This is a genomic window from Priestia flexa NBRC 15715, from assembly GCF_001591565.1.
Taxonomy (GTDB): Bacteria; Bacillota; Bacilli; order Bacillales; family Bacillaceae_H; genus Priestia; species Priestia flexa.
On sequence record NZ_BCVD01000008.1, the window covers coordinates 1 to 53465 of the forward strand.

Annotated in this window: 56 protein-coding genes and 1 other annotated feature; of the genes, 51 read left to right on the forward strand and 5 right to left on the reverse strand. The window is 38.1% G+C overall.

Annotated elements, in window-relative coordinates; translation table 11 throughout:
- Positions 1-148 precede the first annotated feature (148 nt).
- The 11 genes from BFL01S_RS02605 (at position 149) to BFL01S_RS02655 (ending at position 7294) form a co-directional block, all read left to right on the forward strand.
- Positions 149-1405, forward strand: a complete 1257-nt coding sequence (locus BFL01S_RS02605; RefSeq protein WP_025908802.1) for a tetratricopeptide repeat protein — start codon at positions 149-151, stop codon at positions 1403-1405.
- Between the two features lie 97 nt (positions 1406-1502).
- Entirely contained in the window at positions 1503-2051 is a 549-nt protein-coding gene (locus BFL01S_RS02610; RefSeq protein WP_025908803.1) for a ReoY family proteolytic degradation factor, read from the forward strand.
- A 91-nt stretch (positions 2052-2142) separates the two neighbouring features.
- Positions 2143-2601 (forward strand): YpiF family protein, encoded by a 459-nt coding sequence (locus BFL01S_RS02615; RefSeq protein WP_061784786.1) that lies wholly within the window; start codon positions 2143-2145, stop codon positions 2599-2601.
- Between the two features lie 207 nt (positions 2602-2808).
- Positions 2809-3318 carry a Rieske (2Fe-2S) protein gene (locus BFL01S_RS02620; protein WP_025908805.1) on the forward strand — a complete coding sequence of 170 codons (510 nt, stop codon included), beginning with the start codon at positions 2809-2811 and terminating at the stop codon, positions 3316-3318.
- Positions 3319-3321: 3 nt separating this feature from the next.
- Positions 3322-3996, forward strand: coding sequence for a menaquinol-cytochrome c reductase cytochrome b subunit (gene qcrB, locus BFL01S_RS02625; RefSeq protein WP_025908806.1), 675 nt, complete (start codon positions 3322-3324; stop codon positions 3994-3996).
- Between the two features lie 57 nt (positions 3997-4053).
- On the forward strand, positions 4054-4824 hold the full coding sequence (locus BFL01S_RS02630) for a menaquinol-cytochrome c reductase cytochrome b/c subunit (RefSeq protein ID WP_025908807.1): 771 nt from the start codon (positions 4054-4056) through the stop codon (positions 4822-4824).
- 119 nt (positions 4825-4943) lie between these two features.
- Complete coding sequence (gene lhaT, locus BFL01S_RS02635) at positions 4944-5546, forward strand: lipoprotein heptaprenylglyceryl N-acetyltransferase LhaT (protein WP_061784787.1); 603 nt, start codon at positions 4944-4946, stop codon at positions 5544-5546.
- A gap of 70 nt (positions 5547-5616) precedes the next feature.
- Entirely contained in the window at positions 5617-6030 is a 414-nt protein-coding gene (locus tag BFL01S_RS02640; protein ID WP_061784788.1) for a YlbD family protein, read from the forward strand.
- Between the two features lie 6 nt (positions 6031-6036).
- Positions 6037-6273: a YlbE-like family protein gene (locus BFL01S_RS02645; protein ID WP_025908810.1), complete on the forward strand. Its 237-nt coding sequence runs from the start codon at positions 6037-6039 to the stop codon at positions 6271-6273.
- A 96-nt stretch (positions 6274-6369) separates the two neighbouring features.
- Positions 6370-6759 (forward strand): hypothetical protein, encoded by a 390-nt coding sequence (locus BFL01S_RS02650; protein WP_025908811.1) that lies wholly within the window; start codon positions 6370-6372, stop codon positions 6757-6759.
- Between the two features lie 88 nt (positions 6760-6847).
- On the forward strand, positions 6848-7294 hold the full coding sequence (locus BFL01S_RS02655; protein WP_025908812.1) for a YlbF/YmcA family competence regulator: 447 nt from the start codon (positions 6848-6850) through the stop codon (positions 7292-7294).
- Between the two features lie 3 nt (positions 7295-7297).
- Here the strand turns inward: BFL01S_RS02655 and BFL01S_RS02660 are convergent, their stop codons facing one another.
- Positions 7298-7618, reverse strand: a complete 321-nt coding sequence (locus tag BFL01S_RS02660) for a hypothetical protein (RefSeq protein WP_025908813.1) — start codon at positions 7616-7618, stop codon at positions 7298-7300.
- Between the two features lie 64 nt (positions 7619-7682).
- On the opposite strand from BFL01S_RS02660, the gene BFL01S_RS02665 reads away from it, so the two are divergent.
- Entirely contained in the window at positions 7683-7958 is a 276-nt protein-coding gene (locus tag BFL01S_RS02665; protein ID WP_025908814.1) for a YlbG family protein, read from the forward strand.
- 44 nt (positions 7959-8002) lie between these two features.
- Here BFL01S_RS02665 and BFL01S_RS02670 read toward each other — a convergent pair whose 3' ends face one another.
- Complete coding sequence (locus BFL01S_RS02670; RefSeq protein ID WP_061784789.1) at positions 8003-8392, reverse strand: DUF7147 family protein; 390 nt, start codon at positions 8390-8392, stop codon at positions 8003-8005.
- Positions 8393-8756: 364 nt separating this feature from the next.
- On the opposite strand from BFL01S_RS02670, the gene BFL01S_RS02675 reads away from it, so the two are divergent.
- The 4 genes from BFL01S_RS02675 to coaD all read left to right on the forward strand — a co-directional run bounded on the left by BFL01S_RS02675 (position 8757) and on the right by coaD (position 12747).
- Entirely contained in the window at positions 8757-10292 is a 1536-nt protein-coding gene (locus tag BFL01S_RS02675; RefSeq protein WP_144593877.1) for an L-lactate permease, read from the forward strand.
- The gene (locus BFL01S_RS02680) at positions 10288-11235 is read left to right on the forward strand and encodes an L-lactate dehydrogenase (protein WP_061784791.1); all 948 of its coding nucleotides are present in this window, start codon (positions 10288-10290) and stop codon (positions 11233-11235) included. The genes BFL01S_RS02675 and BFL01S_RS02680 overlap by 5 nt, the downstream gene beginning before the upstream one ends.
- A 427-nt stretch (positions 11236-11662) precedes the next feature.
- Entirely contained in the window at positions 11663-12229 is a 567-nt protein-coding gene (gene rsmD, locus BFL01S_RS02685; protein ID WP_061784792.1) for a 16S rRNA (guanine(966)-N(2))-methyltransferase RsmD, read from the forward strand.
- A 32-nt stretch (positions 12230-12261) separates the two neighbouring features.
- Positions 12262-12747, forward strand: coding sequence for a pantetheine-phosphate adenylyltransferase (gene coaD, locus BFL01S_RS02690; RefSeq protein ID WP_025908817.1), 486 nt, complete (start codon positions 12262-12264; stop codon positions 12745-12747).
- A 71-nt stretch (positions 12748-12818) separates the two neighbouring features.
- Here the strand turns inward: coaD and spoVV are convergent, their stop codons facing one another.
- Positions 12819-14042, reverse strand: a complete 1224-nt coding sequence (gene spoVV, locus BFL01S_RS02695) for a dipicolinic acid transporter SpoVV (RefSeq protein ID WP_061784793.1) — start codon at positions 14040-14042, stop codon at positions 12819-12821.
- A gap of 233 nt (positions 14043-14275) precedes the next feature.
- Between spoVV and BFL01S_RS02700 the strand changes: the two genes are divergently transcribed.
- Positions 14276-15079, forward strand: a complete 804-nt coding sequence (locus BFL01S_RS02700; RefSeq protein ID WP_061784794.1) for a patatin-like phospholipase family protein — start codon at positions 14276-14278, stop codon at positions 15077-15079.
- Positions 15063-16094: a SepM family pheromone-processing serine protease gene (locus BFL01S_RS02705; protein ID WP_025908820.1), complete on the forward strand. Its 1032-nt coding sequence runs from the start codon at positions 15063-15065 to the stop codon at positions 16092-16094. Before BFL01S_RS02700 ends, BFL01S_RS02705 begins: the two co-directional genes overlap by 17 nt.
- A gap of 25 nt (positions 16095-16119) precedes the next feature.
- Here BFL01S_RS02705 and BFL01S_RS02710 read toward each other — a convergent pair whose 3' ends face one another.
- The gene (locus tag BFL01S_RS02710) at positions 16120-17328 is read right to left on the reverse strand and encodes a nucleotidyltransferase (RefSeq protein WP_025908821.1); all 1209 of its coding nucleotides are present in this window, start codon (positions 17326-17328) and stop codon (positions 16120-16122) included.
- A 165-nt stretch (positions 17329-17493) separates the two neighbouring features.
- Between BFL01S_RS02710 and BFL01S_RS02715 the strand changes: the two genes are divergently transcribed.
- The 4 genes from BFL01S_RS02715 (at position 17494) to BFL01S_RS02730 (ending at position 19927) form a co-directional block, all read left to right on the forward strand.
- Complete coding sequence (locus tag BFL01S_RS02715; RefSeq protein WP_025908822.1) at positions 17494-18015, forward strand: YceD family protein; 522 nt, start codon at positions 17494-17496, stop codon at positions 18013-18015.
- Positions 18016-18076: 61 nt separating this feature from the next.
- Positions 18077-18250: a 50S ribosomal protein L32 gene (rpmF, locus tag BFL01S_RS02720; protein WP_025908823.1), complete on the forward strand. Its 174-nt coding sequence runs from the start codon at positions 18077-18079 to the stop codon at positions 18248-18250.
- Positions 18251-18418: 168 nt separating this feature from the next.
- Positions 18419-19186 (forward strand): enoyl-CoA hydratase/isomerase family protein, encoded by a 768-nt coding sequence (locus BFL01S_RS02725; RefSeq protein WP_061784795.1) that lies wholly within the window; start codon positions 18419-18421, stop codon positions 19184-19186.
- 135 nt (positions 19187-19321) lie between these two features.
- Positions 19322-19927, forward strand: coding sequence for an RsfA family transcriptional regulator (locus BFL01S_RS02730; protein WP_025908825.1), 606 nt, complete (start codon positions 19322-19324; stop codon positions 19925-19927).
- 96 nt (positions 19928-20023) lie between these two features.
- Here BFL01S_RS02730 and BFL01S_RS02735 read toward each other — a convergent pair whose 3' ends face one another.
- On the reverse strand, positions 20024-20491 hold the full coding sequence (locus tag BFL01S_RS02735) for an N-acetyltransferase (RefSeq protein WP_242529394.1): 468 nt from the start codon (positions 20489-20491) through the stop codon (positions 20024-20026).
- 232 nt (positions 20492-20723) lie between these two features.
- Here BFL01S_RS02735 and BFL01S_RS02740 point away from each other — a divergent pair, with 232 nt between their 5' ends.
- The 29 genes from BFL01S_RS02740 (at position 20724) to ileS (ending at position 53439) form a co-directional block, all read left to right on the forward strand.
- Positions 20724-22058: an acetyl-CoA carboxylase biotin carboxylase subunit gene (locus BFL01S_RS02740; RefSeq protein ID WP_061784796.1), complete on the forward strand. Its 1335-nt coding sequence runs from the start codon at positions 20724-20726 to the stop codon at positions 22056-22058.
- 16 nt (positions 22059-22074) lie between these two features.
- Complete coding sequence (locus tag BFL01S_RS02745; protein WP_025908828.1) at positions 22075-22287, forward strand: biotin/lipoyl-containing protein; 213 nt, start codon at positions 22075-22077, stop codon at positions 22285-22287.
- 13 nt (positions 22288-22300) lie between these two features.
- Entirely contained in the window at positions 22301-23845 is a 1545-nt protein-coding gene (locus BFL01S_RS02750; RefSeq protein ID WP_025908829.1) for an acyl-CoA carboxylase subunit beta, read from the forward strand.
- A 210-nt stretch (positions 23846-24055) separates the two neighbouring features.
- Positions 24056-24955 (forward strand): 2-dehydropantoate 2-reductase, encoded by a 900-nt coding sequence (locus tag BFL01S_RS02755; protein WP_061784797.1) that lies wholly within the window; start codon positions 24056-24058, stop codon positions 24953-24955.
- A 6-nt stretch (positions 24956-24961) separates the two neighbouring features.
- On the forward strand, positions 24962-25345 hold the full coding sequence (locus BFL01S_RS02760; protein ID WP_061784798.1) for a DUF3397 domain-containing protein: 384 nt from the start codon (positions 24962-24964) through the stop codon (positions 25343-25345).
- An 88-nt stretch (positions 25346-25433) separates the two neighbouring features.
- The gene (gene bshC, locus BFL01S_RS02765) at positions 25434-27056 is read left to right on the forward strand and encodes a bacillithiol biosynthesis cysteine-adding enzyme BshC (RefSeq protein ID WP_061784799.1); all 1623 of its coding nucleotides are present in this window, start codon (positions 25434-25436) and stop codon (positions 27054-27056) included.
- A gap of 332 nt (positions 27057-27388) precedes the next feature.
- A complete protein-coding gene (gene rsmH / locus BFL01S_RS02770; protein ID WP_025908833.1) occupies positions 27389-28324 on the forward strand; it encodes a 16S rRNA (cytosine(1402)-N(4))-methyltransferase RsmH in 936 nt (311 codons plus the stop codon).
- Positions 28325-28360: 36 nt separating this feature from the next.
- Positions 28361-28720: a cell division protein FtsL gene (ftsL, locus tag BFL01S_RS02775; RefSeq protein ID WP_025908834.1), complete on the forward strand. Its 360-nt coding sequence runs from the start codon at positions 28361-28363 to the stop codon at positions 28718-28720.
- A gap of 4 nt (positions 28721-28724) precedes the next feature.
- Positions 28725-31001 (forward strand): penicillin-binding protein, encoded by a 2277-nt coding sequence (locus BFL01S_RS02780; protein WP_061784800.1) that lies wholly within the window; start codon positions 28725-28727, stop codon positions 30999-31001.
- A 68-nt stretch (positions 31002-31069) separates the two neighbouring features.
- Positions 31070-32986, forward strand: coding sequence for a stage V sporulation protein D (locus tag BFL01S_RS02785; protein WP_061784801.1), 1917 nt, complete (start codon positions 31070-31072; stop codon positions 32984-32986).
- A 230-nt stretch (positions 32987-33216) separates the two neighbouring features.
- The gene (locus BFL01S_RS02790; protein ID WP_061784802.1) at positions 33217-34686 is read left to right on the forward strand and encodes a UDP-N-acetylmuramoyl-L-alanyl-D-glutamate--2,6-diaminopimelate ligase; all 1470 of its coding nucleotides are present in this window, start codon (positions 33217-33219) and stop codon (positions 34684-34686) included.
- Positions 34687-34744: 58 nt separating this feature from the next.
- Positions 34745-35719 carry a phospho-N-acetylmuramoyl-pentapeptide-transferase gene (gene mraY / locus BFL01S_RS02795; RefSeq protein WP_025908838.1) on the forward strand — a complete coding sequence of 325 codons (975 nt, stop codon included), beginning with the start codon at positions 34745-34747 and terminating at the stop codon, positions 35717-35719.
- A complete protein-coding gene (gene murD / locus BFL01S_RS02800) occupies positions 35720-37069 on the forward strand; it encodes a UDP-N-acetylmuramoyl-L-alanine--D-glutamate ligase (protein ID WP_061784803.1) in 1350 nt (449 codons plus the stop codon). It abuts the gene before it with no gap.
- A 54-nt stretch (positions 37070-37123) separates the two neighbouring features.
- Positions 37124-38230, forward strand: coding sequence for a stage V sporulation protein E (gene spoVE / locus BFL01S_RS02805; RefSeq protein WP_061784804.1), 1107 nt, complete (start codon positions 37124-37126; stop codon positions 38228-38230).
- A 381-nt stretch (positions 38231-38611) separates the two neighbouring features.
- On the forward strand, positions 38612-39517 hold the full coding sequence (gene murB, locus BFL01S_RS02810) for a UDP-N-acetylmuramate dehydrogenase (protein ID WP_025908841.1): 906 nt from the start codon (positions 38612-38614) through the stop codon (positions 39515-39517).
- 131 nt (positions 39518-39648) lie between these two features.
- Positions 39649-40422, forward strand: coding sequence for a cell division protein FtsQ/DivIB (locus BFL01S_RS02815; RefSeq protein ID WP_061784805.1), 774 nt, complete (start codon positions 39649-39651; stop codon positions 40420-40422).
- A 377-nt stretch (positions 40423-40799) separates the two neighbouring features.
- The gene (ftsA, locus tag BFL01S_RS02820) at positions 40800-42104 is read left to right on the forward strand and encodes a cell division protein FtsA (protein WP_025908843.1); all 1305 of its coding nucleotides are present in this window, start codon (positions 40800-40802) and stop codon (positions 42102-42104) included.
- A gap of 41 nt (positions 42105-42145) precedes the next feature.
- Positions 42146-43303 (forward strand): cell division protein FtsZ, encoded by a 1158-nt coding sequence (gene ftsZ / locus BFL01S_RS02825; RefSeq protein WP_025908844.1) that lies wholly within the window; start codon positions 42146-42148, stop codon positions 43301-43303.
- A gap of 203 nt (positions 43304-43506) precedes the next feature.
- Complete coding sequence (gene spoIIGA / locus BFL01S_RS02830; protein WP_025908845.1) at positions 43507-44427, forward strand: sigma-E processing peptidase SpoIIGA; 921 nt, start codon at positions 43507-43509, stop codon at positions 44425-44427.
- Positions 44428-44456: 29 nt separating this feature from the next.
- Positions 44457-45176: an RNA polymerase sporulation sigma factor SigE gene (gene sigE / locus BFL01S_RS02835; RefSeq protein ID WP_025908846.1), complete on the forward strand. Its 720-nt coding sequence runs from the start codon at positions 44457-44459 to the stop codon at positions 45174-45176.
- Between the two features lie 147 nt (positions 45177-45323).
- Entirely contained in the window at positions 45324-46103 is a 780-nt protein-coding gene (gene sigG / locus BFL01S_RS02840) for an RNA polymerase sporulation sigma factor SigG (protein WP_025908847.1), read from the forward strand.
- Positions 46104-46293: 190 nt separating this feature from the next.
- Positions 46294-46548 carry a YlmC/YmxH family sporulation protein gene (locus BFL01S_RS02845; protein WP_025908848.1) on the forward strand — a complete coding sequence of 85 codons (255 nt, stop codon included), beginning with the start codon at positions 46294-46296 and terminating at the stop codon, positions 46546-46548.
- A 75-nt stretch (positions 46549-46623) separates the two neighbouring features.
- On the forward strand, positions 46624-47448 hold the full coding sequence (pgeF, locus tag BFL01S_RS02850) for a peptidoglycan editing factor PgeF (protein ID WP_061784806.1): 825 nt from the start codon (positions 46624-46626) through the stop codon (positions 47446-47448).
- A 7-nt stretch (positions 47449-47455) separates the two neighbouring features.
- Positions 47456-48130, forward strand: a complete 675-nt coding sequence (locus BFL01S_RS02855; RefSeq protein WP_035320310.1) for a YggS family pyridoxal phosphate-dependent enzyme — start codon at positions 47456-47458, stop codon at positions 48128-48130.
- Between the two features lie 23 nt (positions 48131-48153).
- Positions 48154-48627, forward strand: coding sequence for a cell division protein SepF (locus BFL01S_RS02860; protein WP_061784807.1), 474 nt, complete (start codon positions 48154-48156; stop codon positions 48625-48627).
- Positions 48628-48633: 6 nt separating this feature from the next.
- Entirely contained in the window at positions 48634-48903 is a 270-nt protein-coding gene (locus BFL01S_RS02865; protein ID WP_025908851.1) for a YggT family protein, read from the forward strand.
- 48 nt (positions 48904-48951) lie between these two features.
- Positions 48952-49725, forward strand: a complete 774-nt coding sequence (locus BFL01S_RS02870; protein WP_061784808.1) for a YlmH family RNA-binding protein — start codon at positions 48952-48954, stop codon at positions 49723-49725.
- Positions 49726-49809: 84 nt separating this feature from the next.
- A complete protein-coding gene (locus BFL01S_RS02875) occupies positions 49810-50304 on the forward strand; it encodes a DivIVA domain-containing protein (RefSeq protein ID WP_061784809.1) in 495 nt (164 codons plus the stop codon).
- A 68-nt stretch (positions 50305-50372) separates the two neighbouring features.
- Positions 50373-50595 (forward strand) — a binding site (T-box leader).
- Positions 50596-50667: 72 nt separating this feature from the next.
- Positions 50668-53439, forward strand: a complete 2772-nt coding sequence (gene ileS / locus BFL01S_RS02880; protein ID WP_061784810.1) for an isoleucine--tRNA ligase — start codon at positions 50668-50670, stop codon at positions 53437-53439.
- Positions 53440-53465: the final 26 nt, after the last annotated feature.

Consider the following 53465-nt stretch of genomic DNA (forward strand, 5'->3'; position numbering starts at 1 on the left):
CTTATTATTCAATCCGTTTTGTTGAACAAAACAGTAATCTCATTTATTATAGGGACTACTAACAAATTTGTTTATAACCATTAGTAAATACAATCGATCATACTAAGTGATGAAAACATATAGACGAAGTGATAAAGGAGATTATAGGATGACGAAATTAGATCGTGCTATACGATATGTAGAGGAAAATGAAGTTGAAAAAGGGTTAGCGCTTATCAATGAGCTGAAGCATGAAGCAACCGACGAAGAAAAGTTTCTAATGGTTGAGCAGCTTCACGAATGGGGACTTGTAAATGAAGCGTTACCTTTAGTAGACGAGTTAATTAAGAAGTATCCATCCGAAGGTGAGCTCCATTTATTAAAAGCAGAGATTTTAATTGATTTAGAGGAAGAAGAAGAGGCTATTCACATCTTAAGTCAAGTAGCAACGACTGACTCAAATTACGTAGCAGCTTTAATCTTGATGGCGGATTTATACCAAATGCAAGGTTTAACGGAAGTAAGTGAGCAAAAGCTACTTGAAGCAAAACGCCTATTGCCAACTGAAAAAGTAATTGATTTTGCACTAGGTGAATTCTACAGCAGTCAAGGAATGTATCAGCAATCTATTCCTTATTTTGAAGAGGTATTAAAAACAGATAAAGAACTAAATGGAATTGACTTAAGACAGCGTCTGGCAGAAAGTTTAAGCGGAGTTGGGAAATTCGAAGAGGCTCTACCGTATTTTCATGATGCGTTACAAGACAAGCTAGAAATCAACACGTTATTCGAATATGCATTTTCAGCGTATCAAGCTGGGCATTATCAAACAGCTATTGAGAAGTTTGTAGAGTTAAAAGAGTTAGATCCTCAATACCATTCTTTGTATTTATATTTAGCAAAATCATACGAGCACGAAGAGTTGCTTGAAGAAGCTGCAGCTGCAGTCAATGAAGGAATTTCTCAAGATGAATTTCAAAAAGAACTTTATTTCTTTAAAGGGAAAATTGCGTTGAAGCGCGGTATAGAAGAAGAGGCAGAAGCTGCTTTTAAACAAGCCATTGCATTGGATCCGGGATATGTTGAAGCAATTTTAACATTATCTAAGCTATATATGAGCCAGGAGAAATATGAAGAAGTCATTGAGTTAATTACCCATGCTAATGAATACAATGAGCATGACCCAAACTTTGACTGGGATTTGGCAAAAGCTTATCAGGAAACGGAAGAATATGAAAAAGCAGCAACTCATTATGAAGCAGCATCTCGCGTTTTCTTAGATGAATATGCGTTTCTTGAAGAGTACGGCTATTTCCTACTGGAAGAAGGAAATAGAGAAAAAGCCAAAGAAATGTTTAAAAAATTACTAGTCTTAGATCCATCATCAGTTGAAATTCAAGACATATTATTTCAACTGGAAGAATAAATAATAGTTCAAAGGATTTTCTAATTGTCATGTGGAATATTAATCTGTAAAAGGTGTTTAAGACCTGTGATTAAACACAGAGGAGGGAAGTGAGACTATGACGACCCCTGTTACTGTCAACGAAAAGAAAGAATTTGTTCGCTGGTTTTTAACAAATTATCAATTGAAACGCCGAGAATGTGTATGGATTTTAAACTATTTAATGAGTCATGATCAACTGATGCAGCGCGTTCACTTCGTAGAGCAAGCGCAGTTTTGTCCTCGAGGAATGGTCATGTCAACACATTGTGTAGAAGACCCACCGTTTCGCTTTTATAAAGAAAACATCATGACAACGGATGCGGAAAAATCATTTCATGATATTCGATTAAATCGTGATGAAGACATTTATATTCAGCTTAATTTTCGCTCATTATATTCATCAACACAATATGTTGCGGTGTTAGAAGAAAACCCATATATGCCCAAAACAGTGCAAACAAATGAAAAGGATCGGCTCTTTGCAGAGCAAGTGTTGGAACAGTCCATTCAACGCTTCCAACGTTCAAAGGTTATGGAGCTAATTGATAAAGCATTAGACGAAAATAACAGAGAAGAATTTGAGCGTCTAACGACATATTTAAATAAGCATTACCAAGCAAAATAATTCAAAAAGAGATTGGCTACAGTAGCAGTAAAGTCAATCTCTTTTTCCATATGTAAAAAGAGATGTACAGCAATGACGGGGTGAAATGTAAATGAAATGGCATGTGAAAGACGTTGAATTATATCTACAATCTAAAGAATATGTAGATTCAATTATTATTCCGCTGATTCCAATTGATTTTGGAGCAGCCATGAAAACAACCGCAGCAATGAACGAGTACACAACGATTATTACATCAGAATTAGAAAGACAATTTAAAGGACGAGTTCTACTAGCACCAAGTTTTACATACTTAAAGCAATTAGGAGCTCAACATGCTCTCAAGAATCTGATAGATTGGAAGAATCAAGTGAGTATTAGCGAGACAAAGCATATTTTTTTCTTAACGAATGACCGTGACTGGATTGCTTATGATCAAGAGCTAGAATCAAAGTTAATATGGATTCCAACGCTTCCTTTAGAGCATATGGAAGAAGCTCATAAGCAAAGAGTAGTTGCAAATCAAATTGAACAAATTATTCCAGATTTCTTGGAAAAGTGGAAAAGCTAAACCTTAATAAGATAAGAATGGAAGCGTAAACAAAAAATAACCAAAAAATTTAGAAAAATAAAGGTTATTTCCATGTTTTAGGGGTTGCTTATATTGACCTTGCATGCATATTGATATATCATGAAAATGTCCTAGTTTAATAGAATAAATCATCATGTTTCCACACTATGTTCAAGGGGCTGAGCTTTTAATAGAGGGGGGAATATCATGAGTGAGAAAGACCATCGGGTATCAAGACGACAGTTTTTAAACTATACTCTTACTGGTGTAGGAGGGTTTATGGCTGCCGGTATGCTCATGCCAATGGTAAGGTTTGCGGTTGATCCAGTGTTGAAAAAAGGGGTAGACCAGGATTTAGTGGCTGTCGCACAAGTGGATGACATCACAGCTGAACCGAAGCGTGTTGACTTTAAAGTAAATCAAGTTGACGGTTGGCATGAGTCGGAAGAACCGCGTTCAGCTTGGGTTTACAAAGATAAAGATGGAGAAATTGTAGCTCTATCACCAATTTGTAAGCACTTAGGCTGTACTGTTAACTGGGCTGGTGACAAAGCACATCCAAACCAGTTTTACTGTCCGTGTCATGACGGAAGATATTACAAAGACGGAAAGAACGTAGCAGGCACTCCACCGATGGGTCCGCTAGATGGATACGTACAAAAAGTAAAAGATGGTACATTGTATCTTGGAAAAGCCAAACCACGGGGAGGGGCATAGAGCATGCTAAATAAGATCTATGATTGGGTAGACGAGCGGCTTGATATTACCCCATTATGGCGTGATATTGCCGATCATGAAGTACCTGAACACGTCAATCCAGCTCACCACTTTTCAGCGTTTGTTTATTGTTTTGGTGGCCTGACGTTTTTTGTAACCGTTATTCAAATTTTATCTGGTATGTTTTTAACGATGTACTATGTACCGGATATTAAAAATGCATGGGAATCTGTTTATTATTTACAAAATGAAGTTGCATTTGGTCAAATTGTTCGTGGTATGCATCATTGGGGAGCTAGCCTTGTTATTGTCATGATGTTTCTACATACACTTCGGGTTTTCTTCCAAGGAGCATATAAAAAGCCAAGAGAACTAAACTGGATTGTAGGAGTTTTAATCTTTTTCGTTATGTTAGGTTTAGGATTTACAGGCTATTTATTGCCATGGGATATGAAAGCGCTATTTGCTACAAAAGTAGGGCTACAAATAGCTGAGTCCACGCCAATTATTGGTCAACAAATAAAAACGTTGTTATCAGGACATCCAGATATTGTTGGTGCCCAGACGCTTACTCGATTCTTTGCGATTCACGTCTTCTTCTTACCTGGTGCTTTGCTGGGATTAATGGGTGCTCACTTCTTAATGATTCGTAAACAAGGTATTTCTGGTCCACTATAAGTTAAAAAATTTAATTTATATGTGAGAAATATGTGAAGAAAGGGAGGGAGAATCGGCATGCATCGTGGTAAAGGGATGAAATTCGTCGGTGACTCACGTGTACCTGCTGAAAGAAAACCGAATATTCCAAAAGACTATTCGGAATTTCCAGGTAAAACGGAAGCATTTTGGCCAAACTTTTTATTAAAGGAATGGATGGTAGGTGCGGTCTTTTTAATTGGTTATCTTTGTTTAACTATCGCGCATCCTTCTCCATTGGAGCGGATTGCAGATCCGACTGACACGGGATACCTGCCATTACCAGACTGGTATTTCTTGTTTTTATACCAGCTTTTAAAGTATACGTATGCTTCAGGTCCATATAACGCTATTGGAGCCTTTATTATTCCAGGTATCGCTTTTGGTGCGCTCATGCTTGCACCGTTTCTTGATCGAGGTCCTGAAAGAAGGCCAGCAAAGCGCCCGCTAGCAACAGGCTTTATGTTATTAGGAGTAGCCGCGGTATTTTACTTAACGTGGGAGTCAGTTGTAAGTGTAGATTGGGAAGCAAAAGAAGCTCAGGGGGAAATCCGTGAAGAAGTAGCGATTGATACGGAAGCAGACGGCTACAAAATTATGCAAGAGCAGACGTGCTTAACCTGTCATGGTGAAAATCTTCAGGGAGGACCTGCAGCGCCAGCGCTAACAGGATTAGATTTATCTGCTGAAGAAATCGCAGATATTGCTAAAAATGGTCAAGGTAGTATGCCCGCTGGCATTTTTAAAGGTTCGGATGAGGAGTTAAAGACGCTGTCTGAGTTTATAGCAAATATAGGGAAAGAAGAATAAAAAAATACCTATTTATAGCTTCGCTATGAATAGGTATTTTTTTTTATGGAAAATAACTTTATAATGATGAAGAAATTGTCATATCGTAATTCATATGAAGCGAAAGAGAGGTGTTCACGTTGAGTTGGTTTTGGTATACGTTAAAAGATAAGCGTTTTTTAACATTTTTACTAATCGTCAACATCTTGGGAACAATCTATGGTTATATTTGGTATGGGAATCAGCTGTCACAAACTCCTGCTCGTTTCCTTTTGTTTGTTCCAGATAGTCCGACAGCAAGCTTGTTTTTTGTTATTGTTTTAATTGGTTTTTTATTAAAAAAACAACTTCCACTATTTGAAGCTTTAGCAATGATTACGCTATTTAAATATGGAATTTGGGCAGTTGTAATGAATCTCCTTGTCTATTTGACAACAGGGCAAATGGATGCCATCATGCTTATGCTTATGGGATCACACGGTGCTATGGCTGTTCAAGGTTTATTGTATTCACCGTTTTACAGAATTAAGCTTTGGCATTTAGCAATTGCGGCTGTTTGGACTTTACATAATGACATTATCGACTATGTGTTTTTTATGATGCCAAGGTATAGCATGCTAAATGACTATATCCCTCAAATTGGTTACTTTACGTTTTGGTTGAGCATCTTTTCAATTTTGTTAGCATACATATTAGCGGTTTTACCGCTTCAAAAAAAACAGCATGCTTATGAAAAAAATTAAAAAATAGGCGAACCAAACAAGCCCTCATATTCTACACTATAGTAGGCTAATATGTATGAGGTGAGTGACTGTGAATGAGACAAAACGAGAGGTTCATCCATCTGTTGTAGAATTTAAAAACTTTGTTAAAGCACATCCGAAGCTAGTGGAAGAAGTTCGAACGCAAAGAAAAACGTGGAAAGAGCTATATGAAGACTGGTACTTATTCGGGGCTGAAGATTCCATATGGGATACTTATCGCTCTGAAGATGAGAAAACAGAACCAGAGACGGCAGAAGAAGCAGAGAGTAAAAAAGACATCATGTCCACAATTGTATCATCCTTCAAAAATATGGACTTAGATCAAATGCAAAATCATATCACAAATATTAATTCAGCCATTACCAATATCCAGCAGGTGTTGCAGCAATTTCAATCACCAAAATCATTAACGCACAGCACGCCATCTGGTCCAAGAAATCCATTTGGCTTTCGGAAGGACTAGGAGATTATGCGGGAAGATGTATATGAGTATATCCGCTCTAAGCCAAAACTGAATGAATTCATTCGGGAGCAGCCGATGTGGTATCGTCGCTTGACAAGAAACCCAGATGAATTAGAAAAGTTTGACTTAGAGTCAAAAACCTATTATAAGCAGACGATTCCTCATAAAGTTGAAAAATTTTCAAACTCTATTCAGATGGCAAACATGATGTTTCACATGTTTCAGTCGATGAGAAATCAATAATTTGTTAGAAAGCTTCGTCTTTGCGAAGCTTTTTTTGAGTAAAAAAGAACCCTAGTGCGAAAGCTAAGCATAAAACATTTGCAAAGGATGATCTGAATGCGTGTTATATTATGCTTGCTAGCTTGTATCTTTTCACTTGTAGGGTGTCAGAATGATAAGCCAAAGCCGGAAACAAATAAAGAAATGGTAAGCTTTTCAGGCCAAGCTGCCATGGAAACGATAGGTACAGAGAAACAATTAGTAGTACATCAGCATGTAAGAGGTGCCAATGTATATGTGGAATGTATTATTAACGGATTTTCATTTAACGATGGTAACGGTTTTCTTGAAGTGAAAGTTGACGGTAAAGCAATCAATCCTATTAAGCAAGCTGCTTTTGTCATTAAAGCACTGCCAAAAGGTTCTCATCAAATTACGATTGAGCTGATGAAAAATGAGCAAGAAAGTTACGATTTAAAAGAATCTTTTACAATTAAAATTGTATAAATGAAAAGAACATGTAATAAAATGTTGCATGTTCTTTTTCTTTTGAAACTGAAACATGATAAGATAAAGCAGGAGGTGTATATTTACGATGCTCACAACAATGAGAACAATTGAGCTACTTGATGAGTCTGATGCGCTAGCAAATATGGTTTTGCATTCGGACGTAGCTGAACATTATCGCGAATGTTTAAATAGATTAAATAAAGACACAGAAGCACAGAAATTAATTGCTGAATTCGGTAAAATGAAAGAGCAATACGAAGATGTCCAGCGGTTTGGTAAATATCATCCCGATTATAAATCCATTACAAAGCAAATGCGCGATATTAAGCGCTCTGTAGATTTACAGCATACGATTGCTGCGTTTAAAAAAGCGGAAAATGAGCTACAAAAGCTTTTAGATGAGATTAGTGTTATTATTGGACAATCTGTGTCAGAACATATAAAAGTTCCAACAGGCAATCCATTTTTCGATACAGGAAGCAGCTGTGGCGGAGGATGTGGAGCCGGTGGAAGCTGTGGCTGTAGCGCTTAAGCGTTACAACCTCAGTCGCGTACAATCGGTACCGCACACGTTTCCACAACAGAATGATTTTCTTTGAGGAACAAAGAAGCGGTGACGGTAGACGTATATTGAAGTGGCGTGGCGAACAAACTCCGTTTGCCACGTTACTTTTGCATTTGTGGTAGCTGTCTCAGAGGCTATATGAATCCATTTTTCAATTTGATGCCGATCACCTTTGCTTGATGTAATGTAAAGGAACGGAACATGCGTAATTTCTTTTTTTTCTACTTGTTCAATTAATTTATTCCTAGTAAAATGAGAAAAAAAGGAAGACCAAACGTCATCTAACGTCATACATAACTCACCTACTTCAGTTTCATATAAAACTATTTTAACCTATGTAAAAGGGGAAGCTATTATGTTTGTTAATCGTCAAGGACTTATTGCATATGTGCATTCTGTGAAGCAAGCAAAAGCACTTCGTAAGTATGGGAATGTACAGTATGTTTCAAGAGAACTAAAATACGTTGTGTTGTATTGCAATCAGGATGGAATTGAAAAGACAATGGAGCGTATTCAGTCGCTACCTTTTGTGAAAAAAATATTGCTTTCTTACCGACCAGAATTAAAAACTGAATTTGAAAATTCAAAGCCCGATAAAGCAAAAGAGTACGACTACAAGATTGGTATATAATTAAAAGGAATGTTTCTTTGAAACATTCCTTTTTTTATGTATGTCTATTGCAAAGGTGAAATATATCTGTTCATACGCAAAATGCCAATTAAATGTTGGTAATAAAGCTCTGTTTCTGAAAACATTGTGGAAGGTTTAACGTCTAATACGATTATGCTTTTATCTAGGGAATTAGCTAATTGTTCAAACAGCTCGACGCGTTTACTTGCTTTCGTTTCTGATAGGCTAATTCCTTCTCGACATACGTAAAGAGGTTGGAAATTTCCTTCAGTTGTTGGATTCAGTGCAACAATGAACGATGCTTTTGGCTGATTTTCAATCACGGTGCGCAACATGATTAAGTGCTGTAGGCGATGCGTATTGTGCTTTGCAATTTCGAATAGTTCATAGATATCTGAGTAACCTTGTCCAAGCTCAATAAAACGTTGAATCATCCTTAATCTCCTTTAGTTTTATTTACAGTCAAGTTTAATGTAACATTGAATTTTTTGAGAGTAAATAGAAAAATCCCTTGTCTCTACCTTATAGTAATATCTTTCCTAAGAGAATGAGACGTCGAAAAATATAGAAAGATAAAGAGCGGTGAGTAATATAAGATATACTATTACTTGCACACCTATTGTATTAGAAGTAGAGCTTGGCTTGTATAAAATAGTCATTTTAACGTGAGTTATCGTTTTCTTTTCCTGTATATTTTTTATCTCACACATAAAAGTCTTCACTTTTAGGACAATATAATTGTATCGAGTGGTTAGCTGTCGAACCTAAAAATGTGTGTAAATAAATGGAAAAGAGGTATTGCTTATGTGGAATCAAGTTTATGATCCGTTTAATAACATTTGGTTATCTGCCTTAGTTGCAACTATACCTATTTTGTTGTTCATCATTTTATTAACTGTTTTGAAAATTAAAGGACACATTGCTGGTTTAATTAGTGCAATTATTGCCGGACTTATAGCGATTGTTTTTTACGGAATGCCTATTTCAAAAACAGTATGGACGGGTATTTATGGGGTGCTAGCAGGTTTATATCCAGTTGCTTCTATTGTGCTGGCTGCAATCTTTCTTTATAAATTGACTGTTAAAACAGGTAAATTTGACATTATTAAAAAGAGTATTACTTCCATGTCTCCGGATAAACGCATTCAAGTAATTATCGTTGCTTATTGTTTTGGTGCTTTCTTAGAAGGGGCAGCAGGATTTGGAGCACCAGTTGCCATTACTGCTATCATTTTAGTTGGTTTAGGTTTTGATCCCGTTAAAGCTGCTGGTATTTGTTTAGTTGCTAATATTGCTGGTGGTTCGTTCGGTGCTATGGGTATTCCAGTTACAACCCCTGCTCAGCTTACTGGGCTTGATCCCTTAGATGTTGCGATGAGAACAACTTATATTATTCCCTTTGTTACGTTTGTTCTACCTTTTCTGCTTGTGTTTTTAGTTGATGGTATAAGAGGTATTAAGGAAACATTTAAGACAATTTTAGTGGCTGCTGTCACATTTACAGCAGTCCTATGGGCGACACTTAACACTATTGGAGCACCGTTAGTTGACATTTTATCTGCTTCTATTACGCTGATTGTTCTGTATATATATTTAAGGCCAAAACAACAGGAAAGTGTTGGAACGCTTATTAGAGCTTGGAGCCCATTTATCTTCTTAACCTTACTTGTAATTGTATTTTCTAAGTTAAAATTTGAAAGCCTAATTATGAATTTTCCTATTCCAACCCTCAATGGCTTAATTAATAAAGTTCCACCAGTTGTATCAGATGTTACACCGTTTGGAGCGGTGTTTACTCTTGATTTGTTATCATCAACAACAAGTGCAATTGTTTATGCTTCCCTCCTTACAATCCTTATATTTAAAGTTAAACGTTCAATTATAAAGCAGGCTCTAAAAGAAACGGTTAAAGAACTAGTTATTCCAATTGCTACCATCTGTGCAGTTCTAGCATTTGCTTACATTTGTAACTATTCAGGAATGAGTTCTACATTAGGACTTGCTTTTGCTTCTACCGGTGGTTTATTTCCGCTATTTAGTCCGGTATTAGGATGGATAGGTGTATTTTTAACAGGATCAGTTGTTAATAGCGGATCACTCTTTGCACCACTACAAGTTATTACAGCAGAGCAAGTCGGTTTAAGCCCTGCTGGTATGGTAGCGAGTAATATTGTTGGAGGGGATATGGCAAAAATGTTAAGCCCTCAATCTATAGCGGTAGCAGCCGCTGCAGTTGGCCTGGTAGGTCGTGAAAGTGAAATATTCAAATATACTATTAAAATAAGTTTGATATTCCTTGCTTTTGTGGGAATTATAAACTTGATTATTTATTAAGGATGGTGAGCGCATGAGGAAAATTGTTTTAGTTGGTTGTGGTTCAGTTGGTACAGCTTATGCTTATAGCTTAGTCAATCAAGGCTTTGTTACAGAACTTGTATTAATTGATGCTAATAAAGAAAAGGCAGAAGGTGAAGCAATGGACTTGGTTCATGGTATGGCTTTTGCTAGTACAAATATGAGAGTATACGCAGGAGATTACTCAGATTGCAAAGATGCTCGTATTGTTGTAATTACAGCAGGCGCTAATCAGAAGCCAGGTGAAACAAGACTTCAATTAGTAGAACGTAACACTCGTATTATGCAATCCATTATTCAAAATATTAAAAAGAGTGGGTTTGATGGGATTATTGTGCTTGCTTCTAATCCGGTAGATGTATTGAGTTATGTTGCATATAAAGAAAGCGGGCTTCCAGCAAGCCGAGTTATCGGTTCAGGAACTACGTTAGATTCAGCTCGCTTCAGAGTTCTTTTAGGAGAATACTTTGAAGTGGATCCTCACAATGTACATGCTGTTATTGTGGGAGAACATGGTGACAGTCAACTACCCGTATTTAGTCAAGCATCCGTTGGAGTTGAATCATTTGACAACTTACTTGAAAGAAGAAACAACGAGAAAGATAAAGAAAATCTCACTAAAATCTTTGGGTCAGTTCGAGATGCTGCTTATGAGATTATTAACCGCAAAGGGGTTACAAACTTTGGAATTGGCATGTGCTTAACAAGAATTACAAAAGCTATTCTGAATAATGAGCACTCGATATTACCGGTGTCTTGTTTACTCAATGGGGAATATGGTCAAGAGGATATCTATATGAGTGTTCCAGCTGTCGTTACCCGTGAAGGTGTAAAAGAAGTGATTGAGTTAAAATTGAATGATAATGAACAAGAATTATTCAACAAGTCGGCCGATATACTGAGAGAAATTCGTGTTAAATAAGATGAAAATATTGCCGTGGTATCTGCCCACGGTATTTTTTTATGTTTAGGCAACCATGTCTATAAAAGTGAACAATAAGCTGCTTTTAAACTAAAAAAACCCCATAACCACTAGGGTCATAGGGTTATTTTCATGCACCCTTCGAGTGAGAAAATAAAAGGGAGAGGAGAAACCGGAGGAAGAACTTATGGGGAAACGTAAGTCTTCTCCGCGGTTGGCAACAACATCGGTTCGATGATGTTGTTGGTAAGTAGTATGTCCTCTAATTCTTGTTTTATACATAATCAGAGTGAAACTTCTATTCTTTTCGTTGTTGACGTCACTTTATGCCATAAAAATGGAAAAAGTTTATTTCTGCTAGTTTTTATAGTTAATTTTGTGTTAGGATAATGAAGAATAAGCAAGTAAAAGTAAGGTAGTGATAGACATGAGAGTAGTAGCTGGAAGCTGTAAAGGACATTCATTAAAAGCAGTCCCAGGTAATTCCACGCGCCCTACAACAGATAAAGTAAAAGAAGCTATTTTTAATATGATTGGCCCTTTCTTTGAAGGTGGAATAGCTCTTGACTTATTTGGAGGCAGTGGAGGCTTAGGCATTGAAGCGCTAAGCAGAGGGATAGATCGAGCAATTTTTGTGGATCGAGATGGTAAAGCCATTCAAACGATAAAAAGTAATTTGGAAACATGTAGTTTACAAGAGCAAGCAGAAGTGTATCGCAACGACTCTGAAAGAGCGCTAAAAGCTATCATTAAGCGAGAGATACAGTTTGACTTAATTCTACTGGATCCTCCGTATAAGGCACAAAAGTTGAAAGCGCTTATCGAAACAATTAGTAAGCATAAACTGTTGCAATCCTCAGGTGTCATCGTTGCAGAACATGCAAATGACGTAGTGCTTCCAGATGAAATTAATGAGTTCGAAAAGATAAAAAGTGAAAACTATGGAATTATCGGTGTATCAATTTATACATATAAGCAACCTGAAGAAGTATAACAATTGTTTTACGTAAGAGAAAGGGGATTTTTATGGGGAGCATAGCAGTTTGCCCAGGGAGCTTTGATCCTGTAACGAACGGTCATTTAGACATTATTAAGCGAGGCTCAAACGTATTTGATACGTTGTATGTTGTTGTATTAAACAACTCATCCAAGAACCCATTGTTTACAGTGCAAGAGCGAATTGAACTACTAAAGCAAGTAACAGAATCAATTCCAAATGTAGTAGTAGAATCGTATAGTGGCTTGCTGATGGAATATGCAAAACAAAAGCAAGCTAGCACTATTTTACGCGGTTTACGAGCGGTATCGGATTTTGAATATGAAATGCAGATAACATCTGTAAACCGTGTGTTAGATAAAGAGATTGAAACATTGTTTATGATGACGAATAATCAATATTCTTTCTTAAGTTCTAGCATTGTAAAGGAAGTTGCTAAATATGGTGGCAATATATCAGAGCTTGTGCCTCCGGTTGTGAAAGAAGCGCTCTCTAAGAAGTTTTCAGCTAATTGATAGAACGCCATTACATTCTTACGCAAACGTTTATTTTAGCTTGCTATAGGAATGGATGGCGTTTTTGTCGTTTATTTTAGCGGAAAGTGACGTTTCATATATAACAAGGAATAAGTGAATAGCAATAAAATGGTAAACGTTGGCCCATATAGGGTGCAAAATTCAAAGTAGATTTGGCTCCAGCTCGTTGTGCCTTCCTGCAAAAAAGTAGGCAAAGCGTGTGGAGACCACTGAGCCTGAGATAGAATATTTTGTTCAAAAGGCTTCCATGCTAAGATAGCAAGGATACTAGCAAATAGTCCGTGCATCAAGCGTGCACAAAAAAATGGGAAAAATCGAATATCTGTTTCAGCAAGAATACTGGCAACTTGAGCGTGAACAGAAAAACCACTGAAGCCTAGGATAAAGCTGACAATAATGACTTGTTGAAATAGAGTGGATTCTGCTGTTTGGCTAGTCAATTGACTGCCCATTGTGATTTCAAAAAGTCCTGATATAAAGGGAAGGCTTAGTGCCGTTGAAAGTTGAAGTAAACTAAATAAATATGAAAGACTACTGCTTATAAACGTTGTAATGTTCATGACAAACAGCAGCTTGTTTAAAACAGAAAATAAAATAATAAATCCACCGATCATTAATAAAGATTGAACTGATGATAACACAGCATCACCTAAAAGCTTACCAATGGGCCTTTGATCTTTTATGCGGGCTTCGTGCATTTCTTTAAAGGCTTGAATAAGAGACGGACGCTGAGTGGAAGCAGAATATGTTGTATCAGCCTTTTTTCCGTAAAAGCGCATAACAAGTCCTACTAGAATGTTTCCGAGATAGTGTGCAAAAGCAAGGATTATCCCCACTGCTGCGTTGCTAAAAAAGCCGACCGCAACTGCTCCAAAGATAAATATAGGGTTTGAGGAGTTGGTGAAAGAAACAAGGCGTTCAGCTTCCGTTTTTGATAACTGTTCTTCTTGCCGTAATCGAGCGGTGATCTTTGCTCCGGAAGGGAATCCAGAACCCATTCCCATTGCTAACGCAAATCCTCCGACCCCTGGAACTCGGAATAATGGGCGCATCAAAGGTTCTAATATTGATCCGATAAAGCGGACAACTCCGAATCCAATCAATAATTCGGAAAGAATAAAGAAAGGCAATAATGATGGAAATACGACCTTCCACCATGTATTTAATCCTCGCACTGAGGCTTCCAGTGCTTCTTTTGGATAAGTGAGTAAGGCAAAGGTAAGCGTTAAAGCGGTTCCTCCTAACACAATCGTTTTTAACATGGATTTATTCAATTCTATTCCCTCTCCTTTTAAACTGCATACGATACAGCAGGTACATGTTCTATATATCAATATACGAATTGGTTAGTCCAATTTATGCTAGTTAATCGTTTAGACCACGTTTTCTTTCTCTACTTTCTTGGTTAAGCTAAAGATAAAAATGATTATTTACGTGCTCAAGTTTCACTTTATAGCGGCAGACGTATATACTGAATAAAACAAGTGATTAGTAAGGGGGCCTAACTATGAAAAGCCCAACGATTGGATTAGCATTGGGGTCAGGAGGAGCAAGAGGGTTTGCTCACCTTGGGGTCATTAAAGTTCTGGTGGAAAACAATATCCCTATTCACTATTTGGCGGGTAGCAGCATGGGTGCTTTGGTTGCGGCTATGTATGCATCTGGTACGGAAATGAGTCAACTATATAAAATGGCACTTACCTTTAAAAGAAAATATTATTTAGATTTTACAATCCCTAAAATGGGATTTATTGCGGGGAATCGTATTAAATCCTTGGTAAAAGCCCTAACCAAAAATAAAAAGATTGAAGATTTAAATATTCCAGTTGCCATTGTGGCTACGGATTTAAAAGCTGGGGAGAAAGTCATTTTCAAAACGGGCTCAGTTGCACAAGCTGTAAGAGCAAGCATTTCCATTCCGGGTATCTTTGCACCAGAGAATGTAAATGGACGCTTGCTAGTAGATGGCGGGGTCATCGATCGGATTCCGGTATCAATTGTACGAGAGATGGGAGCAGATATTGTGCTTGCAGTCGATGTCTCTCATGTGAAAAGAAATGCAGAAATCACATCAATTTTTGACGTTATTTTACAGAGCCTAGATATTCTTCAAGACGAGCTTGTAATAAATCGAGCAATTGCGTCTGATGTAATGCTTCGCCCTAAAGTAGAAACGTTTAGTTCGCGAGCGTTTACAAATATTAAAGAAATTATTGAAATCGGTGAACAAGCTGCAATTGAGCATCTACCGTTTATTCAAGAAGCTATTGAAAAGTGGAAGGAGAATCACACAGGTGAAGAAAAGAGTTAGAATTTTATCCTACATAGCATTAGTGCTAACAATTGCTATGTTATTTTTTTATCCCTTACCTTATTATATTACAAAGCCTGGCATAGCACAGGAGCTAAAGCCTATTATTAATGTGCAAGGAGGGTATGAAGAGCAAGGGGCCTTTATGTTAACCACGGTTCGAATGGGAAGGGCGACGCCTTTATCGTATGCTATGGCTCATATTCAAGACTTTCATCACTTGTATCCTGAAGAAGATATTTTGCAGCAAGGAGAAAGTGATAGCGATTATACGGTAAGGCAATTACATATGATGGATACGTCCAAAGATGCGGCCGTCATTGTTGCATACAATGCGGCAAACAAAGAAATTAAGTTTGAGAATAAAGGTGTTTATATTGTTACAGTAGTACCGGATATGCCTGCTTATGGCAAGCTTAAAATTGGAGATATTGTAAAGGCAGTAGATGGTCAAACTATTGAGACAGCAGAGGAGTTAATTGAATACGTAGCGAAGAAGAAAAAAGGGGATAAGGTTGCGATAACCATCTTACGAAATGATGAAGAAAAAATAGTAGAGCTTCCTCTAGCCTCATTTCCAGATGATCAAACGCGCTTTGGGTTAGGAATATCCTTAGAAACCAGTCGCGAAGTGGACGTAGAGCCAGATGTAGAGATTGATACTGAAAAGATTGGTGGACCTTCTGCAGGCTTGATGTTTTCACTTGAAATTTATAATCAGCTTGTAAAAGAAGATATAACAAAAGGACATAAAATTGCGGGTACGGGGACTATTAACGATAAAGGGATTGTAGGTCCTATTGGAGGAATTTCTCAAAAGATTGTGGCCGCGGATAAAGAGGGAGCAGAAGTGTTTTTTGCGCCTAATCAGCAAGGAGCGGCTAATTCGAACTATAAGGAAGCCGTACAGGCGGGAGCAAAAATTGATACCGATATGAAAATCGTTCCAGTTGATACGTTTAATGATGCGATTGAATATCTAGAAAAGTTGGATAAAGTAAAAAAGGCGGAGTGAGTCGGTACCGACTTACTCCGCCTTTTTAAATCATGATCGGTGGCTGCGTATACTCTTGTTTTAAAAACTGAGAGCGTATGGGCTCTTGTAAAGGTGAACTATAGATATTTGTAGCTTTTATATCAAGTGATAAGTCTACGTGTTTACATTGAGATACAGTGGATACAATAGGAACAGACACGTCTTTTTTTATTTGTTTCATATACAGCCTGCCGATTTGAGATATGCCCAACAATCGAATATAAGCGGTTGAAGGCGACTTGGATAGTTCATTTTTTTTTGTGTTCGTCAAAATGTGAACACACATCCGTTGAAGGCGTGTACGCGTATAGCGCTTTGTCTTTACTTTACTTAAAAAGTCTTCAAAGGATAGTGCTTCTTTTATGGCGTTTAATAAGCGATATTCAATACCTTCTTCAATTTCGTAAATGGCTTGAAGAGACTCGGGTGAATGGGTCATGAGTTGATACTTTAAAAATGGAAAATAGAGCTCCCAGTTATGTAAAAAGCCAATTTGTGTTTGATAATCTTTTAGACCTTGAATAACAGGGTTAGGCATATAGCGTGATAAGTCCTTAACATCAATGATATCTTGGAATAAAGCATGACGAATACTTGTTGCGCTTGTAATTTCCGTCTCAGAAAGCATTTTATCGTGATAATGGGATTGAATTCTAGTAATCGTATGTGGTTTAATAGATGCATGCTGTTTTTCAATAGCCTTTACATAGCTTACGCCTAAAATGTTATTTGGTTGTTCCATATTTAAACCAATTTGTTCATTAGTAATGTTTTTCATAGCAAGGGAAAGAGCTTTTGGGTAGCTATTTCCAACTTTTAAATAGCTTTGTACATGCTCATCTATAGCGTGTTCATGCTCCTTTAACAGTCTGCTGAATTTAAGAAAAGACTGCGTGTTTCCATGTTCGCTGCCGAAGCATACATACGAAGCTTTAAGATGTTCTAAGATGGCTACAGCACCGTTTGCAAACGTATCAGCTTGCTGAGTAGAGAATGCATAAGGTAGTTCAATGACAAGGTCGGCACCAGCTTTTAGAGCCATTTTCGTACGAGCCCACTTTGATACGACAGCAGGTTCACCGCGTTGCAAGAAGTGACCGCTCATCACTGCGATAACGCAATCAGCATTTGTTTCTTCTTTTGCACTTTGCAAATGATAATGATGGCCATTATGAAAAGGGTTGTATTCAACTATAATTCCTACAGCTTGCATAATGAGTCTCCTTTTATTAAATTTTCAAGTGCGATTGAACAGTTTTAGCGTAAGGATTATGAAAAGAAAAAAATAAATTTAAGTACATTATAGTGTAAAGAAAAAATATTGACAAATAATCTTGTGAAAGCTATAATAACCTTTGTTGCCTTGAGGTGATTAACAATGAAATGGACAATACATCAGTTGTACCAGTTGCAAAATAAAGGATTAACTTTTGACGAAATCGTAGACGGTAAGGAATTTGTTAATACCGATCCACAGATTCGTCGCATGTCAGATGTACATGTGAAAGGAAGAGCTGATATTAGTTCTTCAAAAGTCACATTTCATCTAAAAATTTCTGGAGAAATGACATTGCCTTGTGCTCGTACATTAGTCGATGTTCCGTATCCTTTTTCTATTGAAGCAACGGAAACTTTTCTGTTCAATAGTGACGCCGATTATGAAGATGACGGTGAAATGAGAGTCGTTGAAGGTGAAGTAGTGGATTTAATTCCACTTATTAAGGAATTAATTATTGTGGAAATTCCTCTTCAAGTTTTTAGTGATGATCAACAACAGAAAGGTGCTGCTCCTCAGTCAGGAAAAGATTGGGAAGTTGTAACGGAAGAAGAGCAACAGGAAAAAGTCGATCCACGTTTAGCGGTATTAGAAAATTTCTTTAAAAACAAAGAAAATAACTAACGAGAAGATCCGGCTTTCGGGCCTTCATATGATTAAAAACTCTTTTAAGGAGGTGGGAATAATGGCTGTACCTTTTAGAAGAACATCTAAAATGAAGAAAAGAACGCGTCGTACGCACTTTAAACTACAAGTTCCTGGTATGGTAGAGTGCTCAAATTGTGGCGAGATGAAACTATCACACCGTGTATGTAAGGCTTGTGGTACTTACAAAGGAAATGACGTAGTAAACAAATAATGCAAAAATAAAAGACCCTGTTGAAGGGTCTTTTATTTTTGCATTAAAACGTTCTTTAAGGTTTGTGATGACTGCTTTTCTAAGGGAAGATGCAGGAGTTTATATTTCGCTTCTCGAATTCTTTACTTATGAAAAAGTTGAGTGAAGATGAAAAAGGGGGAACAGACATTGGTAAAGACAAAGTTTTTTGTAGATAACAACGGCATTAGCACATTTGTTATTAATCGCCCCGAGAAACGAAATGCTGTGGATTATGAGGTGATGACTTCTTTAGAGAAGGCTATATCTGAAGTGAAAGCGAATCCTCATATTAAAGCGTTGGTAATTACAGGAGCGGGTTCACAAGCCTTTTGTAGTGGTGGAGACATTTCAGCTTTTCATGCCCTTGAAACGGCGGCTGAAGCGGAGAGTATGTTAAAGAGAATGGGAAGAATTTTATATGAATTGCTTATATTACCAAAACCCACGGTAGCTTTATTAAACGGCACAGCAGTTGGGGGCGGGTGTGAAATTGCGATTGCTTGTGATTTTCGCATCAGCGCAGCTCATAGTGAGTTTGGTTTTATACAAGGAGACTTAGGTATTACAACGGGTTGGGGGGGCGGCACGATTTTATTTGAAAAGCTTCGTTACTCAGATGCAATGGAAATGTTGACAAGCTCTCAAATCTACAGCGTGGAGCGTGCCAAGCAGGTCGGCTTTTTATCTTATGTAACGTCATACCAAGAGCTAGCGATGCGCTGTGAAGAGTGGTTACTTCCAATTATTACAAAGCCTAGCGCTGTGCTGACTGCATATAAGCAAATGCCGATTGCAAAATGGAGCCAAGTTGGTTTGTGGGAACGAATGGAAGCAGAAATTGATCATTGTAGCTTGCTTTGGGAAAGTGAAGAACACAAGCAAGCGGTTAATAATCGACTTCAAAAGAAGGCTTAATAAAGCTGATTGCATGAATAAAGTATCTTGAAAAAGGCAAGTTAAGAATTTCTGCCTTGAGAAGTTGAACAATAGTCTATCTTATCTAGTAGTTGCATACTTATTTAATAAGTACGGATAAGGAGGGATAGAAAAATGACTTCTTCTCGTCAAGATGCATGGACTCAAGATGAAGATTTACTACTAGCTGAAATTGTATTGCGTCATATACGTGAAGGTGGCACACAACTTGCTGCATTTGAAGAAGTGGGAAAGAAACTTTCGCGAACATCAGCAGCTTGTGGCTTTCGCTGGAATTCTTTTGTGCGCAAACAATACAAAACTGGTATTGACATAGCGAAGATTCAACGCAAACAGCTAAAATCACGCGTGATCACAAAAGATGAAGAACAGCCCGTGCGCTTCTCATATATAGATGGTCAATCGATTACGTCGTTAAGTGAGGTTATTCGTTACTTAGAGTCGATTGAACAAATTCAGCAGCAGTCGAGTGAGTTGCTGGAAGCAAATGAGGAGTTGCAGCATAAACTTGAACAGTTACAGGAAAAAGTAACGGTTCTTGAAAAAGAGAAAAAAGTGTTGGAAAGTAACTTATATACAGTGGAAGAAGATTATAAAGCACTGATTGAAATTATGGAAAGAGCTCGTAAGATGGTTGTTCTAAAAGAAGATGAAAAAAGTAGAAAAGTTAAATTTCAAATGGAGAAAAATGGTAATTTAGAACGAGTTGAAAATAAATAATAAAGCGTAGCACTTCATTTATATAAAAGCCCTTGACTCTTTATCGCGGTGTAGCTCAAAGATAGAGAAGGTTCAAGAGCTTTTTTATATTATCTATTATTTTGAGGTTGATACGCCTTCTGGACACCAAAGCATTGGGTTTTCTCCTAAATCTCGCTCTAAATCATAAGCAGCCGGAACAAAGCCCATTTTTGTCCAAAACTGATTAGAATGAACTCGTGGGTTTGTTTTAATAGGCAAGTTAAAAGATTTAGCGTATTCAATTAATCTCGTACCTAGTCCTTTTGATTGGAATTCTTGGAGTACTTCGAGTTTCCATACTTCAAGGTAAGGCTGGTGTGGCTTGAAGTAGTGATCATGCTTTTTAGACTGTCGGTATAAACTCATTCGAGCTACAAGACGATTTCCAATGTAAATACCGTAGAATGGAGAATGAATTTCGTTTTCAGATATTTGGGCATTTAATTCTTCTAACATAGACAATTCTTGGAGCCCGTATTGCTTAAACTGCTTAAATTCTTCAAGTGTTTTATAGTTAATTCGCAACTGCTGTACCTCATACATTATCAATCACTCCTTAGAAATGAGCTGCTTGTATAGCATATGAATAAATTTTTAAATATAGGATAGATAGATGAGAATAAAAAAAGTAAGCGTTTACAAAAAATAAAGGGATTTTAAGAAAATTGTAGAATTATACGTTTTGGGAGATTTTTTTCTCTTTTAGTCTTATCATACCATGGTTTTGAATAGACTTGAGAATATTTTATACTGCAGCGAAGGGAGAAGAAATACAATGAAAAAAGTTTTAATCGCTAATCGAGGCGAAATTGCTCATCGTATTATTAAAACTTGTCATACGATGAATATACAAACTGTTGCTGTTCACTCTACAGCCGATGAAAATCTACCTTATGTTAAAGCTGCTACAGTTGCTTATGAAATTGGAGAACCTCCTGTTCAAAAATCGTACTTAAATATTGAGCGCTTGTTAGAAATTGCTCATCAAGAAAACGTTGATGCAATTCATCCAGGCTACGGATTTTTATCGGAAAATAGCATATTTGCCAAGCGCGTGGAAGAAGAAGGATTTGTTTTTATTGGACCATCGCCAAAAGTTATAGCGGATATGGGTGATAAAGTAAGGGCTAGAAAAATTATGAAAGAAGCAGGCGTTCCCGTTGTGCCTGGAAGCGAAGGGGCTGTAGCTGATATTGAAGAAGCGTGTGAGATAGCTCAAGCTATTGGTTATCCCGTTATGTTGAAAGCTAGCGGTGGCGGTGGAGGCATTGGAATGGTACGCTGTGATGATGAAAAATCACTGCGTACGACATATGAATCCACAAAAGCGAGAGCTAAAGCATATTTCGGCCATGAAGAAGTATTTATTGAAAAGCTAATCACGGATGCAAGGCATATAGAAGTTCAAATTTTTGGAGACCAGCTTGGAAATGCAGTGCACCTTTTTGAACGAGATTGTTCCGTACAGCGTCGCAACCAAAAAGTGATTGAAGAAGCCCCGGCAACATCGCTATCTATTGATACAAAACAACGTATGTATGAGACGGCCGTCGCTGCTGCTAAGGCAGTTCAGTATTATAATGCTGGCACTATTGAATTTATTGTGGATGCGCAGGAAAATTTCTATTTCTTAGAAATGAATACTAGACTTCAAGTTGAACATCCCATTACAGAGCAAGTGACGGGACTAGACCTTGTAAAGTGGCAACTCTTAGTTGCTAGAGGCGACGCGCTACCTTTGCAACAAGAAGAGGTTCAGCTTACCAACCACGCGGTAGAGTTTCGAGTATACGCAGAAGACCCTGTAACGTTTTTACCGGCTCCTGGACAAATTACGCAGTTTTCGCTTCCAGAGCGTTCTTATGTTCGAGTGGATGCAGGTTATGATAGCGGAGACAAAGTAACACCTTTTTATGATCCAATGATTGCGAAGGTTATTGTCACTGGTCGTACGAGAGAAAACGCAATTGAGCTTGCTAAAGCATATTTTACTGAGGCATCAATTGAAGGGGTTAAAACAAACTTACCGTTGTTTAAACAATTATTAAATGCAGAGCAGTATGTAGCTGGAAAACACAATACAGCGGTATTGACAGAAGTTTTGAAATAAAAAAGGAGGACTAAAAATGAAAGAAACGACAGCAACGATGGCGGGAATGGTGTTAAATATTCATGTATCAGAAGGAGATTCTGTGACAAAAGGTCAGGTATTAATTATTCTTGAATCGATGAAAATGGAAATTCCAATTGAAAGCAGTGAAGAAGGAATAGTTGATGCAATTTTAGTCGGTGTAGGAGACTTTGTAAATGAAGGCGATGTATTAATGACAATTTCTTAAAAGGAGTGAGCGTATGATACATACAAATGATTTACAAAAGCGTTATGAAGATAAATGTGAAGAAATTCGAGCAGGTGGAGACGCAAAATATCATGAAAAGTTAAAGCAACAAAATAAACTATTTGTTCGAGATCGTTTGGCTTTATTGTTTGATGAAGGTGAGTATAAAGAAGACGCGATGTTTGCTAATAATCAAGCTAAAGGCTTACCAGCTGATGGTGTTGTTACAGCTATCGGCAAGGTGAACGGTCAAACGGTATGCGCAATGGCGAACGATTCAACAATTAAAGCAGGGTCTTGGGGAGCAAGAACAGTTGAAAAGATTATTCGTATTCAAGAAACTGCTGAAAAGCTGCAGGTACCAATGCTATATTTAGTTGACTCAGCAGGAGCTCGAATTACGGATCAATTAGACATGTTTCCGAACCGACGAGGGGCGGGGAAAATCTTTCATAACCAAGTGCGTATGTCGGGGGTAGTTCCGCAAATCTGTTTATTATTTGGTCCTTCTGCTGCAGGAGGAGCTTACATTCCTGCATTTTGTGATATCGTCATTATGGTTGATGGAAATGCTTCGATGTATTTAGGGTCGCCACGAATGGCTGAAAAGGTTATTGGAGAAAAAGTGACGTTAGAAGAGATGGGTGGTGCTCACATGCACTGTAGTGTGAGCGGTTGTGGAGACGTGCTTGTTTATTCTGAAGAAGAAGCAATTTCAAAAGCAAAATTGTACCTTGGTTATTTTCCTCAAAGCTTTCACGAAAAGCCAGCTGTGCTTGAAGGGAAGTTACCTGTTAAGACGTCCAAAACACTAGGAGAGTTAATTCCTGAAAACCAAAACGTTCCGTTTGATATGTATGATGCAATTGATACGTTAATTGATGAAGGAACATTTTATGAAATTAAGAAGTTATTTGCACCCGAACTCATTACAGGTCTTGCAAGGATGGATGGCAAAGTTGTTGGTATTATTGCAAATCAGCCAAAGATAAAAGGTGGCGTACTTTTTGTTGACTCCGCTGATAAAGGGGCGAAGTTTATCCAGCTATGTGATGCATTCCATATTCCGCTTTTATTCTTAGCTGATGTACCAGGTTTTATGATTGGAACAAAAGTGGAAAGAGCAGGTATTATTCGTCATGGTGCAAAATTGATTTCTGCTATGAGTTCTGCGACTGTTCCAAAAATCTCTGTGGTGGTGCGCAAAGCATATGGAGCTGGACTATATGCTATGGCAGGGCCAGCATTTGAACCGGATTGCTGCATTGCCCTTCCTACAGCACAAATTGCCGTAATGGGACCGGAAGCAGCGGTTAACGCTGTTTATTCCAATAAAATTAATGAAATTACCGATCCAAAAGAGCGAATGCTGTATATTAAGCAGAAGCAACAAGAGTACAAAGAGCATATTGATTTATACACGCTAGCTTCCGAGATGATTATTGACGATATCGTGCCAGCTAATGACCTTCGCCAAACTTTAATTGAACGATTTGCTTATTATGAAACAAAAACAATAGCTGAAGTTCGAAGAAAACACCCTGTATATCCAGTGTAACGAACAAAAATGAATAGTGTAGAAAAGCTAGGTGAGTATTTCTTGCCTAGCTTTTTATGTGAAGAGATGTTGTTTTAATGATTAAAAATGTTTGCTAAACTAATAGAATCTGTGCTACTTATGTAAAGGTAAGTGTTCAATATCTTACATGGTTCATGAATGGTTTAGGTATATGGTAAGAAAACAAACTAATAGAATGAGGAAAGCCTAATGAAGATAGCAGTAATTGGAGGGGGCGCAATCGGCCTTTTGGTGAGCGCATACTTGGCTGATCATGCTCAAGTTACTCTGTATACGAGAAGAAAAGAGCAAGCAGACCAAGTGCGTGAACATGGAATAACGCTAAAGCGTAAAAAAAATGTGAAAAAGGTAAAGGTGGATGCGAAGGTTTTAAGACTTGATGAAGCCTTTGTGCATTATGAACTAATTGTGGTAGCAGTTAAGCAATATAGCATTAAAGATATTATTCCTTACTTAATGAAGGCTCCAAAGCATACATCGGTATTATTCCTTCAAAATGGAATGAGTCATGTTACATTGGCAAAACGTCTTCCTCAGCGTACCATCTATTTAGGAGTTGTTGAGCATGGTGCGATGAAAGAAACAGATGATGTGGTGACTCATTCAGGAGTTGGCATCACGCGTGTTGCTTTGTTTAAAGGAGGGGATTTAATTTCCTTTCAACGGTTTCATTCTGATGTGTTTGCATTTATGCAGGAGAATGATTGGTATGAAATGCTTATTCAAAAGCTTGTTGTGAATGCAGTAATCAACCCTTTAACAGCTCTTTACCGAGTGAATAACGGTGAAATCATACATAATTCCTATTTTTATAAAACAGCGAAAGCCGTTTTTAATGAGCTGCATGCTGTGTTACGATTAAAAGACCCAACAGCCTATTGGAATCGAGTAGTAGATGTTTGTGAAAAAACAGCTCAAAATCATTCATCAATGAGGAAAGATCTTCAACAGCAAAGAAAAACAGAAATTGAATCCATATTAGGCTATATTTTAGAAGAAGCGGCTAAGCGCCAAATTAATACTCCTATTATCCACTTTGTATATCATGGAATATTAGGGTTGGAAGATAGTGAAAGTGAAGGAAGGTGACCGTGAATGGGGAGCTTAGTTGTAAGCATCTTGGCTACGTTTATCACGCTGCCAGTGGTAGGTTTTTTTGTATTATACACTCTACTCAAAAAAGTGATGAAAAATCGGCGTAAAGCAGTTCACATCTCTACATATGTCTCAACAATTTTTTTAATTGTATCCACGCACTACTTTGCCAAGCAAATTTTCAACCAGTCTTTTTTGTGGCTGATTATTTTAGTGCTGCTCGTTTTGGCGATGATTGTGATGCTTATAAACTGGCAGGTGAAGAAAGACTTACAGCTGAAAAGAATGACAAAAGGGATGTTTCGAATCAGCTTCTTTTTCTTTTTGTTTTCACATGTGTTATTAGTTGTTAGCGGCCTAATCTTTGAATTATTAAAGTTATGAAGCATGTTACTAGACGTGTCGAGAAACAATATGGATAATGAAGCTAGGTAAACTGAACAAGTATTAGTTATAGAAAGGAAGTTCTTTCATGGAGATTACAGATGTCTCTTTATCAGCAACGAACAAGTTAACAGAAGAATATATACAAGGTAGCAACCAAGCTATGTCATACTTTCATTACAATATACATAAAAGTGATGTTTATAAAGAGCGCTTACATGATCTGAAAAGCTATACTCATCCAAGAGAAGAGCTTGTTGAGTACTTGACGGGATTCAATAAGAAGCTAAATGCGTCAAACAAAACCTTGGAGAACATTGAACAGCTTCGTGACCAAGACAGTGTTGTCGTGGTAGGTGGTCAGCAAGCAGGGCTTTTGACAGGACCTCTATACACAATCCATAAAGTTATTTCAATCATTTTGTTAGCGAAACAGCAAGAAGAAGCGCTGGGAGTACCTGTACTACCAGTATTTTGGATTGCAGGAGAAGATCATGATTTTGCTGAAATTAATCATGTTTATGTGGAAGAAAAAGGGCAAATGCTTAAAAAAACGTTTAAGCAGTCGCTGAAAACCAAAGATATGGTTTCCAATGTTAACATAAACCAAGAAGCCTGTAGTGAGTGGATTGATAGCTTGTTTCAACTGTTTGGTGAAACAGAGCATACAAAAGAAGTATTGGCCTTTTTAAAATGCTCGCTTCAGCAATCTCAAACCTTTACCGATTTTTTTGCGTATTTAACGACAAAGTTGTTTACGGAGTATGGCTTAATTTTAATGGATGCTGCTTCGGAAGAATTGCGTAAAATTGAATCCTCGTTCTTTATTCAGCTAATCGAGCAAAATGAAGCCCTTTCTCAGTCCGTTATGGCTCAGCAGAAAAAGTTAAGCGATGACTATAAAAAGGTGATTGACGTTGGAAGTGAAACAGCACATCTTTTCTATTCTCATGAGGGAAACCGTATCTTGTTAGAGAGAGATGAAGCTCAGAATTTTAAAGGGAAGCAAGATGAAGTGTCTTTTTCAAAAGAAAACCTCATTCAGATTGCAAAGCAAAGTCCACATTTATTAAGCAATAATGTAGTGACGCGTCCGTTAATGCAAGAATATCTGCTTCCAACATTAGCTTTTGTTGCTGGACCTGGTGAAATAGCGTATTGGGCAGAGTTACAGCAAGCGTTTAATATCTTTAACTTTACTATGCCTCCGGTTGTTCCTCGCCTATCTTATACGTTAGTAGAGCGTAACATTGCTAAATATTTAGAAGAACTAAATATTAATTCAGAAAAAGCAGTTGTACAAGGAGTAGCTACAGAGCGAGAAGCATGGCTACGTGCAGAAGTTCGTAATCCTTATGAAGGATACTTTAATGAAGCGAAAGAAAAAATAGAAGAAATTCATAAAACTCTTCGTGAAAATGTTCAAAAAGAAGACAAAACGTTTGAAGAAGTTCTATTGAAAAATCGAGCAATTCTTCAAAAGCAAATGGAGACTGTTCAAAAAATTGTCGAATCTAAACAGCTCATTAAGCATGATGTAACGCATACGAAATACAATAAAATTGAGTGTGCGCTTCGTCCTAATGGAGCTCCTCAAGAACGAATCTGGAACGTCGCTTATTATTTAAATAAATATGGCATGCAGTTCGTGTCACAATTACTCAATGAGGAAGTCGAATTTAATCATCATCTAAAGGTCTGTTACCTCTAATAAAATCCTGCTGCAAAGCAGGATTTTTCTTTTATAAAAGAGAAACAGTGTACATACACAAAGCAACCAAACAAATCCTGAACAGTTATTTTTTTACAAACTCTAAAACACATCGTAGCACCTTACTTTTTATGCCAGGAATATGTCTCGTGTTTAACAAAATAAAACCTTTTGTAACAGAAAGACAAAATTCTACTTAATTCTTGTATAAATAGCTGAAAAAATGTTGAAATTTGATATATAATGAAATGGTATTAAAAATGTATAAAATTTACCTTTATTTCAAGGTGTTTATACATAATTAAGTAGTTTAAAAAGAAGTAGGTGTCAACATGTTTAATCACACAACTGTTTTGCTAAAAGAAGCAGCAGAAGGCTTAAATATTAAGCCTGACGGAATTTATGTAGACTGTACGCTTGGCGGAGCAGGTCATAGTGAATATATCGTCAAGAAGTTATCTGATGAAGGTAGGTTAATTGCATTTGATCAAGATGACATTGCAATTGAAAATGCAAAGGGAAAATTAGCCCCTTATCTAAATCGAGTAACGCTCATAAAAAGTAATTTTCGCTATTTAAAAGAAAAATTAGAAGAGCATGGAATCACAGAAGTAGACGGGGTTTTATTTGATTTAGGTGTTTCATCTCCACAGTTAGATACCCCGGAGCGTGGCTTTAGCTTTCACCATGATGCCCCTCTTGATATGAGAATGGATACGAACTCAAGCCTTTCTGCTTATCATATCATCAATGAATGGCCTTATGAAAAGCTTGTGAAGATTTTCTTTCAATATGGTGAAGAGAAATTCTCCAAGCAAATTGCTAGAAAAATTGAGTCATATCGTGAGCAAAAGGCAATTGAAACAACTCTGGAACTTGTTGACATTATCAAAGACGGTATTCCCGCTGCTGCACGTAGAACGGGTGGGCATCCAGCGAAGCGTGTGTTCCAAGCAATTCGTATTGCTGTAAACGATGAACTTCAAGTGTTTGAAGATGCAGTTGAACAAGCAATGAACGTAATCAGCGTTGGTGGACGAGTGAGCGTTATTACTTTTCACTCGTTAGAAGATCGTATTTGCAAAGTAGCATTTAAAAATGCGAGCACAGTCCCACAGCTTCCACATGGATTACCAGTTATCCCAGAAGAATTCCAACCGAAAATGAAGGTAATTACGCGCAAACCAATTGTGCCTTCTGAAGAGGAAGTGGTTGATAATAAGCGAGCTCGTTCTGCGAAGTTAAGAATTATTGAGAAATTAAAGTAAGCGTAACAGGCAAAGAGAAAAAAGGAGGGGATTGTGTTGAGTAATGTAGCGTATCAAGTTAAACCTAACACGCAACATGAACAACAAAAGCAGCCGGTTCGTAAAGTTGTAAAAAAGTCGAAACGAAAGATTTCGGTCGGTGAAAAGTTTGTTTATACAGGTACACTTGCACTTATGCTTTTTGGTGCAGTTCAAATGATTTCTAATCAGGCAACGCTTTACAGTACAAATGCAGAAGTACAGGCGTTGGAATCAAACATCCAAAAACAAGAAACAAAAAACAATGAGTTGAAGCTTCAGGTAACAGAGCTAAGTGCGTATGAGCGAATTTGGGCAAAAGCAAAAGAACTAGGACTAAGTTTAAACGAAAATAACGTTAAAGTAGTCGAAAATTGAACCAATGAAAATGCCTAAGAAAAATAGCAATATTAGTACAGGAGCAGCAATATTAATTGTAATATTTGCATTGCTCTTTTTTGTATTAACAGGAAGGTTCTTTTATATACAGGCCACAGGAAAAGCTGAAGGCCAAGCTTTAGCCGAAATCGCACAAAAAAAATATACGAGAGAAACAACCATTGAAGGACAGCGTGGAACGATTTATGATCGTAACGGAGAAGCTATTGCACACGACACGGGAGCATATACGGTTGTAGCAATTTTAGACCCAGACCAAACAAAAGATAAAGACAAGCCAAAGCACGTAGTAAATACGGAAAAAACAGCAAAAGAATTAGCGCCGTTGCTCAACATGAAAGAGGAAGAATTACAGAGTTTGTTAGATAAAGGTGTAAAAAAAGGCTCGTTTCAAGTAGAACTTGGTCCCGGGGGACGAGATATTAACAATACGACTAAGCAAAAGATTGAAAAGCTTAAGTTACCTGGTATTACGTTCTTGCGAGATGCGAAGCGTTTTTATCCAAACGGAGTGTTTGCCTCTCACATTTTAGGATACGCACAAAAGAATGATGAAGGAAAAATCGTTGGGAAAATGGGGATAGAACAAGTCTATGATAAGCAGCTAACAGAAGAAGATGGAAAAGTATTCTATCAAGCTGGTCAAAATGGAATTAAGCTTCCAGATCCAAAAGAATCAATTGTCCCTCCAAAAAACGGTGACAATATTTACTTAACCCTTGATGAAAAAATTCAAACGTTTGTAGAAGATGCTTTGACAAACGCTCAAAAGGAATACGATCCAGATAACATTATGGCTGTAGTTGCAAATCCAAAAACGGGCGAGATTCTAGCAATGTCTACGCGACCAACGTTTAACCCAAACGTTCGTGATATTACAAATTATCGAAACCCTATTATTGAAGACAGCTTTGAGCTTGGGTCTACAATGAAAATCTTTACGCTCGCCGCTGCGATTGAAGAAGGTGTTTATAACGGAGAGGATATTTATCAATCAGGAGCTTACAAAGTTAGCGAAAAAGATGCGCCAATTCGTGACCATAACGGTGGTAACGGATGGGGACCCATTACGTTTGACGAAGGCATTCGACGTTCGTCAAACGTTGCCATTGCGATTCTAGCCAACGAAAAGCTTGGGACAGAAAGGCTCTTTAATTACTTAGAGGATTTCGGATTTATGAAAAAAACGGGAATCGACTTGCCTGGAGAAGCTTCTAGTAAACTGATTTCTAAATATCCAAGGGATCGAGTGACGACTGCATTTGGTCAGGGGTCAGCATTCACTCCAATTCAGCAAATTCAAGCTGCTACTGCCATTGCAAACGATGGTAAAATGATGAAGCCTTACGTCATTGAAAAAGTTGTAGATGGTACAACGAACAAGGTGAAAAAAGAAACGAAGCCAGAAGTGGTAGGGAAACCTATTTCAAAAAAAACAGCCAATGAAGTACTTGATATCCTTGAAAGTGTTGTATCTGAGGATGATGGTACTGGAAAAGCGTATGCTATTGAAGGCTATGACGTGGCTGGCAAAACGGGAACGGCTCAAATACCAAATCCGAACGGAGGAGGATATTTGCATGGACATGGTAAAAACCTATTCTCATTCATGGGGTTTGCACCAGCGAAAGACCCCGAGCTAGTGGTTTATGTAGCGGTCCAAAATCCAAAACTAACTCCTCAAGAGTCAGGTTCAGCTCCGCTTTCGATGATTTTTAATCCGGTTATGAAAAATAGCTTACAAGCGTTAGGAGTTAAGCCTAAAGAAACAGATGAAGAAAAGCAGAAGCAAAAAAGCACATCTTCTGAAATTAAACTTGATAGTTATGAAGGTAAATCAGTAGGTGACGTCAAGAAAGAATTAGAAGCAAAAGGATTAACGCCTGTCATTGTTGGAGAAGGCAAAAGCATCGATGACCAATTTCCTAAAGCAGCTCACACCGTTATTAGCGGAGAAAAGGTATTTTTACAAACAAAAGGTACACCAACGATGCCCGATATAACCGGATGGTCTCACCGCGATGTGATCCGATTTACTGAGTTTATGAATATAAAAGTTAGTGCATTAGACAGTGGCTTTGTTGTGACTCAAAGTATTAAACCTGGTAAAGCTGTTAAAGAAGGTAGCTATTTAGTGGTAGAGCTTGAACCTCCCGAATCCCTTTCGGAAGCTGTAGAAGTAAAGCAGAAAGAAGAAGAGGTTCAAAGTAAAGAAGAGCAAGATAGTTCAGACGAAAAACCAACTGAACCAACTGATTAGAAATACGTTCTATCGAATAGTGTACAAGCATATATTGGAACGAGCCGATTCAGAGGAGGTTCTATTATATGCGGGTATCAGGAGTAACTGTTCGCAAACGATTAGCAGCAGTTTTAATTGCGGGTTTTTTAATTTTTTTAATTATTGACACAAGGCTTGGGTATGTACAACTTTTCATGGGCGATGCGCTCACAGAAAAAGCTAAGGGGCTTTGGAGCAGAAATATCCCTTTTGAACCAGAGAGAGGGAAAATCCTAGATCGTAACGATGTACCACTAGCTACGAATAAAAGCGCTCCGACGGTTTTAATTATGCCAAGGCAAGTTGAAGATCCGGCAAATACAGCTGAACAGCTGGCAAAAGTGTTAAATACAACGAAAGAAAAAGTATATGAACAAATTACCAAGTCCGCTTCTAGCGTCTATCTACGCCCCGAAGGCCGTAAAATCTCACATGCTAAAGCAAATGAAGTGAGAAATTTGAATCTAAAAGGTGTGTATATTGCAGAAGATTCTAAGCGCCATTATCCATTCGGTAGCTATCTCTCGCATGTGTTAGGATTTGCGGGAGTTGATAACCAAGGTTTAATGGGCTTGGAACTTTACTATGATAAGGAGTTAAAAGGTGAACAAGGTTCAGTTAAGCTCTATTCAGATGCAAAAGGAAAGAAAATGCCCAATATTGCAGATGATTACACAGAGCCGGTTGATGGACTGGATTTAAGGTTAACCATTGATTCTAGAGTAAATACAATTATTGAGCGAGAGCTCGATAATGCACAAACTACCTATAACCCAGATGGGATGATTGCTATTGCAATGAATCCTAAAACGGGTGAAATTTTAGGAATGTCAAGTAGGCCAACATTTGACCCTGCTGATTTCCAAACGGTTGACCCAGATGTTTATAACCGTAACCTTCCGATATGGAGTGCGTATGAACCTGGTTCCACTTTTAAAATCATCACTCTAGCAGCTTCTTTAGAAGAAAAGAAGGTTGATTTATTGAAGGACCAATTTTATGATGATGGAGCTGCAGAAGTGGGCGGTGCGAAACTAAGGTGCTGGAAGCGTGGAGGACATGGACAGCAGACTTTCTTAGAGGTTGTACAAAATTCTTGTAACCCAGGTTTTGTCGAACTCGGGGAGCGTTTAGGGAAAGACACGCTTTTTAAATACATCCGTAACTTTGGTTTTGGTGACAAAACGGGTATTGACTTACAGGGTGAAGCAAGAGGGATTTTATTTCCGCTCGACCGTGTTGGTCCAGTAGAACAGGCAACTACTGCTTTTGGTCAAGGGGTGGCTGTTACGCCTATTCAACAAGTTGCTGCCGTAGCAGCAGCTGTAAATGGTGGGACCTTGTATACGCCTTATATTGCTAGGGAATGGGTTGATCCCAAAACCGGAAATGTTGTTCGGAAAAATGAACCTGAAGCGAAGCGCAAAGTTATTTCTGAAGAAACATCAAAACAAGTTCGATTTGCTCTTGAGAGCGTCGTTGCTCAAGGGTCAGGTAAAAATGCGTTTGTAGAAGGATACAGAGTCGGTGGTAAGACGGGAACAGCTCAAAAAGCAAAAGATGGAAAGTATTTAGAAAATAATCATATTGTTTCATTTATTGGATTTGCTCCCGCCGATGATCCCGAACTAGTGGTATATGTAGCGGTAGATAATCCAAAAGGCACTACTCAATTTGGTGGAGTCGTTGCTGCACCAATCGTAGGAAAGATTATGGAAGATAGCTTGCCAGTGTTAGGTGTACAACCTCGTACAGGCCAAATTGAAAAGGAATTGACGTGGCTGGATACACCAATGATAAAAGTACCAAATTTTGTAGGGTTATCAAAAAAAGAGTTACAAGAGCAGTTAGTTAATTTAAAATTAGATGTGAGTGGTTCAGGGGAAAAGGTCATTAAACAATCACCGGAGGCTGGAACGAAGGTGAAAGAAGGCGAAACAATTCGAGTATACATGAGTAATTAAGTCATATATATATGAGTGATTACGTGGTACAATAGAAGATGTTTCATTTTATAGAATAAGTAATGGCATGACCCAACTCTTTTATTCTATTCGTTTTATTCACTATAAGTGGAACTATCTACTTGTATGTTTGAGACAATTAAGCCTTGAGGGAGTTCCCTCGTGGCTTCTTTTTCTGTAAAATGTTCAAGGTGATATTTCGCTTTACACATAGAGAGGACATGGTAACAATGGATTTAAGAAAGCTATTAGGACATTTACATGACTTCGTGCAAATTCCTGAAAAAAACATTGAAATTACTTCAATTGAAATGGATTCAAGAGAAGTAAAGCCGAGAGCACTGTTTATTTGCGTAAACGGTTATACGGTTGATGGACACGATTTTGCGCAAACAGCTGTCGAAAAAGGTGCCGTGGCTATTCTAGCGGAACGTCCGCTTGATGTGGACGTACCTGTTATCTTAGTCAAGAGTACCAAAAGAGCAATGGCTGTGTTAGCAGATGCGTTTTATGGCCATCCAACGCAAAAATTACGTTTAATTGGCGTAACGGGAACAAATGGTAAAACAACCACTACACATTTGATCGAACATATGTTTAAAGCGCAGCAAAAGAAAACAGGGCTCATTGGTACAATTGAAATCCGTATTGGCGATCAGTCGTATGACGTGAAAAATACCACGCCAGAATCACTAACTTTACAAAAAACATTTGGACAAATGGTAGAAGAAGATGTTGAAGTAGCAATGATGGAAGTATCTTCACACGCGCTTGATATGGGGAGAGTGCACGGATGTGACTTTGATGTCGCTGTGTTTACAAATCTGACTCAAGATCACCTAGATTATCATGAGACAATGGATGATTATCGTCGAGCGAAAGGGCTATTATTTGCTCAATTAGGCAATGCTTATTATAGCGACAAGCGCCCTAAGTTTGCGATTTTAAACGCGGATGATAAAGCATCAGAAGAATATATTCGCAGCACGGCAGCTACAGTCATTACATATGGCATTGATAATGAAAGTGATATACGTGCAAAAAATATTAAAATGACAAACGGTGGTACAACGTTTACGCTTGTAACTCCTATGGAGAGCGTGGAAGTAACGATGCAGCTTGTTGGGAAATTTAGCGTATATAACGTACTAGCAGCAACTGCAGCTTGCTTAGTATCGGATATGCCACTGTCCGTTATTGTCGAGGAAATAACGAAATTACAAGGAGTCTCTGGTCGTTTCGAGTTAGTAAATGAAAACCAAGATTTTACGGTCATTGTTGATTACGCACATACACCAGATAGCTTGGAAAATGTGTTGCAAACGGTAAAGCAATTTGCAACAAATAATATCTATACTATTGTTGGATGCGGTGGAGATCGTGATCGCACAAAGCGTCCAATTATGGCGAACATTGCAGCTTCTTACAGTACGGAGGCTATCTTAACATCTGATAACCCAAGAAGTGAAGATCCAGAAGCCATTTTACATGATATGGAACAAGGGATTAAAACAGATAATTTCGTTACGATTGTTGACCGAGCAGAAGCCATCAAATTTGCGGTATCAAAAGCTCAGAAAGATGATGTTATTGTCATTGCAGGAAAAGGGCATGAGACTTATCAAATTGTTGGTAATCAAGTTCTGGATTTTGATGATCGTGAAGTAGCACGTAAAATGATTAGGGAGCGAAATTTGTAATGAATTGTTTGAAACAAAAACTAGGAAACATCAATACATTAAATGAGGAGGGAATGACATGCTAGAGCCAGCTATTTTATTAACCATCGGCTTAGCCTTCCTCATTACGGTTTTATTGTCGCCGGTATTCATTCCGTTTTTACGAAGATTAAAGTTTGGTCAAAGTATTCGCGATGAAGGACCAAAATCACACCAGAAAAAATCAGGAACGCCTACAATGGGCGGGATCATGATTTTACTATCAATCATTGTGGCAACGCTAATCATGGCTAATCAATATGCAGAGGTAACGTATCGTACGTTCCTGCTGTTATTTGTAACAATTGGTTTTGGATTGTTAGGGTTTTTAGATGATTTTATTAAAGTGGTATTAAAGCGAAATTTAGGTCTAACATCAAAGCAAAAGTTTTTAGGGCAAGTGGTTATTGCGATTATTTTTTATTTCATCGCTAGACAATTTGAATTTTCAACTGAAGTAACGATTCCGGGAATTCCAACGCCAATTGATCTTGGGTGGTTTTATGTTATCTTCTTAATTATCTGGTTGGTCGGCTTCTCAAACGCAGTAAACTTAACAGATGGTCTAGACGGTTTAGTATCAGGTACAAGCGCGATTTCCTTTGGTGCCTTTGCTGTTTTAGCATGGAATGCAGGTCAATTGGAGATTTCTATTTTTTCAGTCGCTGTTGTAGGCGCAGTTTTAGGCTTTTTAGTATTTAACGCATATCCAGCAAAAGTGTTCATGGGAGACACAGGCTCACTAGCTTTAGGTGGAGCTATTGCAACGATTGCAATTTTAATGAAAATGGAATTTTTACTTGTTATCATTGGCGGTGTTTTTGTTATCGAGACGTTATCCGTTATGATTCAGGTAGCATCATTTAAAACAACGGGCAGACGCGTTTTCAAAATGAGTCCATTACATCATCACTATGAGCTAAGCGGTTGGTCCGAGTGGCGCGTCGTTATGACATTTTGGGCTGTAGGATTATTGTTTGCAATGCTTGGAATTTACATTGAGGTGTGGATATAAGTGAAAACAATTGATGGTTATCAAAATAAACAAGTACTTATTTTAGGGCTTGCAAAAAGTGGTTTAGCAGCAGCAAAACTTGTAAAGAGTCTAGGGGCGAAAGTGGTTGTGAACGATCAGAAACCATATGATGAAAATGATGCAGCTCAGGAACTTGAAGCTATTGGCATTAAGGTGATTTGTGGTCATCACCCATTAGAGCTACTTGATGGTGTGGATGTAATTATAAAAAACCCAGGGATTCCGTATTCTAACCCTCTTCTTCAGGAAGCATTAAAGCGCAAGCTCTCAATTATTACTGAAGTAGAACTAGCATATCAAGTTAGCGAAGCGCCTTTCATAGGGATTACGGGGAGTAACGGAAAAACAACAACCACTACGTTAATTTATAAAATGCTAGAAGAAGATCGTAAAAACCCGCTAATTGCAGGTAATATTGGTACAGTGGCTTGTGAAGTGGCGCAGGAAGCAAAGTCAGAAAACGTTATTGTAACGGAACTTTCTTCATTTCAATTGATGGGCATTGAAACTTTTAAACCCAAGATTTCTTTATTTTTGAACCTATTTGAAGCGCACTTAGATTATCACGGTACGAAGGAAGAGTATGCGCAAGCGAAAGCCAATATCTTTAAAAATCAAACACAAGATGATTTTGCTGTGGTTAACATGGATGATGCAGAAGTGAGGAAAGTAAGCGAAGGTATTGCTGCACAAATTGTGCCGTTTTCTGTTAAAGAAGAAGTAAAAGATGGTGCATACCTGCTAAACAACCAGCTATATTTCTGTAACGAAGCGGTTATGAATGTAAAAGATGTTGTTTTACCAGGTAAGCATAATTTAGAAAATATTTTAGCTGCAATTGCGGTCGTTAAGCTGTTGGGTTGTTCAAACGAAGCGATATATCGAGTGCTTACAACGTTTGCAGGCGTTAAACATCGCGTTCAGTATGTGACAACCATTAACAAGCGTAAATTCTACAACGACTCTAAAGCTACCAATATATTGGCAACAACAGTAGCGCTGTCTGCTTTTACACAGCCGACCATTTTATTAGCCGGTGGATTGGACCGAGGTAATGAATTCGATGAATTAAAACCATCCTTGGAACATGTGAAAGCTGTCATTACATTTGGTGAAACCGCACCAAAAATTGAGCGCGTCGCAAAAGAAGCAGGAATACAAGTGGTTAAACGTGTCGATAATGTTAAACAAGCAGTAATTGAAGCATATGACTGTTCAGAAGAAGATGATGTTGTACTATTATCTCCGGCTTGTGCAAGCTGGGATCAGTTCAAAACTTTTGAAGAACGTGGAGACATGTTTATCAAGTCTGTGCATAAACTGAAATAAGGGCTTGTCTAGACACCTAGAAAACAAGAGCCCTAATCTATTGTTTCGAGGTGCATGACATTGTCGACGAAAAGGTCTACGCCAGATTTTTTTCTTATAATCGTTACACTATCACTTTTAACGATTGGGCTTATTATGGTTTACAGTGCAAGCGCAGTATGGGCTACATATAAGTTTGAGGATTCATTCTTTTTTGCCAAGCGTCAGCTTTTATTTGCTGGGTTAGGTATATGCGCTATGTTTGTCATTATGAACATTGACTATTGGACATGGCGAACGTGGTCCAAAACGCTTGTCATTATTTGTTTTGTACTATTAATATTGGTTTTAATTCCGGGTGTAGGTTTGGTAAGGAACGGTTCTCAAAGTTGGATTGGGGTAGGCGCTTTTTCAATTCAGCCCTCGGAATTTATGAAATTTGCAATGATTACCTTTTTAGCCAAATATTTATCGGAAAATCAAAAGAACATAACATCCTTTAAAAAAGGGATGGTACCAGCTTTATCTTTTGTGTTCCTGGCTTTTGGTATCATTATGCTTCAGCCAGATTTAGGAACAGGAACAGTACTAGTGGGAACATGTATCGTTATGATTTTTGTCTCAGGGGCTCGTATTAGTCACTTTGTAGGCCTGGGTTTACTTGGCATAGGAGGATTTGTTGTACTTGTATTATCTGCTCCTTATCGAATTAAACGAATCACTTCGTTTTTAGATCCATGGGAAGATCCGTTAGGAAGCGGCTTTCAAATTATTCAGTCCTTATATGCAATTGGGCCAGGAGGACTTTTAGGATTAGGGTTGGGGCAAAGCCGGCAGAAGTTTTTCTACTTACCAGAGCCTCAGACAGATTTTATCTTTGCAATTCTGTCAGAAGAGCTTGGTTTTATCGGAGGCTCATTGGTTTTAGTACTATTTAGCTTGTTATTATGGCGTGGTATACGAGTAGCGCTAGGTGCGCCCGATCTATACGGTAGTTTCTTAGCACTTGGGATTATTTCAATGATTGCCATTCAGGTTATGATTAATATTGGAGTAGTAACTGGATTGATGCCAGTTACCGGTATTACACTGCCGTTTCTAAGTTATGGAGGTTCTTCACTGACTTTAATGCTTGCTGCAGTAGGAGTATTGCTGAATGTTAGTCGCTACTCTCGCTATTAAAGATACCATATTAACTTAACGATAAACCTAATGATAAACCGTCAATGAAACCTATGAAAAATAGGTGTTAATTGGCGGTTTATTTTGTTTCTTTACAGGTGTATGATATTTTTGAATGAAATGTTTTAAAAATGTAATGTTGTCATAACCAAATCTACTGTCAACTATGATATGATGTGAAAGATTGAGTATTTTTTTATAATAAGCTAGCAAATCCTGTTTACATAGGTTATTGCATGAAATATATTAAAACAATTGATAAAATAATATTGAAAGCTTCACTAAAATCTAAAATAGACGTACATTCTTTAGGTGAATGTCATACGATAAATAAATGTAATGATGGATGACAACAGTAAAAATGGTTAGTAGGAGGTTCTTATGGAAGCTTTAGTAAAAGAATTAATGGAATTAAATATTGGAAGAGTTCGTGAAAATGAACCGTTGTCCAAACATACAACAATGAAGATTGGTGGACCTGCCGATGTACTTTTGGAACCAAGCTCTGTAGAAAATCTAAAAATAGCAATGGACATTATTCGTAAACATAACGTGAAGTGGAGAGCTATTGGACGCGGCTCTAACCTATTGGTATCGGATAAAGGAATTGAAGGTGTTGTCATTAAGTTAGGAGCAGGACTTGATGATTTACAAATTGACGGAGAGCGCGTTACAGTAGGAGGAGGCTACCCTAGCATTAAACTTGCTACTGTTATTACAAAGCAGGGTTTATCAGGCCTTGAGTTTTCAAGTGGTATTCCAGGTTCAGTGGGCGGTGCAGTCTACATGAATGCAGGTGCTCACGGTTCTGATATGTCACAAATACTAGAAAAAGCGTATATTTTATTTGAAGACGGAACGTTAGAATGGCTTTCAAATAAAGAGATGAAGTTTTCTTATCGCAACTCAATTTTACAAAAAGAGCGCCCAGGGGTTTGCGTGCAGGCAGTTCTACAGCTAAAGAAAGGAACTCGCGATGAAATCGTAGGAGTTATGCAAAAGAACAAAGATTATCGTCGTGAAACACAGCCTTGGAACTTCCCTTGTGCAGGTAGTATTTTCAGAAACCCACTACCAAACTATGCGGGAGATCTAATTGAGAAGTCTGGCTTAAAAGGTTATTCAATTGGTGGAGCCCAAATTAGTGAAATGCACGGTAACTTCATTGTAAATACGGGTAACGGCACGGCAAGCGATGTCTTGGCATTGATTGATCATGTAAAAAAAACAATCAAAGAACGCTTTGACATTGACATGCATACAGAAGTAGAAATAATAGGTCGTTAATAACAAAACGATGCAAAAACTAAGGGGATGGACCTTGATTCTATGCTATAATCAAGGTATTCTAACAAGAAAATGGGAAAATGAGTGAGGGAAAGCAGGGCGCTTTCTCAACAGGGTAAGGGTGAAACAAAATGGATAAAGATAAAAGCAAGTTAATTGTTCTTGAAGATCGCGTGCCTAAGCTCAAAGAGCAGCGTAAGCATAAAACAAATAGGCGGCTTATCTTTTATTTATCACTCTTTTTCATCCTTATTCTATTCATTGTATATTCGCAATCATCCCTAAGTAATATTTCAAAAATTGAAGTTATAGGGAACGAATATGTGGGTAGTAAGGATGTTATAAAAGCAAGCAACCTAACAAATAAAACAAGCTATTGGGAAGTCGATAAAGATCAGGTAAGCGAGCTGGTAGAAAAGCATCCTGAAATTCAAACAGCGACGATTATTAAAAGCTTTCCTAATAAGGTAACAATTAAAGTGAAAGAATACGAGCGCACAGCATACGTATTTTCAAACGGTACATATTTCCCCGTCAATGAAAATGGAAAAGTTCTTAAAGCAATCAAAAGTAGCGAAATGATATCAAGTGCTCCTTTGCTTGTAGAATGGAATGACCCGGAAGCTATTCAAGAGATGGTACAGGAACTAGCCAAGACGCCGGTAAGCCTTGCAAGTTCTATTTCAGAGATTTACTATATGCCTACTAAAGCAGAACCTCTCCAAGTTGAAGTGTTTATGAACGATGGTAGAGAAGTGAGTGCAAAGATAAAAAATTTCTCGGAAAAAATTGTGTACTATCCAGCTATTGTAAAAGAGTTAACGCCAGAACAACAAGGCGTAATTGATTTGGAAGGAAACTCTTTTACACCCTATAAGAAAAATGAACAGAAAAGCGATGAATAGCCGTCAACCCTTTCGTTTGATGGCTGTAACAGCGAGTGAAGAACGTGATATAACCTTAATGTGTTAAAAAAGATAACATAATTAGGGAAACGTTGAAATTTCGCTTTTCTAGCTTTCATTCATGGTGTAGACTTATAGTTATAGTAAATAGTTATTCTATGAAAAAATATACGTTCGGTATAAAAACGTATTTGAATCAATTAATTGAATGAAATTGAAAGACTAACATGAAAAAGTCGAAAAAAATTGAATTTACAAAAGGGAAAAAGCTTAGTTTGTTGAATATTTTCATATAATAAAAGCTAAATCGAAAGTTTGTTGTTCTTCTGACGTCAAAGTAGTAAAGATGTGTAGAATGTAAAAGGAGGTGCCAAAGAATGAACAGCAATGAAATATACGTTAGTTTAGACATCGGTACATCCAGTGTGAAAGTAATCATCGGAGAGATGAGTAACGATTCATTGAATATCATTGGTGTGGGGAATGTAAAGTCACACGGGTTGAAAAAAGGTTCTATCGTTGATATAGACGCAACAGTTCAATCAATTAGAAAAGCAATAGAACAAGCTGAAAGAATGGTTGGCATTACAATTAAAAAGGTAGTCGTGGGCATTAGTGGGAACCATGTGTTTTTACAAGATTGTCACGGTGTCGTGGCGGTATCAAGTGAAAATCGTGAAATTGCTAATGAAGATATTCACCGAGTAATTGATGCAGCACAAGTTATGTCCATTCCACCTGATCGTGAAATCATTGATGTTATTCCGAAGCAGTTTATCGTAGATGGATTAGAGGGAATTAATGATCCTCGTGGGATGATTGGCGTACGCTTAGAAATGGAAGGCACAATTATTACGGGGTCTAGAACGGTGTTACATAACTTATTACGCTGTGTAGAGAGAGCCGGTTTAGAAATCAGTGATATTTGCTTACAGCCACTTGCCTCTGGTTCAATTGCTTTGTCTCGCGATGAAAAAAACCTAGGAGTTGCACTGGTTGATATCGGCGGAGGCTCTACTACTATTGCTATCTTCGATCAAGGGCATTTAAAAGTGACGACCGTAGTAGCAATTGGTGGAGAACATATTACAAAAGACTTATCAATTGGGCTTCGAACATCAACAGAAGATGCAGAAGCTATTAAAATTAAGCATGGACATGCTTTCTATGACCATGCATCAGAAGAAGAGGTATTTAGCGTACCTATTATTGGTAGCGATCAGCACCAGCAGTTTAATCAACTCGAAATCTCTGATATTATTGAAGCTAGATTAGAAGAGATCTTTGAGATGATAACGCAGGAAGTGAACCGTTTAGGATACAAAGATATTCCTGGTGGTTTTGTTCTAACAGGTGGTGTTGTAGCAATGCCAGGCATTTTAGAGCTAGCACAAGTTGTGTTAAAAAACAATGTGCGCATTGCTGTACCTGATTATATTGGAGTTCGTGAGCCGCATTACACAACGGGTGTAGGTCTCATTAAGTTCGCTTATAAAAATGCAAAAATTCAAGGGCGTGAAATTGGAGCCCCAGTTGTGGAAGAGCAAGTATTTGAGGAAGAGTTTGTTCCAGCAGCGAAACCTCAGCAGCAACAAGCGCAGCCACAGCAGTCAAATGAGAAGCCAAAAAAGAAAAATGACCAAAATTTAATGAAGAAGTTTTTTGGATACTTCTTTGATTAACGTTACGGATTGGTAATTTCGATGAATTAGGAGGAACTATCATGTTGGAGTTTGATACAAGTGTAGACCAATTAGCAACGATAAAAGTAATCGGTGTAGGGGGCGGCGGTAACAACGCAGTAAACCGTATGATTGAACACGGTGTTCAAGGCGTAGAGTTTATTGCGGTTAACACAGATGCCCAAGCGTTAAATTTATCAAAAGCAGAAACAAAAATGCAAATCGGCGCTAAGCTTACTCGCGGTCTTGGTGCTGGAGCCAATCCGGAAGTAGGAAAAAAAGCAGCGGAAGAAAGTAAAGAACAAATTCAAGAAGCTTTAAAAGGTGCAGATATGGTGTTCGTTACTGCAGGTATGGGTGGTGGAACAGGAACTGGTGCTGCTCCTGTTATTGCTCAAATCGCAAGAGAACTCGGCGCTTTAACAGTAGGCGTTGTCACACGTCCGTTCACATTTGAGGGGCGTAAACGTTCTACGCAAGCAGCTGGTGGTATCGCTTCTATGAAAGAAGCTGTCGATACGCTAATCGTTATTCCAAACGATCGCTTATTAGAGATTGTAGATAAAAACACGCCAATGCTGGAAGCATTCCGTGAAGCAGATAATGTGCTACGTCAAGGTGTACAAGGTATCTCTGATTTAATCGCGGTACCTGGACTTATTAACTTAGACTTTGCTGATGTAAAAACAATTATGTCTAACAAGGGTTCTGCTTTAATGGGAATCGGTATTGCAACAGGTGAAAATCGTGCGGCTGAGGCAGCCAAAAAAGCTATTTCAAGTCCATTACTTGAAACGTCTATTGACGGTGCTCAAGGTGTACTGATGAACATTACAGGTGGAACAAACTTAAGCCTTTATGAAGTTCAAGAGGCGGCTGACATTGTTGCTTCTGCATCAGACCAAGAAGTAAACATGATTTTCGGTTCTGTTATCAATGAAAACCTGAAAGACGAAATTGTTGTTACTGTTATTGCAACAGGCTTTAGTGATCAAGACCTGTCTCAAGGTAAGCCAGGACGACCATCTTTAACAGCTAACCGTGTGCAGCAACAGCAACAGCCTGTGGCTCCGCCAAAGCGTGAAGTGAAGCGTGAAGAGCCTGTTCAACAAGAATATTCTCGCCCAACGCAGCCTCAATCATCAGATGATGCTTTAGATATTCCAACGTTCTTACGTAACCGAAATCGTAGACGCTAAAAAAACGTGCTGATCTTAAAAGAGATCAGCGCGTTTTTCTTTTTTCTTTATTCTTTGCTCAATAGATAAAGAATGACAAATATCGGATTATTTCCTCAAAAATACTGCTTGTTTCCCCCCATGAAATGACAGACTTTCTACTAGATTATGCTTTATACTAATTTTTAACAAAAGAGATTAAGAGGAATGGAGAGGTTCAATCAGTGCCAATCTATTTAGATTTAATCTGGATTCTTAATTTTGGATTAGATACAATTTTGTTGCTTTTATGCGCAACGGTTTTAAAGCGGCAGTTTAAATGGTGGCGACTGTGCTTAGGGGGATTTATTGGCTCTTTAATTGTACTTCTTATGTTTACTCAATTTTCTGATATTATGCTGCATCCCGCAGTTAAAATTCTGTTCTCCCTCATTATGGTGTTAGTAGCTTTTGGGTATAAGCGTCTTCGCTTTTTTATTGAAAACTTATTAACATTTTATTTTTCAACGTTTGTCGTAGGTGGTGGGTTAGTAGGAATTCATTTTTTGTTTGATCAACAATATTTGCTGGTAGATGAAATGGTGAGTACACAGCCACAGTTTGGAGACCCTATCAGCTGGTTATTCGTATGCTTAGGCTTCCCTATTCTAGCCTACTTCTCAAAGGCTAGAGTTGAAGATATGAAGATGAAAAACATTACGTTTGATCAGCTAGCGGATGTGAAGATTAGTTTAAACGGTGTAGAAATTCATACAAAAGGTCTTATTGATAGCGGTAACCAGCTTGTTGATCCATTAACGAAAACACCTGTTATGATTGTTGCAGCATCCTTACTTGAAGAAGTCCTTCCTTCCTCGCTGCTTCAATTAAGTAAAAATGTCCAATCATTTTCGCATGATGAGGATATTGATCATGACTGGTATGCGAGGGTGAGATTTGTGCCGTATAGAAGTGTCGGACAGTCTAATCAGCTATTGTTGGCTCTAAAGCCAGATCATGTAACCATTGTTCATAACTCCCAAGAAATTCATGTTGAAAAGGTGTTGGTTGGAATTAGCCATACAACATTATCGGTTGAAGGACAATATGAATCAATTATTCATCCCAAGCTATTAGTCATTGGAGAAGTCAGCTCAGCTTCTTAATTTGAACAAAAATAAAAGGGGGAAATTGAATGTCTACATATCGTATTCGGCTACAGTTATGGTGGTACAAGTTATTAATTAAATTAAAAATTAAAACAGATGAAGTATATTATATTGGTGGGAGCGAAGCATTACCGCCACCTCTAACAAAAGATGAAGAAGAAGTGTTACTGAAAAAACTTCCTTCTGGTGATGAAGCGGCAAGGTCTTTACTAATTGAGCGAAATTTACGCCTAGTTGTCTATATTGCACGTAAATTTGAAAATACGGGGATTAATATTGAGGACTTAATTAGCATTGGGACAATAGGCTTAATAAAAGCAGTAAATACATTTAATCCAGAAAAGAAAATCAAACTAGCTACGTACGCATCGAGATGTATTGAAAATGAAATTCTCATGTATTTAAGACGAAATAACAAGATTCGTTCAGAAGTTTCGTTTGATGAGCCGTTAAACATTGATTGGGATGGGAATGAGCTTTTACTTTCGGATGTAATGGGAACGGAAGAAGATATCATTACAAAAGACTTAGAAGCGAATGTAGATAGGAAGCTGTTATTAAAAGCTTTACATCAACTTAATGATCGTGAAAAGCAAATTATGGAGTTAAGATTTGGATTAGCAGGTGGGGAAGAGAAAACGCAAAAGGATGTAGCGGATATGCTTGGTATTTCTCAATCGTATATTTCACGATTAGAAAAGCGAATTATTAAAAGGCTCCGAAAAGAATTTAATAAAATGGTGTAACAAAATGCGGTAACAAGTAGGCGTTCTGACTCTGCTGTTACCGCATTTTGTTTCAGGAATAAAATGTAAGAATTTTGAATGTGCATATTTTTTCCTTTCAAGGAGATACTGAACTCAGAACATCATCTCCTGTGAGGAGGGAAAGAATTGACAAGAAATAAAGTAGAAATTTGTGGAGTAGATACTTCAAAGCTTCCTGTATTGAAGAATGATGAGATGCGCCTTTTATTTAAGGAGCTGCAAGCTGGTGATGAAACCGCTCGTGAGAAGTTAGTGAGTGGTAACCTACGTCTTGTTCTAAGTGTAATTCAGCGTTTTAATAATCGCGGAGAATTCGTTGATGATTTATTTCAAGTGGGTTGTATTGGCCTCATGAAATCTATTGACAACTTTGATTTAGGACAAAACGTAAAATTTTCTACATATGCTGTTCCGATGATTATTGGAGAAATTCGCCGCTACTTGCGAGACAATAACCCAATTCGGGTATCAAGATCATTAAGAGACATTGCATATAAGGCACTCCAAGTTCGAGAAAGATTAATGAGTGAAACATCAAAAGAGCCAACTGCAGAAGAAATAGCCAAAGTATTAGAAGTTCCACATGAAGATATTGTATTTGCGTTAGACGCTATTCAAGACCCAGTATCATTATTTGAACCTATCTACAATGATGGAGGAGATCCTATTTATGTGATGGATCAGCTTAGTGACGAGCGAAATCGCGATTCTACTTGGATTGAAGAAATAGCCTTACAGGAAGGGATGCGTCGACTAAATGAGAGAGAAAAACTAATTTTACGAAAACGCTTCTTTCAAGGAAAGACTCAAATGGAAGTGGCTGATGAAATTGGGATTTCACAAGCACAGGTATCTCGTTTAGAAAAAGCAGCCATTAAACAGATGAATAAGAACATTCAAAGCTAATATTTTTGGCTTCATACGTATGATAAACCGCCGCATGGATCAGTCTGTGCGGCGGTTTGTTTGATAGAAGAAAAAGCGCGTAAAATTACCGTTTCTTTCATGAAATCACTCAAGTTTAAATATACATATACAAAGAGATTTCTACGTTTTTTAAAATAACGTGTTGGCTAAGAGAATAGGGGGAATAGGGATGTTAAAGATTTCTGAATTTCAAATTAAAGATGTGGTTAACGTAGCAGACGGCAAGCGCCTTGGACATGTAGGAGATATTGATATTGATTTAGCCACTGGTAAAATTCAAGCGATTGTCATTGGGAACTCAAGAATGCTTGGTTTTTTTGGGAAAGAAGAGGAAATTGTCATTCCGTGGCGAAATATCGTAAAGATTGGTTCTGACGTTATTTTAGTACGCTATAAAGACAGCTACGAACTTGAAGAGAATTAATGTATTTTTATAAACAGCTATTCTCAATCTGTGGTACAATATTTGAGAACAATAGATAAAGGGTGTGTCACATACATGAATAAAGCTGCTTTTACAAAAAGCCATCATGAATCGTTTATGTGGCTTCGTCCGTGGATGGATGAAAATAGTCAGCTGTTAAGTGGCTTTACGACTAAAAACGGTGGAATAAGTGAGCCTCCGTTTACTTCATTCAACCTTGGACTGCACGTACATGACAACAAAGAACACGTTATTTTAAATAGAGAACTATTAGCTAACCATCTAAATATGCCCTTATCGAATTGGGTTTGCGCTGAACAAGTACATAATTCGGTTGTACAAAAAGTAACGCGTAAGCAATCAGGAAAGGGAATGCATGCTTATGAAGATGGAGTTGCACAAACAGATGGAATTTATACAAATGAATCAAACGTTTTGTTAGCACTATGCTATGCAGACTGTGTACCTCTATATTTTTATGCTCCAAATCATCATATGGTAGGGCTAGCTCATGCTGGATGGCAAGGAACAGTTAAAGATATTGCGGGTGAGATGATTCGAAAATGGGTACAGGAAGAGCAAATACCTGTTGAAGATATTTATGCTGCTGTAGGGCCAGCGATTGAATCATGCTGCTATATTGTCGATGACCGCGTCATTTCAGCAGTGAATGAAGTAGCGTCGTCAGCGGACGTATATGTGCAAATTTCTCCGAATCAATATCGACTAGATTTGAAAAAACTAAACGTTTATTTGATGAAAAAAGCTGGTGTTAATGAAGCAAATATTATCGTTTCATCCCATTGTACAAGCTGTGAAGATGATCTATTCTTTTCGCATCGTCGCGATCAAGGTAAAACCGGTCGTATGTTTAGCTTTATAGGTTTTAAGGAGGATTGACTACATAGTGACAGCAAGCGTAGCAAGCAATTTAGAACAAGTAAAAGAACAAATTAACCTAGCCTGTGAGAAGGTAGGGCGTCACCCAGAAGAAGTAAGGGTTGTAGCCGTAACAAAATACGTTTCTACTGAGCGCGCACAAGAGGCCGTAGAAGCAGGCCTTATACATCTAGGAGAAAATCGTGATGAGGGCATGACGGAGAAGTATGAGGAAATTGGTGACAAGGCCACATGGCACTTTATTGGAACGCTCCAAACGCGTAAAGTGAAAAATATTATCAATCAAGCATCGTATATTCATTCGTTAGATCGTTTATCGCTAGCAAAAGAGATTAATAAGCGAGCGAGTAAGCCAGTAAAATGCTTTGTACAGGTAAACGTTGCGGAAGAAGAATCTAAGCATGGGCTATCAGCAGATGAGGTTGTTCCATTTATTCAAGCATTAGAGGAATACCCAAATGTTCAAGTTGTTGGGTTAATGACAATGGCTCCTCATACGGACGATGAGAAGGTATTAAGAAATTGTTTTAAAGATTTAAAAAAGCTACAGCAAGAAATTCAAACTCTTAATTTACGCTATGCTCCTTGCCAAGAGCTTTCAATGGGAATGTCAAATGATTACCAAATTGCTATTGAAGAAGGAGCAACGTTTATTCGATTAGGAACCACATTGGTTGGTTAAGAACGTTAAGGAGGTGTCAGGCGATGAGTATGAAGAATCGTTTAAAAAATTTTTTTGCCATGGATGATGAGACAGAAGAGTACGTAGAAGAACGATATGAACAAAAAGAATATGACAATGAACCTGCTGCTGTTCAACCTTCTAAGACGCAAAAGCAAGTTAGCAGTCAGCAGCAACAGCAAAATGTTATAAGTTTGCAAAGCGTACAAAAATCATCGAAGATGGTCTTATCTGAACCACGCGTTTATGCCGAAGCCCAAGATATTACCGATCATTTAAAGAACCGCAAAGTCGTTGTTGTCAATTTACAGCGAATTCAGCGTGATCAAGCAGTAAGAATAGTCGACTTTTTAAGCGGAACGGTTTATGCTTTAGGTGGTGACATTCAAAAAATCGGAACCGATATTTTTTTATGTACGCCAGACAATGTCGATGTTAGTGGTAGCATTTCAGATATGCTCACTGAACATGAAACAAGCAACGTAAAGAGGTGGTAACCGTATATGGAAATCGTACTTAGGATTTTGCTTCAGTTAATCGAGATTTATTCATGGGCGCTCATTATTTACATTTTTATGTCATGGGTTCCCGACATTCGCGCATCTCGATTTGGACAAATGCTGGGAAGCATTTGTGAACCTTACCTTGAGCCGTTTCGACGAATCATTCCTCCGCTTGGAATGATTGATCTCTCACCACTGGTAGCTATTCTTGTGTTACGCTTTGCAAGTGGTGGACTCGTATCGCTATTTAGAATGTTAGGGTTCATATAAAAAGGAATCATTTGATTCCTTTTTTACATACGAGCAAGGAGAGTAGACATGTCTATTTATCAACATTTTCGAGAAGAAGAACGAGCATTTATTGACCTCGTATTAGAGTGGAAAGAAGATGTTCTTAATCAATATAGTCCAAAGCTGACGGACTTTTTAGACCCACGCGAGCAGCAAATTGTTTCAGCTATCATTGGAACAGAAGGAGAAGTGCTTGTTTCGTTTGACGGTGGAAGTGAACAAGGAGAACGAAAGCGAGCGCTTTTATATCCTGATTATTATGAGGTGGGAAATGAAGATTTTCAACTGAGCTACTACGAGCTGCACTATCCTAGTAAATTTGTTACGGTTGAGCACCCTCAAGTGTTAGGAGCATTAATGTCGCTTGGGTTAAAACGGTCAAAGTTTGGTGATGTTTTGGTACAAGATGAGCGCATACAGCTGGTTATTGCCGATGAAATATCTTCTTACGTGGAAGCAAACTTCACGTCAGTGGGTAAAGCCAAAATATCTCTTGTAAAAAAAGACCGCACAGAGTTACTTCAAGTTCAAAGTGAATTTCAGGAAAAAACGTATACTGTATCATCCATGCGGTTAGACGTTTTACTATCTACCATTTACAATTTATCTCGTCAAAAGGTGCAGCCGTTTATTGGAAGTGGAGCGGTAAAAGTAAATTTTAAAACGGTTGAACAGCCTTCTTTTGAGTGCAAAGCAGATGATATACTTTCACTAAGAGGTTTTGGTCGAAGTAAAGTTATATCAGTTGAGGGGAAAACAAAAAAAGATAAGTGGCGAGTAATTGTAGGGAAACAACAATAACAAAAATTGTAAGCAGGAAACAAAAAAAATATGTCGAATATTCCATTACAAACAATGTAATGAGACAACGTGGAGGTGGCCTACATGCCTTTAACCCCTTTAGATATTCATAACAAAGAATTTAATCGTGGGTTTCGTGGATATGATGAAGACCAGGTCAATGAATTTCTTGACCAAGTAATTAAGGATTACGAATTAATTATTCGTGAGAAAAAAGAATTAGAAGCGCGAGTAACTGAGCTTACTGAAAAAGTAGGGCATTTTACTAACATCGAAGAAACGCTGAATAAATCAATTTTAATTGCTCAAGAAGCAGCAGAAGACGTAAAGCGAAACGCAGAGAAAGAAGCGAAGCTAATTGTAAAAGAAGCGGAAAAGAATGCTGACCGCATTATCAATGAAGCTTTATCAAAGTCTCGTAAAATTGCGATGGATATTGAAGAGACGAAAAAGCAGTCAAAAGTATTCCGTACGCGTTTTAAAATGTTAATTGAAGCCCAGTTAGAAATGTTAAACAGTGATGATTGGGATCAATTAATGGACTATGAAATGCCTGCGTTAGAAGAAAAAATTGACTAGTCAAGACAGAACCTTGACTTCTTTCGTTTTGTTGTCATATAATTTGGTAACAGATGAAATTTCATACGTATAGTACGGAGATAGGGACAGTAGTTTCTTACATGATTACGTTTAGCGAACCGAGGAAGGTGAGAGCTCGGTCTAATCTAAGAAACGAATATCACCCTGGAGTATTGCTGCTGAAACGAAGTAAGCAGCGACGTGTTATTCACGTTACGAATGCTGAGAGGACAAACGGAAGTGCTGTTTGTCTACAAGGGTGGTACCGCGGGAGACCTTCTCGTCCCTTTTTGGGATGAGAAGGTCTCTTTTTGTTGTAGCTATATACGGAATGAAATTTACGATTTTATGGAGGTTAGAACTTTGGAATATAAAGATACGTTATTAATGCCGAAAACAGAATTTCCGATGCGTGGAAATTTACCAAATCGTGAGCCACAAATGCAAGAAAAGTGGGCGGGAATGGACATTTATGCAAAAGTTCAAAAGCGTACAGAAGGTCGTCCATTATTCGTGTTACATGATGGCCCTCCTTATGCAAATGGTGATATTCATATGGGGCATGCACTGAATAAAATCTTAAAGGACTTTATCGTTCGCTATAAATCCATGTCAGGTTTTTGTGCACCGTATGTACCTGGTTGGGATACGCACGGTTTACCGATTGAAACAGCTTTAACAAAGAATAAAAAAGTCAACCGTAAAGAAATGAGCGTTGCTGAGTTCCGTAAGCTTTGCGAACAGTATGCATGGGAGCAAGTGGAAGGTCAACGTGAACAGTTCAAACGTTTAGGTGTGCGTGCTGATTGGGATAACCCTTATGTGACGCTTCAGCCTGAATACGAAGCTCAGCAAATTAAAGTATTTGGAGATATGGCGAAAAAAGGCTATATCTACAAAGGACTAAAACCAGTTTATTGGTCTCCATCTAGTGAATCAGCGTTAGCAGAAGCTGAAATTGAATATTATGATAAGCGCTCTGCGTCTATTTACGTGGCGTTTAATGTAAAAGATGGTAAAGGCGTAGTGGAAAGTGATGAGAAATTTATCATCTGGACAACAACGCCATGGACAATGCCGGCAAACTTAGCTATTGCTGTAAACCCAGAGCTTCAATATAGCGTAGTGGCCGTAGATGGTGCTAAATACATCGTGGCATCAGAACTTGTTGAGACCGTTGCAAAAGAGATTGAATGGGTTGAATATGAAGTAGTGCGTACTATGAAAGGTGCTGAACTTGAGCACGTAGTAGCAGAACATCCAATTTACAAGCGTGATTCTCTACTCGTTTTAGGTGACCATGTTACAACTGATGCGGGTACTGGGTGTGTTCATACGGCTCCAGGACACGGGGAAGATGACTTTATTGTGGGTCAAAAATACGGTTTAGGTGTACTTTGTCCAGTTGACAGCAAAGGTCATATGACAGAGGAAGCGCCTGGATTTGAAGGCTTATTCTATGATAATGCGAACAAGGCCATTACTGAAAAGCTTCAAGAAGAAGGCGCCCTGTTAAAGCTATCATTCATCACGCATTCATATCCACATGACTGGCGTACGAAAAAGCCGACAATTTTCCGTGCAACAGCGCAATGGTTTGCATCAATTAAAGACTTCCGTAAAGAGCTATTAGAGGCAGTAGAAAAAACACAGTGGGTTCCTGCTTGGGGCGAAACTCGTCTTTACAACATGGTTCGTGATCGTGGAGACTGGTGTATTTCTCGTCAACGCGCATGGGGCGTACCAATTCCTGTGTTTTATGCTGAAAATGATGAGCCGATTATTACGGATGAGACAATTGAGCATGTATCAGAGCTGTTCCGTCAGCATGGTTCAAACGTATGGTTTGAGCGTGAAGCAAAAGATTTATTACCGGAAGGCTTTACTCATCCTGGTAGTCCAAACGGTCATTTCACAAAAGAAACGGATATTATGGACGTATGGTTTGATTCTGGATCTTCTCACCAAGCTGTACTTGAAGAGCGTGAAGGGTTACAGCGTCCGGCTGACCTTTATCTAGAAGGGTCTGACCAATATCGCGGTTGGTTTAACTCAAGCTTATCTACAAGCGTTGCTGTAACGGGTGAAGCACCTTATAAAGCCGTTTTAAGTCATGGTTTTGCTTTAGATGGTGAAGGTCGTAAAATGAGTAAATCACTTGGTAACACGGTTATTCCAGCTAAGGTTATGAAACAGTTAGGTGCAGATATTCTACGCTTATGGGTAGCGTCTGTTGACTACCAGGCAGATGTACGCGTATCTGATAACATCTTGAAACAAGTAGCTGAAGTATATCGTAAAATTCGTAATACGTTCCGCTTCTTATTAGGAAACCTAGCAGATTTCAATCCACAAACGGATGCGATTTCAGTAGATCAGCTTCGTGAAGTAGATCGTTACATGCTAGTTAAGCTCAATAAATTAGTGGATAAAGTGAAGAAATCATACGATGCATATGAGTTCTCAAGTATTTATCATGCAGTTCATAATTTCTGTACGATTGATATGAGTTCGTTCTATTTAGATTTTGCAAAAGACGTATTATATATCGAAGGTGCAAACAACGTAGAGCGTCGTAGTATTCAAACCGTTCTTTACGAAACGCTACTATCTCTAACAAAGTTAGTATCTCCAATCCTTTCTCATACAGCTGATGAGGTATGGGTTCATATTCCAAACGTAGAAGAAGAAAGCGTCCAGCTAGTTGATATGCCAGAAGTGAAAGAAATTGCTGGTGCAGATGAGCTCGAGAAAAAATGGGATGCGTTTATGGAACTCCGTGACGAAGTGTTAAAAGCACTTGAACAGGCTCGTAATGAAAAGGTAATCGGAAAATCTCTTGAAGCTAAGTTGACTCTATATCCAAACGCTGAGACGAAGCAATTGTTAGCGTCTATCTCAGAAAACGTAGGTCAATTGTTTATCGTTTCAGGCTTAGAGGTTGCTGGTGACGTAGCAGATGCGCCGGAAACTGCACAGCGCTTTGAGCACGCAGCAATCGTTGTGACACCTGCTGAAGGAGAAAAATGTGAACGTTGTTGGACAGTTACAACAACAGTTGGTTCAGACTCAGCTCATCCAACATTATGTGCAAGATGTGCAGATGTGGTGAAAACGAACTACGTTCAGCAGTAAAGCGGAAAAAGAGGCTGGGACATAAG

What these genes read in the sequence shown, in the direction of transcription:
- BFL01S_RS02715 (WP_025908822.1), top strand. Translation starts at nt 17,494, where the DNA reads ATGAAATGGACAATACATCAGTTGTACCAGTTGCAAAATAAAGGATTA.
- bshC (WP_061784799.1), top strand. Translation starts at nt 25,434, where the DNA reads ATGGAGATTACAGATGTCTCTTTATCAGCAACGAACAAGTTAACAGAA.
- coaD (WP_025908817.1), top strand. Translation starts at nt 12,262, where the DNA reads ATGGGGAGCATAGCAGTTTGCCCAGGGAGCTTTGATCCTGTAACGAAC.
- pgeF (WP_061784806.1), top strand. Translation starts at nt 46,624, where the DNA reads ATGAATAAAGCTGCTTTTACAAAAAGCCATCATGAATCGTTTATGTGG.
- BFL01S_RS02630 (WP_025908807.1), top strand. Translation starts at nt 4,054, where the DNA reads ATGCATCGTGGTAAAGGGATGAAATTCGTCGGTGACTCACGTGTACCT.
- BFL01S_RS02670 (WP_061784789.1), bottom strand. Translation starts at nt 8,392, where the DNA reads ATGATTCAACGTTTTATTGAGCTTGGACAAGGTTACTCAGATATCTAT.
- BFL01S_RS02790 (WP_061784802.1), top strand. Translation starts at nt 33,217, where the DNA reads ATGGATTTAAGAAAGCTATTAGGACATTTACATGACTTCGTGCAAATT.
- BFL01S_RS02710 (WP_025908821.1), bottom strand. Translation starts at nt 17,328, where the DNA reads ATGCAAGCTGTAGGAATTATAGTTGAATACAACCCTTTTCATAATGGC.
- BFL01S_RS02655 (WP_025908812.1), top strand. Translation starts at nt 6,848, where the DNA reads ATGCTCACAACAATGAGAACAATTGAGCTACTTGATGAGTCTGATGCG.
- BFL01S_RS02745 (WP_025908828.1), top strand. Translation starts at nt 22,075, where the DNA reads ATGAAAGAAACGACAGCAACGATGGCGGGAATGGTGTTAAATATTCAT.
- BFL01S_RS02615 (WP_061784786.1), top strand. Translation starts at nt 2,143, where the DNA reads ATGAAATGGCATGTGAAAGACGTTGAATTATATCTACAATCTAAAGAA.
- BFL01S_RS02780 (WP_061784800.1), top strand. Translation starts at nt 28,725, where the DNA reads ATGAAAATGCCTAAGAAAAATAGCAATATTAGTACAGGAGCAGCAATA.
- mraY (WP_025908838.1), top strand. Translation starts at nt 34,745, where the DNA reads ATGCTAGAGCCAGCTATTTTATTAACCATCGGCTTAGCCTTCCTCATT.
- BFL01S_RS02730 (WP_025908825.1), top strand. Translation starts at nt 19,322, where the DNA reads ATGACTTCTTCTCGTCAAGATGCATGGACTCAAGATGAAGATTTACTA.
- BFL01S_RS02865 (WP_025908851.1), top strand. Translation starts at nt 48,634, where the DNA reads ATGGAAATCGTACTTAGGATTTTGCTTCAGTTAATCGAGATTTATTCA.
- murB (WP_025908841.1), top strand. Translation starts at nt 38,612, where the DNA reads ATGGAAGCTTTAGTAAAAGAATTAATGGAATTAAATATTGGAAGAGTT.
- BFL01S_RS02870 (WP_061784808.1), top strand. Translation starts at nt 48,952, where the DNA reads ATGTCTATTTATCAACATTTTCGAGAAGAAGAACGAGCATTTATTGAC.
- BFL01S_RS02665 (WP_025908814.1), top strand. Translation starts at nt 7,683, where the DNA reads ATGTTTGTTAATCGTCAAGGACTTATTGCATATGTGCATTCTGTGAAG.
- BFL01S_RS02605 (WP_025908802.1), top strand. Translation starts at nt 149, where the DNA reads ATGACGAAATTAGATCGTGCTATACGATATGTAGAGGAAAATGAAGTT.
- BFL01S_RS02760 (WP_061784798.1), top strand. Translation starts at nt 24,962, where the DNA reads ATGGGGAGCTTAGTTGTAAGCATCTTGGCTACGTTTATCACGCTGCCA.
- BFL01S_RS02645 (WP_025908810.1), top strand. Translation starts at nt 6,037, where the DNA reads ATGCGGGAAGATGTATATGAGTATATCCGCTCTAAGCCAAAACTGAAT.
- BFL01S_RS02660 (WP_025908813.1), bottom strand. Translation starts at nt 7,618, where the DNA reads ATGACGTTAGATGACGTTTGGTCTTCCTTTTTTTCTCATTTTACTAGG.
- ftsA (WP_025908843.1), top strand. Translation starts at nt 40,800, where the DNA reads ATGAACAGCAATGAAATATACGTTAGTTTAGACATCGGTACATCCAGT.
- BFL01S_RS02735 (WP_242529394.1), bottom strand. Translation starts at nt 20,491, where the DNA reads ATGTATGAGGTACAGCAGTTGCGAATTAACTATAAAACACTTGAAGAA.
- BFL01S_RS02845 (WP_025908848.1), top strand. Translation starts at nt 46,294, where the DNA reads ATGTTAAAGATTTCTGAATTTCAAATTAAAGATGTGGTTAACGTAGCA.
- BFL01S_RS02610 (WP_025908803.1), top strand. Translation starts at nt 1,503, where the DNA reads ATGACGACCCCTGTTACTGTCAACGAAAAGAAAGAATTTGTTCGCTGG.
- qcrB (WP_025908806.1), top strand. Translation starts at nt 3,322, where the DNA reads ATGCTAAATAAGATCTATGATTGGGTAGACGAGCGGCTTGATATTACC.
- BFL01S_RS02815 (WP_061784805.1), top strand. Translation starts at nt 39,649, where the DNA reads ATGGATAAAGATAAAAGCAAGTTAATTGTTCTTGAAGATCGCGTGCCT.
- spoVE (WP_061784804.1), top strand. Translation starts at nt 37,124, where the DNA reads ATGACATTGTCGACGAAAAGGTCTACGCCAGATTTTTTTCTTATAATC.
- BFL01S_RS02650 (WP_025908811.1), top strand. Translation starts at nt 6,370, where the DNA reads ATGCGTGTTATATTATGCTTGCTAGCTTGTATCTTTTCACTTGTAGGG.
- BFL01S_RS02740 (WP_061784796.1), top strand. Translation starts at nt 20,724, where the DNA reads ATGAAAAAAGTTTTAATCGCTAATCGAGGCGAAATTGCTCATCGTATT.
- BFL01S_RS02875 (WP_061784809.1), top strand. Translation starts at nt 49,810, where the DNA reads ATGCCTTTAACCCCTTTAGATATTCATAACAAAGAATTTAATCGTGGG.
- BFL01S_RS02785 (WP_061784801.1), top strand. Translation starts at nt 31,070, where the DNA reads ATGCGGGTATCAGGAGTAACTGTTCGCAAACGATTAGCAGCAGTTTTA.
- BFL01S_RS02620 (WP_025908805.1), top strand. Translation starts at nt 2,809, where the DNA reads ATGAGTGAGAAAGACCATCGGGTATCAAGACGACAGTTTTTAAACTAT.
- BFL01S_RS02700 (WP_061784794.1), top strand. Translation starts at nt 14,276, where the DNA reads ATGAAAAGCCCAACGATTGGATTAGCATTGGGGTCAGGAGGAGCAAGA.
- rsmD (WP_061784792.1), top strand. Translation starts at nt 11,663, where the DNA reads ATGAGAGTAGTAGCTGGAAGCTGTAAAGGACATTCATTAAAAGCAGTC.
- BFL01S_RS02860 (WP_061784807.1), top strand. Translation starts at nt 48,154, where the DNA reads ATGAGTATGAAGAATCGTTTAAAAAATTTTTTTGCCATGGATGATGAG.
- ftsZ (WP_025908844.1), top strand. Translation starts at nt 42,146, where the DNA reads ATGTTGGAGTTTGATACAAGTGTAGACCAATTAGCAACGATAAAAGTA.
- BFL01S_RS02750 (WP_025908829.1), top strand. Translation starts at nt 22,301, where the DNA reads ATGATACATACAAATGATTTACAAAAGCGTTATGAAGATAAATGTGAA.
- rsmH (WP_025908833.1), top strand. Translation starts at nt 27,389, where the DNA reads ATGTTTAATCACACAACTGTTTTGCTAAAAGAAGCAGCAGAAGGCTTA.
- rpmF (WP_025908823.1), top strand. Translation starts at nt 18,077, where the DNA reads ATGGCTGTACCTTTTAGAAGAACATCTAAAATGAAGAAAAGAACGCGT.
- BFL01S_RS02755 (WP_061784797.1), top strand. Translation starts at nt 24,056, where the DNA reads ATGAAGATAGCAGTAATTGGAGGGGGCGCAATCGGCCTTTTGGTGAGC.
- sigE (WP_025908846.1), top strand. Translation starts at nt 44,457, where the DNA reads ATGTCTACATATCGTATTCGGCTACAGTTATGGTGGTACAAGTTATTA.